This is a genomic window from Blastochloris viridis (assembly GCF_001402875.1).
Taxonomy (GTDB): Bacteria; Pseudomonadota; Alphaproteobacteria; order Rhizobiales; family Xanthobacteraceae; genus Blastochloris; species Blastochloris viridis.
In genome coordinates this window covers 2514188-2571310 of record NZ_CP012946.1, presented here as the reverse complement: position 1 = coordinate 2571310, position 57123 = coordinate 2514188, and the positions used below count along the sequence as shown (strand labels likewise).

At 66.5% G+C, this 57123-nt stretch carries 48 protein-coding genes and 1 tRNA gene (1 of these 49 running past the window's edge); 22 read left to right on the top strand and 27 right to left on the bottom strand.

Going from position 1 to position 57123, the window contains the following annotated elements; genetic code table 11:
* The first annotated feature begins 127 nt into the window (after positions 1-127).
* Entirely contained in the window at positions 128-1243 is a 1116-nt protein-coding gene (locus BVIR_RS11260; protein ID WP_145911992.1) for an AI-2E family transporter, read from the top strand.
* A gap of 249 nt (positions 1244-1492) precedes the next feature.
* Here BVIR_RS11260 and BVIR_RS11255 read toward each other — a convergent pair whose 3' ends face one another.
* A complete protein-coding gene (locus BVIR_RS11255; RefSeq protein WP_055037748.1) occupies positions 1493-2068 on the bottom strand; it encodes a hypothetical protein in 576 nt (191 codons plus the stop codon).
* Positions 2069-2441: 373 nt separating this feature from the next.
* Between BVIR_RS11255 and dusA the strand changes: the two genes are divergently transcribed.
* From dusA to BVIR_RS16470, 3 genes are all read left to right on the top strand, one after another.
* Positions 2442-3443, top strand: coding sequence for a tRNA dihydrouridine(20/20a) synthase DusA (gene dusA, locus BVIR_RS11250; RefSeq protein WP_417852059.1), 1002 nt, complete (start codon positions 2442-2444; stop codon positions 3441-3443).
* A 13-nt stretch (positions 3444-3456) separates the two neighbouring features.
* On the top strand, positions 3457-4287 hold the full coding sequence (locus BVIR_RS11245; RefSeq protein ID WP_055037746.1) for a sulfite exporter TauE/SafE family protein: 831 nt from the start codon (positions 3457-3459) through the stop codon (positions 4285-4287).
* A gap of 189 nt (positions 4288-4476) precedes the next feature.
* Positions 4477-5325 (top strand): hypothetical protein, encoded by an 849-nt coding sequence (locus BVIR_RS16470; protein WP_082417037.1) that lies wholly within the window; start codon positions 4477-4479, stop codon positions 5323-5325.
* A gap of 22 nt (positions 5326-5347) precedes the next feature.
* Here BVIR_RS16470 and BVIR_RS11240 read toward each other — a convergent pair whose 3' ends face one another.
* From BVIR_RS11240 to BVIR_RS11230, 3 genes are all read right to left on the bottom strand, one after another.
* Positions 5348-6454 (bottom strand): ATP-dependent DNA helicase, encoded by a 1107-nt coding sequence (locus BVIR_RS11240; RefSeq protein ID WP_055037745.1) that lies wholly within the window; start codon positions 6452-6454, stop codon positions 5348-5350.
* Positions 6455-6681: 227 nt separating this feature from the next.
* Complete coding sequence (locus BVIR_RS11235; RefSeq protein WP_060832984.1) at positions 6682-7002, bottom strand: hypothetical protein; 321 nt, start codon at positions 7000-7002, stop codon at positions 6682-6684.
* A gap of 563 nt (positions 7003-7565) precedes the next feature.
* Positions 7566-8045 (bottom strand): hypothetical protein, encoded by a 480-nt coding sequence (locus tag BVIR_RS11230; protein WP_055037743.1) that lies wholly within the window; start codon positions 8043-8045, stop codon positions 7566-7568.
* A gap of 647 nt (positions 8046-8692) precedes the next feature.
* Between BVIR_RS11230 and BVIR_RS11225 the strand changes: the two genes are divergently transcribed.
* Entirely contained in the window at positions 8693-9667 is a 975-nt protein-coding gene (locus BVIR_RS11225) for a S1C family serine protease (protein WP_055037742.1), read from the top strand.
* A gap of 167 nt (positions 9668-9834) precedes the next feature.
* On the opposite strand, the gene BVIR_RS11220 is transcribed toward BVIR_RS11225, so the two are convergent.
* Positions 9835-10527: an SIMPL domain-containing protein gene (locus tag BVIR_RS11220; protein ID WP_055037741.1), complete on the bottom strand. Its 693-nt coding sequence runs from the start codon at positions 10525-10527 to the stop codon at positions 9835-9837.
* Positions 10528-10633: 106 nt separating this feature from the next.
* Positions 10634-10709 (bottom strand) — tRNA-Ile (locus BVIR_RS11215).
* A 344-nt stretch (positions 10710-11053) separates the two neighbouring features.
* Here BVIR_RS11215 and BVIR_RS11210 point away from each other — a divergent pair.
* A complete protein-coding gene (locus BVIR_RS11210) occupies positions 11054-11461 on the top strand; it encodes a septal ring lytic transglycosylase RlpA family protein (RefSeq protein ID WP_211197751.1) in 408 nt (135 codons plus the stop codon).
* A gap of 325 nt (positions 11462-11786) precedes the next feature.
* Here BVIR_RS11210 and BVIR_RS11205 read toward each other — a convergent pair whose 3' ends face one another.
* The 4 genes from BVIR_RS11205 to BVIR_RS11195 all read right to left on the bottom strand — a co-directional run bounded on the left by BVIR_RS11205 (position 11787) and on the right by BVIR_RS11195 (position 16869).
* Entirely contained in the window at positions 11787-14078 is a 2292-nt protein-coding gene (locus tag BVIR_RS11205) for a putative bifunctional diguanylate cyclase/phosphodiesterase (RefSeq protein ID WP_082417033.1), read from the bottom strand.
* Between the two features lie 150 nt (positions 14079-14228).
* Positions 14229-14459, bottom strand: a complete 231-nt coding sequence (locus BVIR_RS16890; RefSeq protein ID WP_145911993.1) for a hypothetical protein — start codon at positions 14457-14459, stop codon at positions 14229-14231.
* Positions 14460-14481: 22 nt separating this feature from the next.
* Entirely contained in the window at positions 14482-15417 is a 936-nt protein-coding gene (locus tag BVIR_RS11200; protein WP_055037738.1) for an SEL1-like repeat protein, read from the bottom strand.
* 111 nt (positions 15418-15528) lie between these two features.
* On the bottom strand, positions 15529-16869 hold the full coding sequence (locus tag BVIR_RS11195) for a TAXI family TRAP transporter solute-binding subunit (protein ID WP_169788603.1): 1341 nt from the start codon (positions 16867-16869) through the stop codon (positions 15529-15531).
* 427 nt (positions 16870-17296) lie between these two features.
* Here BVIR_RS11195 and BVIR_RS11190 point away from each other — a divergent pair, with 427 nt between their 5' ends.
* Entirely contained in the window at positions 17297-19114 is a 1818-nt protein-coding gene (locus BVIR_RS11190) for an ABC-F family ATP-binding cassette domain-containing protein (protein ID WP_055037737.1), read from the top strand.
* 203 nt (positions 19115-19317) lie between these two features.
* Here the strand turns inward: BVIR_RS11190 and BVIR_RS11185 are convergent, their stop codons facing one another.
* A complete protein-coding gene (locus tag BVIR_RS11185; protein ID WP_082417029.1) occupies positions 19318-20505 on the bottom strand; it encodes an MFS transporter in 1188 nt (395 codons plus the stop codon).
* A gap of 499 nt (positions 20506-21004) precedes the next feature.
* Between BVIR_RS11185 and BVIR_RS11180 the strand changes: the two genes are divergently transcribed.
* Positions 21005-21226: a hypothetical protein gene (locus BVIR_RS11180; RefSeq protein WP_055037736.1), complete on the top strand. Its 222-nt coding sequence runs from the start codon at positions 21005-21007 to the stop codon at positions 21224-21226.
* Between the two features lie 40 nt (positions 21227-21266).
* Here BVIR_RS11180 and BVIR_RS11175 read toward each other — a convergent pair whose 3' ends face one another.
* Positions 21267-22319: a sulfate/molybdate ABC transporter ATP-binding protein gene (locus BVIR_RS11175; RefSeq protein ID WP_055037735.1), complete on the bottom strand. Its 1053-nt coding sequence runs from the start codon at positions 22317-22319 to the stop codon at positions 21267-21269.
* 86 nt (positions 22320-22405) lie between these two features.
* Between BVIR_RS11175 and BVIR_RS11170 the strand changes: the two genes are divergently transcribed.
* Positions 22406-22633, top strand: coding sequence for a sulfurtransferase TusA family protein (locus tag BVIR_RS11170; protein ID WP_055037734.1), 228 nt, complete (start codon positions 22406-22408; stop codon positions 22631-22633).
* A gap of 2 nt (positions 22634-22635) precedes the next feature.
* Here BVIR_RS11170 and BVIR_RS11165 read toward each other — a convergent pair whose 3' ends face one another.
* The gene (locus BVIR_RS11165) at positions 22636-23805 is read right to left on the bottom strand and encodes a M20 aminoacylase family protein (RefSeq protein ID WP_055037733.1); all 1170 of its coding nucleotides are present in this window, start codon (positions 23803-23805) and stop codon (positions 22636-22638) included.
* Positions 23806-24079: 274 nt separating this feature from the next.
* Here BVIR_RS11165 and BVIR_RS11160 point away from each other — a divergent pair, with 274 nt between their 5' ends.
* Positions 24080-25633, top strand: coding sequence for an ABC transporter substrate-binding protein (locus BVIR_RS11160; RefSeq protein ID WP_055037732.1), 1554 nt, complete (start codon positions 24080-24082; stop codon positions 25631-25633).
* A gap of 156 nt (positions 25634-25789) precedes the next feature.
* A complete protein-coding gene (locus tag BVIR_RS11155; protein WP_082417025.1) occupies positions 25790-26251 on the top strand; it encodes a response regulator in 462 nt (153 codons plus the stop codon).
* 287 nt (positions 26252-26538) lie between these two features.
* Here the strand turns inward: BVIR_RS11155 and BVIR_RS11150 are convergent, their stop codons facing one another.
* Positions 26539-29379, bottom strand: a complete 2841-nt coding sequence (locus BVIR_RS11150; RefSeq protein WP_055037730.1) for a sulfide/dihydroorotate dehydrogenase-like FAD/NAD-binding protein — start codon at positions 29377-29379, stop codon at positions 26539-26541.
* The gene (locus tag BVIR_RS11145; RefSeq protein WP_055037729.1) at positions 29376-34355 is read right to left on the bottom strand and encodes a 2-oxoacid:acceptor oxidoreductase family protein; all 4980 of its coding nucleotides are present in this window, start codon (positions 34353-34355) and stop codon (positions 29376-29378) included. The genes BVIR_RS11150 and BVIR_RS11145 overlap by 4 nt, the downstream gene beginning before the upstream one ends.
* 541 nt (positions 34356-34896) lie before the next feature.
* Between BVIR_RS11145 and BVIR_RS11140 the strand changes: the two genes are divergently transcribed.
* From BVIR_RS11140 to BVIR_RS11090, 11 genes are all read left to right on the top strand, one after another.
* On the top strand, positions 34897-35736 hold the full coding sequence (locus BVIR_RS11140; RefSeq protein ID WP_055037728.1) for an SDR family NAD(P)-dependent oxidoreductase: 840 nt from the start codon (positions 34897-34899) through the stop codon (positions 35734-35736).
* Positions 35737-36044: 308 nt separating this feature from the next.
* A complete protein-coding gene (gene nifA / locus BVIR_RS11135) occupies positions 36045-37811 on the top strand; it encodes a nif-specific transcriptional activator NifA (protein ID WP_055037727.1) in 1767 nt (588 codons plus the stop codon).
* Between the two features lie 572 nt (positions 37812-38383).
* Positions 38384-39856, top strand: a complete 1473-nt coding sequence (nifB, locus tag BVIR_RS11130) for a nitrogenase cofactor biosynthesis protein NifB (protein WP_055037726.1) — start codon at positions 38384-38386, stop codon at positions 39854-39856.
* A gap of 106 nt (positions 39857-39962) precedes the next feature.
* Complete coding sequence (locus BVIR_RS11125) at positions 39963-40154, top strand: 4Fe-4S dicluster domain-containing protein (protein WP_055037725.1); 192 nt, start codon at positions 39963-39965, stop codon at positions 40152-40154.
* Entirely contained in the window at positions 40151-40924 is a 774-nt protein-coding gene (locus tag BVIR_RS11120; RefSeq protein WP_055037724.1) for a 4Fe4S-binding leucine-rich repeat protein, read from the top strand. The genes BVIR_RS11125 and BVIR_RS11120 overlap by 4 nt, the downstream gene beginning before the upstream one ends.
* Complete coding sequence (locus tag BVIR_RS11115; protein WP_055037723.1) at positions 40921-41229, top strand: nitrogen fixation protein NifZ; 309 nt, start codon at positions 40921-40923, stop codon at positions 41227-41229. Before BVIR_RS11120 ends, BVIR_RS11115 begins: the two co-directional genes overlap by 4 nt.
* A gap of 18 nt (positions 41230-41247) precedes the next feature.
* Complete coding sequence (gene nifT / locus BVIR_RS11110) at positions 41248-41454, top strand: putative nitrogen fixation protein NifT (RefSeq protein WP_055037722.1); 207 nt, start codon at positions 41248-41250, stop codon at positions 41452-41454.
* A 304-nt stretch (positions 41455-41758) separates the two neighbouring features.
* Positions 41759-42943, top strand: coding sequence for a 4-hydroxybenzoate 3-monooxygenase (locus BVIR_RS11105; protein WP_055037721.1), 1185 nt, complete (start codon positions 41759-41761; stop codon positions 42941-42943).
* Between the two features lie 216 nt (positions 42944-43159).
* Positions 43160-43786: a HupE/UreJ family protein gene (locus tag BVIR_RS11100; protein WP_055037720.1), complete on the top strand. Its 627-nt coding sequence runs from the start codon at positions 43160-43162 to the stop codon at positions 43784-43786.
* A gap of 480 nt (positions 43787-44266) precedes the next feature.
* Complete coding sequence (locus BVIR_RS11095; protein WP_055037719.1) at positions 44267-44836, top strand: urease accessory protein UreE; 570 nt, start codon at positions 44267-44269, stop codon at positions 44834-44836.
* A 332-nt stretch (positions 44837-45168) separates the two neighbouring features.
* The gene (locus tag BVIR_RS11090) at positions 45169-46653 is read left to right on the top strand and encodes a porin (RefSeq protein WP_055037718.1); all 1485 of its coding nucleotides are present in this window, start codon (positions 45169-45171) and stop codon (positions 46651-46653) included.
* Between the two features lie 682 nt (positions 46654-47335).
* Here the strand turns inward: BVIR_RS11090 and nifW are convergent.
* The 12 genes from nifW to nifK form a co-directional block, all read right to left on the bottom strand.
* The gene (gene nifW / locus BVIR_RS11085; protein WP_055037717.1) at positions 47336-47686 is read right to left on the bottom strand and encodes a nitrogenase stabilizing/protective protein NifW; all 351 of its coding nucleotides are present in this window, start codon (positions 47684-47686) and stop codon (positions 47336-47338) included.
* Positions 47687-47701: 15 nt separating this feature from the next.
* Positions 47702-48859: a homocitrate synthase gene (nifV, locus tag BVIR_RS11080; protein ID WP_055037716.1), complete on the bottom strand. Its 1158-nt coding sequence runs from the start codon at positions 48857-48859 to the stop codon at positions 47702-47704.
* Positions 48852-50090, bottom strand: coding sequence for an aminotransferase class V-fold PLP-dependent enzyme (locus BVIR_RS11075; protein ID WP_082417021.1), 1239 nt, complete (start codon positions 50088-50090; stop codon positions 48852-48854). The genes nifV and BVIR_RS11075 overlap by 8 nt, the downstream gene beginning before the upstream one ends.
* Positions 50091-50102: 12 nt before the next feature.
* Positions 50103-50438: a NifU family protein gene (locus BVIR_RS11070; RefSeq protein WP_082417019.1), complete on the bottom strand. Its 336-nt coding sequence runs from the start codon at positions 50436-50438 to the stop codon at positions 50103-50105.
* 28 nt (positions 50439-50466) lie between these two features.
* Positions 50467-50787, bottom strand: a complete 321-nt coding sequence (locus tag BVIR_RS11065) for a HesB/IscA family protein (protein ID WP_055037715.1) — start codon at positions 50785-50787, stop codon at positions 50467-50469.
* A 327-nt stretch (positions 50788-51114) separates the two neighbouring features.
* The gene (locus BVIR_RS11060) at positions 51115-51771 is read right to left on the bottom strand and encodes a nitrogen fixation protein NifQ (RefSeq protein ID WP_055037714.1); all 657 of its coding nucleotides are present in this window, start codon (positions 51769-51771) and stop codon (positions 51115-51117) included.
* A gap of 5 nt (positions 51772-51776) precedes the next feature.
* Positions 51777-52088 (bottom strand): ferredoxin III, nif-specific, encoded by a 312-nt coding sequence (gene fdxB / locus BVIR_RS11055; RefSeq protein WP_055037713.1) that lies wholly within the window; start codon positions 52086-52088, stop codon positions 51777-51779.
* A 23-nt stretch (positions 52089-52111) separates the two neighbouring features.
* On the bottom strand, positions 52112-52591 hold the full coding sequence (locus BVIR_RS11050) for a NifX-associated nitrogen fixation protein (protein ID WP_055037712.1): 480 nt from the start codon (positions 52589-52591) through the stop codon (positions 52112-52114).
* Between the two features lie 136 nt (positions 52592-52727).
* Positions 52728-53225 carry a nitrogen fixation protein NifX gene (nifX, locus tag BVIR_RS11045; RefSeq protein WP_055037711.1) on the bottom strand — a complete coding sequence of 166 codons (498 nt, stop codon included), beginning with the start codon at positions 53223-53225 and terminating at the stop codon, positions 52728-52730.
* Complete coding sequence (nifN, locus tag BVIR_RS11040; RefSeq protein WP_055037710.1) at positions 53194-54588, bottom strand: nitrogenase iron-molybdenum cofactor biosynthesis protein NifN; 1395 nt, start codon at positions 54586-54588, stop codon at positions 53194-53196. The genes nifX and nifN overlap by 32 nt, the downstream gene beginning before the upstream one ends.
* 3 nt (positions 54589-54591) lie before the next feature.
* Positions 54592-56166, bottom strand: coding sequence for a nitrogenase iron-molybdenum cofactor biosynthesis protein NifE (gene nifE / locus BVIR_RS11035; RefSeq protein WP_082417017.1), 1575 nt, complete (start codon positions 56164-56166; stop codon positions 54592-54594).
* Between the two features lie 280 nt (positions 56167-56446).
* Positions 56447-57123, bottom strand: the final stretch of a protein-coding gene (gene nifK, locus BVIR_RS11030; RefSeq protein ID WP_055037709.1) for a nitrogenase molybdenum-iron protein subunit beta. It continues 859 nt past the right edge of the window; the window shows 677 of its 1536 coding nt (coding positions 860-1536); its start codon lies off the right edge, out of view; it ends in the stop codon at positions 56447-56449.

Sequence of the window (57123 nt, the reverse complement as noted above, 5' to 3'; positions counted from 1 at the left end):
CACGGCTCGGGACGGCGGCGTGACGCTGCCGCCGTCCCGTGGATTGTGGGGCGTCCGTGCTCCGGCCCGGCGCGGCCGACCCCGGTGATATTTGACTTGGGGCGAGCGGTGTCGGCATACTACTTACGTGACCCTCGCAAGGCCGATCGCTTTTTGGATTGCAGTGCTCGCGGCGCTCACGTGCGTTGTTGTGCTGTTGCGCGAGGTGCTGCTGCCGTTCGTCGCCGGTGCGGCGTTGGCCTATTTGCTCGACCCTCTGGCCACGTGGTTGGAGCGGCTGGGCTTGAACCGGCTTATCGCCACGCTGGCGCTTGTCTTCAGTTTTCTTGCCGGATTTATCATCCTGTTTGCTCTGACCGGCCCGATCATCGTCAGTGAGCTCGTCTATTTCGTCGACAATTTTCCCCTGTACATCAAGCAAATGCAGGGATTGGCGACCGATCCGAGCCGACCGTGGCTGAGCAAGATCGTCGGAGAAGGCCTCGGCTACGCCGAGTCATCCATCAGCGATTTGATGAAGTTGACGAACAACTGGCTGGGCGAAGTGTTGCGCTCGGCGTGGTCCGGCGGACAAGAACTGATCTCGGTGTTGTCCCTCGCGATCGTGACCCCGATCGTGACCTGTTACCTCGTCTATGACTGGCGCAAAATCAAAGCGGTCATCGACAATTGGGTGCCGCCGGCCCAGCGCGACACCGTCCGGGCGCTCGCCGCCGAGATCGACCAGAAGGTTGGCGGCTTCGTGCTCGGAAACGGCGCGCTGTGTCTTATCATGGCGGCGTTCTATGCCACGGCGCTGTCGATCCTTGGTCTCAACCATGGTGTTCTGATCGGGGCGGCAGCAGGCCTGATCGGCTTCATCCCCTACTTGGGGTCGTTGACCGGGCTGGTCGTGTCCACCTGCGTGGCGATCGCGCAGTTCTGGCCGGACTGGACCTTGATCCTGGCCGTTCCCGCGATCTTTTTGGTCGGCCAGACCATCGCGGACTATCTGCTCTCGCCGGTCTTGGTTGGCCGGCGGGTCGACCTGAACCCGGTCTGGGTCATGTTCGCGCTGTTCGGGTTCGGCAATCTGTTCGGGTTCGTCGGCCTGTTGATTGCCGTGCCGCTGGCGGCAGCGATCGGCGTGATCGTGCGCTTCGCATTGAAGCAATATTATGCGAGTTCCTTTTATATCGCGAAGCCGGTGGCGGCAGATCCTCAAACGTCGGCATCGGGTAGACCTGATGACGGGTCGATGTAATCGCTGATTCCAGAAGGCTATGCCGGGATTGTCCTTGTCATGCCCGCGGCCTTTGAGTGACCTTCCGCCGACGCCGGCTCGCTTCATCCTGAGGAACCCGTGAAAGCGGGCGTCTCGAAGGATGAGGCGACTTTGGAGTTGGGGTCGGCCCCATGGTTCGAGACGGCTGCTTTTGCCGCCTCCTCACCATGAGGCTGAGAAAGGTCAGCCTTCAGGGCCTCTGAGTCCGACCCAGCGCCGACTGGCAATTCAGGGCTTCGCGCGGGGCGTATGATGCCAGAAATTGTGGGTGCTGTGCCAGATGATCGGGGCGACGATTCCGACCAAGACGACAACGACCAAGAGAAGAAACAAGGCGGACTGCTCCAGCCATGCGATCTCCGGCACACCGGCGCCGAGAATGACGCCGACCAGGCAGATTCGCCAGGATCCGATATGGACGCCAGCTAGAAACGTTCCGAGGCCGAGCAACGTCAGAACAGAAAGGGCGCTGGCATCAGAATTCATCATCCGAGCGACATCGGCGATGAACAACAGCTGCATGGACAGCAGCACCGCAACCCAATGCAGGCACTGCGTCCAAACGAGGTGCAGCCGTTCGTCGCGGTCCGCGGCGTCGCGCCACCGGATGATGATGCAAACGAGTCCGATGAAAGGGGTGAGCGCGATCCAATATCCCCGCATCGGTGTTTGGGAAATACTCGTGTAGGCGACGCCAAACAGACCAAAGAGCAAAATCAGCAGGTACGGCCATTCTCTCATAAGGAACGGGCGCGGGTGAAACCGCGAATGAGCAGGGTTGGCGTTGGATTGCTCGGCGGTCATCGTTTCATGCTCCTAACGTCATTTCTGGTGTCGTCATGGAACCGGGCGGCCGACTCCAATTCATCCATACCAACCCGGTTCCGTCGATAGGATTTGTTGGGCTGGCGCCGGATGCGGTGGCGATGACGGGTGCCAGAGGCGCCGGCGCGGTGAGCGCCGGGGCGATCACGAGCGTGTTGCCGGCCTGTCTCACGGTAGACGCTCGCGCCGTCTCGCCTGATAAGAGGTCCGGCGCGTCGCGGGCCGGCGCTTGGCCGCCGGCGCGGGCGGGCGGTTGCGCTGTGTGCGACACGGAAACGGGAGATAATCGTTGGAACTTGGTCGGGGCGAGACGGGCGCCGAAGTAGAAGACTCAGGTCGCCAAAATCCCATAATATCCAACGATTGCAGTGTCTGGCGCTTCTGCGTTGCACCGATGCTTGACCTGACGGATCGCCATTGTCGGTTCTTCCACCGCCAGCTTACCCGCCATGCGCTGCTCTATACCGAGATGCTCACCACCGGCGCGGTGATCTTCGGCGACAAGGCGCGCCTGCTCGGCTTTGCGGCGGAGGAGCAGCCGGTTGCGATCCAGCTCGGCGGCTCCGACCCCACGGCGCTGGCCGAGGCCGCCCGCATCGCCGAGGCGTTCGGTTATGTCGAGATCAACCTCAATGTCGGCTGCCCGTCCGACCGGGTGCAGGAGGGCCGGTTCGGCGCCTGCCTGATGCGCGAGCCACAGTTGGTCGGCGACTGCGTCGCGGCGATGAAGGCCGCCGTCAAGCTTCCGGTCACGGTGAAGTGCCGCATCGGCGTCGACGAACAGGACGCGGAGGCGGCGCTTGACGCGCTCAGCGAGGCGGCGGTGGCCGCCGGGGTCGATGCCTTGATCGTGCACGCCCGCAAGGCTTGGCTTCAGGGCCTGTCGCCGCGTGAGAACCGTGACGTGCCGCCGCTCGACTATGACCGGGTCTATCGCCTGAAGCGGGCCCACCCGAGCCTTCCGATCATCCTCAATGGCGGCATCGCCGACATCGAGGCGGCGCGCGGCCACCTCGACCACGTCGACGGCGTCATGCTGGGCCGGGCTGCCTATCAGGAACCGTGGCGGCTCTTGCAGGTCGACCCCGCGCTGTTCGGTGAGCCGGCGCCGGTGGCGGACATGGCCGAGGCCATCGAGCGCATGGTGCCTTATTGCGAGGCCCACCTCGCCAGCGGCGGCCGGCTGTCGGCGGTGACGCGCCACATGGTCGGCGCCTTCCATGCCGTGCCCGGCGCCCGCCGCTTCCGCCGCATGCTGGCGGAGGGCGCCACCAAGCCGGGCGCCGGCGTCGAGGTGATCGGCGCCGCTCTGGCCGAGATCGCCGCCGGCGGTCACGGCGACATCGCGGCCTGATCGGAACTCGGACATGATCGATATTCCTCTCGGCGAACTTGCCGTGCTCGCCGCCGCCTTGATCGCGGCCGGCGTCATCACCGGGCTGATGGCCGGGCTGTTCGGTGTCGGCGGCGGCGCGGTCATCGTGCCGGTGCTCTATCAGGTGTTCCAGGTGCTGGGGGTGCCGGAGGAGGTGCGCATGCACCTTGCGGTCGGCTCCTCGCTCGCCATCATCATCCCGACCTCGATCCAATCGTTTCGCGCCCATTTGAAGAAAGGCGCGGTGCGGCTGGACGTGCTGAAGGTGTGGGCGCTGCCGGTGGTGGCCGGGGTGGTGGTGGGCGGCGTGGTGGCGGCCTACGCCCCGGCCGTGGTGCTCAAGCTGGTGTTCGTGGCGGTGGCGACCACCATCGTGATCAAGACCTTCTCCGGCCGCGACGACTGGCGCATCGCCGACGATCTGCCGGGGCCGGCGGCGCTCCGCGGCTACGGCTTCGGCATCGGCATCGCCTCGACCCTGATGGGGGTCGGCGGCGGCGCCATGGCCAACATGGTCTTCGCCCTCTACAACAAGCCGATCCACACCGCGGTGGCGACCTCGTCCGGGCTCGGCGTCTTGATCTCGCTGCCCGGCGCGCTCGGCTACATCATCGCCGGCTGGCCGCACATGGCAGCGCTGCCGCCGTTCTCGCTCGGCTTCGTCTCGCTGATCGGCGTCATCCTGATCGCGCCGACCGCGACGCTCGCCGCGCCCTATGGCGCCCGCCTCGCCCACCGCTTGCCGCGCCGCCGGCTTGAGATCGCCTTCGGCGTGTTTCTCACATTGGTGTCGCTGCGCTTTCTGGCCGACATTCTGTTCTGAAGCGCGGCTGATGGGCGTGCTTGGCTGCGCCGGAGCCCGAACGCCATTCAACCGCGTGGACACCGCGCTGGCGGCGGCGCGTCAACGCCCTGGTGCGGCTGGATCGGGCGCGGATGGGAAAGAGGAAGACAATTTTTGATTGACCTGAAATTTTCGTAAACTAGAATTTGAAAAAAAGGAATTCTAACCATGGCATACAACGCAACGGTTTATAATGTCATGATTGCTTCCCCAAGTGATGTTGTAGCTGAGAGAAATATTGTAAAAAATGCAATATTTCAGTGGAACGCTATTAATTCTTTTTCGCGCAAAATGATTTTGCAGCCCCTGGGGTGGGAGACGCACTCTCATCCTGATATGGGGGGTCGTGCACAAAGCGTATTGAATGACCAGATTCTTGATAAGGCAGATATTTTAGTCGCGATTTTTTGGACCCGTTTGGGGACACCAACAGGTGAGGCTGATAGCGGGACCGTTGAGGAGATCGAAAGGCATATCGCAACAGGTAAATCGACGATGATTTATTTCTCTTCTGCGCCTGTGCGTATGGAAAGCGTTGATGCAGGGCAGTACGCTGCATTAAAGAATTTTGAAAGATCACTGAAGAATAAAGGGTTAATAGGTTACTATGACGGCCAATCGGAATTTGCCCAAGAATTCCTGCGTCAGCTGTCGGCAAAATTAAATAGCAAAATCTATACAAATGACATCACAAAGCAATCTGCTGGTGATGGTTCGAATATAATTTTTAATAAGATTCCAGCAATGTCTGCAGAAGCAAGGGCGCTTCTTTCTGAAATTTCGGAAGATCGTTCTGGTCAAGCTTTGTATTTAAAATTTCTAGGAGGCGTGGAAATTCAGGCGAATGGAAAGCAATTCATTGAAAGCAATAACTCTCGTTCACGTGCCTCCTGGGAAGGTGCGCTTAGGGACCTTGAGAAAAATGGATTTATCAATGACATCAGTCATAAAGGGGAGGTTTTTCAAATTACAAGGGAGGGCTATGAAATGGCGGCAATTCTGAAGGGCGCATCATAGAGGCAGCATAGAGAATGTCGTCCTACACCACCACGCAAAGCCGCTTCGCCGCCCGCGTGATGCCGGTGTAGAGCCAGCGGGCGCGGCTGTCGGGGAAGGCGAAGCTCTCGTCGAACAGCACCACGTCGTCCCACTGCGAGCCTTGTGCCTTGTGGACGGTGAGCACGTAGCCGTAGTCGAACTCATCGAAGTTGCGGCGCATCTGCCAGTCGAGTTGCTCCAGCCCGCCGAGGAAGCACTCGGAACGCACCGACACCTTCAGCGGCTTCCTGCGGCCGTCGTCCTCGGGCTTCAGCACCAGCTTGACGATCGCCTTGGTGCGGCCGGGCGTTGCCTCGACCGCCGACCACAGCGCGCCGTTGAACAGGCCCTTCTTGCGGTTGTTGCGCAGGCACACCAGCCGGTCGGACGCCACCGGCAACGGGTCGGTGAAGCCGCGGTGCTCGCGCAGGCGCTGGTTATAGGCCCGGCGGGTGTTGTTGCGGCCGACCAGCACCTGCTCGGCACCGATCACCCGCTGCGGATCGAGCGTATCGCGCCGCACCACCTGGGTGTCGCCCCATTCGCCGGGGGCGAGGCGGCCGCCGGTGCGTACCGTCATCGACAGCCGGATGATCGGATCGCCGGCCGCCTGGCGGTGGACCTCCTCCAGCATGGCGTCCGGGTTGGAGGCGGTGAAGAAGCCGCCGCCCTGGATCGGCGGCAATTGCGCCGGGTCGCCCAGCACCAGCACCGGTACACCGAACGAGAGCAGGTCGCGGCCCAACTCCTCGTCCACCATCGAGCATTCGTCGACGATGATCAGCCTGGCCTTGGAGGCCGGCGCGTCGTCCCACAGCTGAAAGCTCGGGATCTCCTCCTCGCTCTCCTGCGCCTTGTAGATCAGCGAATGGATGGTGGTGGCGCCGTCGCAGCCGCGCTGGCGCATCACGCTCGCCGCCTTGCCGGTGAAGGCGGCGAATTTCACCGTGCCGTCGACGCCCTCGGCGATATGGCGCGCCAAAGTGGTCTTGCCGGTGCCGGCATAGCCGAACAGCCGGAACACCTGGGTCGCGCCATTGGGGCGGTTTTTCAGCCACTGCGCCACTGCGGTGAGCGCGGCATCCTGTTCGGGGGTGAAGGTCGGCATCTTTCGACCATAGAGCGCTTGGCGCCGTATGCGCAAAGCGCAAACCACCGCCTTAAAAATGTGCTTCCAGAGCAAGGGCCTGGGGCGTCAGGCTTGGTGTGGTCACCGCGGCGCCGCCGGTGCGATGGGGTGAATCGGCGAGGCGGCGCTGCCGTCCGAACAGAAAAACGCCGCCGTGCAGGGGAACACGGCGGCGTTTGCACTGAACCTCACGGAGGCGGGAAGGTTCAGCGGCAGACTTCAACCTCTTCCCATTCGCGGTGGCCGTCGACCCACACCTTGCGGCGCTCCAACCAGCACTGCCGCGGCGGCGGGGGTGGCGGCTGCGAGCCGGCGATGGCGGCGCCGACCGCAATGCCACCCAACAGGCCCAGCGCCGCGGCGGCGCCGGCATCCCCACCATGATGACGCGGCGGCGGCGGCCGATAGCCGTAGGGCGGGCCGGGCGGGGGATAGGGCGGCTGCGCCTGCGCCGGCACCGTGGCCAGCAGCACCGCAGCTGCAAGCCCCGCGGCCAACGCCTTGTTGAGCACAGGTCGGACGATCATCGTCGACACCCCACACGAACGCGATACGGGACTCAATATAGACGTCCGCAACATCCGGCGCCAGTTAAGTCTGGCGTGATCTAGATGAATGAGGAGCGAAATTCCAGTATCGAGGCGCGAATTTCGCGTCATTGCCGGATTTCCGCCGCAGCTTGGGCCGAACGATGACCAAGCAACTGCCCGCCAGCACTGCCCGTGAGAGAAGAGGTGGGGCGGGACGCCGGGCGCCGCCACTGCGGGCCGACGAACAACGCAATACTGTCCAGATGGCGTCGGCCCATTGCGTCCAGAAGCGGCGGAGGTTTCGCCCCTGGAAGGTTTTGGTCGCTGCCGGAAATTTTCTAAGAAATGCGCCCGGTCGGATGGTGTTTTCGCGCCATGCCTCTGTCGAGGGGTGGCAAGGCCACGCATTTTTTGAAATTTATTTTGATCCGAGAGCGAAGCCGCCTGACGGCGGGTGGAGTGCGGCAGAACGCCGCCGTGACGGCCACGGCGGCGCTCGATTTTCCGGACCTGCCGTCAGAACACCGGTTCCGTCCAGGCCCGCAGGCCGGCGGGCGACGTCAGCGGCAGATGCAGCGGCGATAGTATGTGCCGGGATAGTAGACCGGCTCGCCCCAGGCCGCGCCATAATAGCCGCTGCCGGCGCCATAATAGCCGGCGCCATAATAGCCGCTGCCATAATAGCCGCTGCCATAGCCCCAACCGGAGTTGCTCGCCAACGCGCCCAGGGTCAGGCCGCTCATCAGGCCGGCGGCGCCCCATCCCCAGTTGTTGCCCCAGCCGCGGTTCCAGCCCCAGCCGCGGTTGCTGGCCCAGCGATTGCCGTACCAGCCGCGATTGCCGTACCAGCCGCGGTTGCTGACCCAACGGTTGCCGTACCAGCCGCGGTCGCCGCGCCAGCCGCCGTGGCTGGCGTGGAAGGCCCCGCCGCGGTAGCCGTGGCGCGGTTGCGCCTCTGCCGAGGTCGCCGCGACGCCTGCCAACATGACCGCCGAGAGCGCCGTAGCAGTCACGGTTCGAGTAAACATATTGAGCTTCATGATCGATCCTCCGATCCCGTGGGATGGACCGAAAACTCATTGATTAAGACATTGTTTCAGACGTGAGCTGCATAATAATCTGAACAAGCGTTCAGAAAAGAAATACAGGTTACGATCAAGCTTTGTCTATTGCTAAGCTTTGTTGCACCGCGAAGCCAGGTCTTTGCAGACGGATAACGTCTTTCATTCAAGATTGTCGCTGTGTTCGGCTAAACCAACACTGGCGCCGGTGGGTAGCCGCCCGCCCGAGACACGTGGGCCGCCATCGTTCCAGCGGCGATGCCTGGCCGAGGCAGTTCGTTGCGTCCCCACGCTGGCCGCCAGTGTCTCCGGTCTGGGCGGGCGCCGATGGCGTTCTTGCCGTTGCCGTACCTCATCGAGGTCCGGCCTGTTTTGGTCCCGTTGAGTTCAGGGAACGTAGGGTCCGCTGAACGGTTCTTTCGATAAATGACAGGTAATAATCAGCAAATGATAATGGTGCCGGACGCAAAGGAATGGCGAGCTGGCTCCGGCGGAAGCCGGCGAGTGGGGCGACTGCGCCGCTTTGGCTTGGCTGGTCTTTCAATTTTTGGCTGTCTTCAGTTTTAAGCGACCGGCGCTTGCCGGTGGAGCTGGGCGGACCATCTAACCGGATGCGGAGGTGCCTCATGACTCAGATCGAAAACTGGGCGGTTGCGGCCGACCTGCAGCCGCGACCGGGAGATTGGCGGTTCGACCTCGACCACGTTTTCGATGCGGTGGTCGGCCTGTCCACGACCGTCCCGGCCGATGCCTTCACCGCGCCGGTGCTTGGTACCGAGCGCGCCGGCCACGGCGTGGTGATCCGCGAGGGGGTGGTGCTGACGGTCGGCTATCTCATCACCGAGGCCGACACGGTGTGGATCGCCTGTCGCGACGGGCGGCTGATCCAGGGCGATCCGATTGGCTACGACCACGAAACCGGCTTTGGGCTGGTGCAGGCGCTGGGGCGGCTCGACCTGCCGGTGCTGCCGATGGGCCACTCGAAATCGGTGGCGGTCGGCGGCGCGGCGCTGGTCGCAGCCTCCGGCGGCCGGTCGCGCTCGCTGGCGGCGCGGGTGATCGCCAAGCAGGAGTTCGCCGGCTATTGGGAATACCTGCTCGATGAGGCTCTGTTCACCGCGCCGGCGCACCCGTTTTGGGGTGGAACGGCGTTGATCGCGCCGAGCGGCGAACTGATCGGCATCGGCTCGTTGCACCTGGAGCGCGCCCTGCGCGGCGGTGGCAGCGAGCCGATCAACATGATGGTGCCGATCGAATTGCTGCCGCCGATCCTCGGCGATCTGCTGGCGTTCGGCAGGCCGCAACGGCCGCCGCGGCCCTGGCTCGGCATGCTTGCCAGCGACCTCGACGACAGCCTGACTGTGATCGGCCTTGTCGAGCGCGGTCCGGCAGTGCAGGCCGGGCTGCAGATCGGTGACGTCGTGCTCGCCGTCGGCGAGGTCGCGACCACCGATCTCGCCGAGTTGTTCCGCGAAATATGGGCGCTCGGCCCGGCCGGCGTCGAAGTGCCGCTGCGGCTGTGGCGCGAGGGCCGCGTCATCGAAGCGCGGGTGCACTCCGCCGCACGCGATGCCTTCCTCCGCCGCCCCCGGCTTCACTGATCGCCCGAGGACCGCTCGCCCGAAGTCGCGCAGGGCGCGAACGGATCAACGAAATCCGGCCACTCAGGCCGGAGTTTCGTCGTCCGTTCGCCGAAAAATCCCCTTCCGATCAAAGATTCTCGACGACGCTATTTCCGTGATCACGTGCGATCACGCGGCAAATCGCATCAGTTGTCGAGTTCCCAGGTGACCGACACCTGGACGTCCAGGCTCATGGTGCCCGGCGCGACCGGCACCGCATCGCCGGTGGCGTGCAGCATCAGCGCCCGTCGCGGCGACGCGGCGTTGACTTCGGACAGCGCCATCACCCGTCCGAGACGGGCGCCGGCGGCGGTGGCGTAGAGCTCGGCCTTGCGCCTCGCCTCGTTCACCGCCGCGGCGCGCACCGCGTCGCGGCGCTTGGCCTCGTCGGCAAAGCCGAACCGGACGTCGGAAATCTGGTTGGCGCCGGCGGCGACCAGCTTGTCGAGCGCCTCGCCGAGCTTGGCGGGATCGGTCAGCTGGACGTTCACCTCGTTGCTCACGGTGTAGCCGACGACGCGGCGGGCGCGGTCGCCGTCCTTCGGGCTGGAAACGAGCGGCTGCACCGACACCTCGGTGGTGCTGACGTCGCTGGCCGGCACCCCGAAGGCGTCCAGTGCGCGCAGCACTTCGGCCATGGTGCGGCCGTTCGCGGTCAGCGCGTCGCGGGCCGACTTGCCCTGAGAGGTGACGCCGGCGGTGACGAAGGCGCGGTCGGGCGCGGCCGCCAGTGCGGCTTCGCCGATGACGGTGATCAGGCGGGGAGCGGGCTGGGCGGCAAGCGGGCCGGTCAGCACCAGCGACGCGGCGATGGCGACGAAAAGGCGAACGGGGACCATGGCGCACTCCGATTTTGCAGCCGAGCTTTGCCGCGATTTCGCGCCGCCTTCAAGGACGAAGCGACGGCGACCACCCGACCGGGTCGGTGAAACGGCATGCGCGCGCTGGTAGGCCCGGCAGGATTCGAACCTGCAACCAAGCGGTTATGAGCCGCCGGCTCTGACCATTGAGCTACGGGCCCGGCGCGAGAGACATGACATTAGTCGGCCCAACGGCAGGTCGCAACGGAGCCTGCAGCCCTTCTGGCTCGAACCGTTTTCGCGCCCCCGCGCGCTCGGCAACCAGAGGGAAGAACACATTGGATAAAATACGGTTTCAACAGCGGTTCATGCCTTGCCCCGGGCATCGCCGGCGTCGTTGTTTACCAATTCTGCGATTTTTGGCCCAGTTCATCCATGACTTGCGGCCATTTTTTTGCCAAATACCGCCGGCAAAAGCGATCACAGATCATCCGGAGGCTTTTGGAAATCGGATGAATCATCGGAGGTGAGTGAAGGACTTTAATCTTCAACAAGGGGGTACATCTTGAAGAATAATCTCTTGAGCCGCAATCGGCTTTATGCTGCAGCAATTGGCTGCGTCGTGCTTGCCGCGAGTTCGGTCGCCTTGCACGCAGAACCGCAAACCAATGCAAAGCCGGCCGGTGTTGGTGCGGCTTCATTCTATGGGCACAACGACGGCCATCATGGCGGTCGCACCGCCAACGGCGAACGGTTCGATCGCAATTCGATGACCGCCGCCCACCGCTCGTTGCCGTTTGGTGCGCAGGTTCGCGTCACCAACCTTCGCAATGGCCGCGCTGTCGTCGTCCGCATCAACAACCGCGGGCCTTTCATTCGTGGCCGCATTATCGACCTGTCCTATGGCGCCGCACGCGAACTGGGTTTCGTGGATCGCGGCGTGACGCAAGTTCGCATCGAGCGGCTGAGCTGAGGCGCTTCCGGCCAACGGGTTCCAGCGCGTCGACGCGACGCGGAGACCCGCCGTCACCTCTGCCGGGCTTCAGCCCAGCCACCCCCAATTGACAGGAAACTCCGGCCGCATCGGCCGGAGTTTTGCGTTCCGCCGCTGCGCTGCTCCAGTCTGGCGAAACGAGTTCTGATCGATGCGCCGGAGTTTCGTATTCCGGCCGCCGAAATCGCCCCCCGCGAGATCGACACCCGCGCGAGCGCAGCTTGTGCAAGGCGCGCAGGCCGGCGGCGTCCTCGGTCGGTAGGACGGACAGGGTGATGTTCTAGCCGCCGCGTCGGCAGCCCGGTCACGCCGCGCGCGCCACGGTCTGGTGATCGTGAATAAGGCCGAGCACGTCGGCGGCCGGCACCGGCCGGCTGAACAGATAGCCCTGCCCCTCGACGCACCCCAGCTCGCGGAGAGCGTGCATCTGGTCGAGGGTCTCGACGCCCTCGGCGACGGTGGCCATGCCGAGCGTGCGCGCAAGGTCGGCAACAGCCCGCACGATCGCGGTACAGTCGCTGCGGGTCGAGAGTTCGCGCACGAACGATTGGTCGATCTTGATCTTGTCGAACGGGAATTTGCGCAGATAGCTCAGCGACGAGTAGCCGGTGCCGAAGTCGTCGAGCGATACCGACAGGCCGAGCGCGCGCAGCTGGTGCAGTGTCGCCAGCGTCTCGGCGCTCTCGGCCAGCAGCACCGACTCGGTGATCTCCAGCTCCAGCCGGCGGGCCGGCAGTCCCGACGCAGAAAGCGCCTCCGTCACCGCGCCGGCCAGCGCTGCCCCCGATTTGAACTGTTCCGACGACAGGTTGACCGCGACCTTGATGTCGTCAGGCCAAGACGCCGCCTCGCGGCAGGCTTCATGCAGCACCCATTCGCCGAGCGGCAGGATCAGGCCGATCTCCTCGGCGATGGTGATGAAGTCGCCGGGCGGCACCAGGCCACGGCCGGGATGGCGCCAACGGATCAGCGCCTCGAAGCCGCTCAGGCGGCCGCCTGCGAGTTGGACCAGCGGCTGGAAGAACAGCTCGAACTCGTTGTTGCGGAAGGCAATCCGCAGGTCGAGTTCGAGCGCGCGGCGCGTCTGCACCTTGGCGTCCATCTCCCGCTCGAACAGGCGGAAGCAGCCGCCGCCGTCGGCCTTGGCGCGGCGCAACGCGAGATCGGCATTCTTGAGCAAGTGGTCGGGATGGACGCCGTCGGTGGGCGATACCGCAATGCCGGCGCTGACCGAGGGCATGATCAGGCGGCCCTCCAGCGCGAACGGCTCGGCGATGGCCTCGATGATGCGCTTCGCCAGCGCGATGGCATCCTCGGGGTGCTTGCCCTCGCGCACCAGCACGGCGAATTCGTCGCTGCCCAGGCGGGCGATGAGGTCTTCGGCGCGCACGCAGGCGCGCAGCCGCCTTGCGGCTTCACGCAACAGCTCATCGCCGGCGGGATGGCCGAGCGCCTCGTTGACCGCCTTGAAGCGATCGAGGTCGAGCATCAGCAGCGCACAGCCGTCGGTGTGGCGGCGCGTCCGGCTCAGCGCAACCTCGGTCTCCTCGCGCAGGAGCACGCGGTTGGGCAGGTCGGTCAGGAGATCGTGACGGGCGAGGTGCGCGATCTGGGCGTCCGCGCGCCGCTTTTCGGTGATGTCCTCGTGAATGCAGACTAAGCCGCCGTCGGCCATCGTGCGTTGCGAGATGGCGATGATGCGGCCATCCATCAGTTCGCGCGCATAGTCGCGCGGGCCGTGGCCGCGAACGCTCTCGAGCATTTCCGTCAAGCTGTGCTGGGGATCGCCGACGCCGGCGGTATTGTGGGCGATACGGTGCTCCAGCATCGCCCGCAGCGAGGTCCCCGGCCGGACCAGCGCATCCGGCAGTCGGTACATCAGCTGATAGGTTCGGTTGCAGACGATCAGCCGGTGCTGGTCGTCAAACATGCACAGGCCGTGCGACATGTTGGTGAGAGCAAGGTCGAACCGATAGTTCTGGGTGCGCAACTCGACCTCGACCTCCCTGAACTCCTCCTGCTTGCGACGGAGCTGTTGGTTGGCCGTCTCAAGTTCGGCGTTCTTGGCGCGGACGTCGAAATTGGCACGCTCCAATTCGTCGAGCGCGCGGTCCAGCATGCGCTGCGGAAACCGCCGCACCGCGAAATGGATCAGGAACCCGAGCACCACGCCCAGCGCCGTCACCAGTGCGATCTGACGTACCAGCGGCCCCAGCGGAGCCCGCGCCTCGATGAACGCGACGGTCTCGCCCATCGCGCGCACCGGTACCGTCTGCATCATGGTGAAGCGGTTGCCGGTCGCACCGACGTCGGCGACGGGCACCCCGGCGGCGTCGTACACACGGAAGGCGACGTTGGGGGCGCCGCCCTGCGGCATCAGCACGGCGGCGATCGAGGCCGGATGCTGGCGCCACGCGGTGTAGTCGCCAGCATAGACGCCAAGATGATCGGCAGCAACAGCGACCCGGCTGGCCAATATTTCGCTGGCGTGTCTGTAAGACAGCCAACCCAGCCCGAGAGGTAGTGTTATCGCGACGGTAAGTGCCGCGATAACTGCAAGGGTTCCAACAACAGCGCTCGGTCGCGGATGAGTCATGGGGTGGCTTATCCTGCTCGCACCGACGCGAAATCGACCGAACACCAACGGAATCCGGGCGTTATCGCCATACGACGCAGGAACTCTAGGGAACCACGGTAACGAAGCAATTAAGTTCAACAAATAGGGGAAGATACGCCTTACAATAGGTTACCCTGAGCTCAAGAAGTCGACAAACATCAACCAAAGAGTGTATTTTGCTTCCTTTAGTGGCGATAATCTGGCTGGGTCCGGGTTGTAGCGGTTGTCGTCCGCGGCCGCGCCACGCAGTCCATCACGCCGCCGCTGCGCGAACTCCGCAATATCGGCCTTACCTTCGGCCGCCCGCCGCTGCTCAAGGACGCTGATCCGGCGCCAGACCGGCGGCTTGACGGCGGTCAACGCTGACGTTCAGTGCCGGCGTTCAACGTCCTCGCGACAGTTCGTCGAGCCGACGGCCAGCTTCGGCGGAGCCGAGCTCCGCGGCGCGCCTGTACCATTTGCGCGCCTGCTCGACGTCCGGCGCGGTGCCGATCACCTTGAGCGGACGCAGCGTGGTGGGGTCGAAGGTGGAGCCCAGCATCAGCGCAGCCGAGGCGTCGCCGGCGTCGGCCGCCCGCCGCAGCAACAGCCGCGCCGCGGCGATGTCTCCATTGGCAATGAAGCCGCGGCCGCGTGCGAGCAGCGTGGCAATCTCCTCGCGGTCGAGCGGCGGGCCCGGCGGCGCGGCAACAATTGGCTCAGGCGCGGCGTGGTCCGGCACCGGAGTGGCCGATAGCGTCGAAGGCGCCGTCGGATTGGGCGCGACCGCCACCGTCACTGGGGGCGGTGCCGCAGGGGCGGTCACTGGCATCGCCGGTGGGGCCGGTTGTCCCGCGCCCGGCGGCGGAGTCGGCTCGGCCGGGGCAGCGACGCGGGGCGAACTGGCGTCGACCGCCAGTGCCGTGATCACCCCGCGGTCGGATTTCACCGCAGGACGGGCGTCGGCCGCGGGCGCTTTGCCGATTGATGGCGGGGCGACCGCGGACGATGGCTTCAGGAACGTGGACGCCAGCAGATAGGCACCGAAGCCGGAGGCCGCGACGATTGTCGAGACCACGGAGACACGCACGGCCGTGCGCCAGGGCCGCGCCGTTGGGACCCTCAGAGGTGGCCCCGGGATGGCGGCGGGATCGAGCGCCAAGCGCTCCCGCATCTCGCGCAGCGCGACGTCGCCGTCAAAGGCATTCGCGCGGCGGCGATGCTGGTCGAGATCGACCGGATGATCATCGTACGGCTCGGCGGGGGGGCGGGCGGCCGCCTGCCGCGCCCAGGGCGGGGCGTATTTCAGCCGCTCGTCGAAGTCATCGTCGTTGCTCATGGCACTCACGGTTACTCTTCCACAACATCCTGTGCTTCACGGTCATGGCGTGATCCGAATGTCTCCCCGTCTGAGCATTAGCGGCGATGAACAACGGTCTTTCCCTTCCGGTCAGCGGCGTTCGCGCGTCCCGTTCCAGCGCAGGAACTCTTCAAACAGGCGTTCGCGGTCGGTCGGCGCGTCTCCCGAGGCGGCCTTGCGGCTGGCAAGGAAGCGCTCGAACTGCTCGCGCGAGGTATCGCGCGTGAGTTGCGGAGGCGTATTGCGCTGCAGCCAGTCCTCAGCCGCCGGAAAACGCGTCCAACCCGGTACCACCGCGGCGAGGTTGGTCTCGCGCCATTTGGGGTGGCGCGGCGGCTTCTGGAACTCGGCGATCCGCGGGAAGAAGTGCTCGATGAAGCTCTCGATGCGGCGATAGCGGTCGGTGTTCTTCGGCCAGTTGTACGCGAACAGCACCGCGCCCACCGCCACCGTCTCGATCTCGGCGCCTGGCGGGATCATATTGGGATAGTCCTGGCTGGTGAGGGTGGCGGGCAGGTAGTCGGTCTGCAGCGGCTTGCTGAAGGTCACCGGCAAGAAGCGGAAGCCGTCCTCGGCGCGGATTTTGGACATCGATCCAGTCGGCTTGCCGGCGATCAGGATGCTGGCGGCGATCTCGCCAGTCTTCAGCTTCTCGAAGGCGTCGGCCTGACCTGTATTGACCTCGACCGGCTCGATGCCGAGACGCTGGAAAAAATCGCGCGTGGTGAACTGGGTGCCACTGCCGACGTCGCTGAAATTGACCCGCTTGCCGTCAAGCTCGACCAGCGAAGTGATGCCGGAATCGGCCCGCACCACCACGTGCATTTCCTCGTTGAAGAGCTTGGCGAGGTAGCTGACCTTGTCGTCGACGCGGCCGATCTCGTTGGTGCGCTGATAATAGCCGAGCAGGTTCGACTGGGTGATGCCGAGATCGACCCCCTTGAGGAAGCGCACGTCGCGGATGTTCTGGCCGCCGCCCTTTCCGACCATTGGCAGTACGCGGAAGGCGTCGCCGTCATCGAGCACGGCGGAGAGGTCAGAGGCGATCGACAGGTAGGTGGCGTTGAGGTTGCCGGAGATGATGGCGATGGTGTTGGCGTTTATCTGCTCGCTCAGGCTGGCGAGCGAGGCCTCGGAACGGTGACTGCGGCTCTGCCCCGACGCAGGCGCAATGGCGAGGACGGCAGCGGCCAGCGCCGCCGCCAGAATGCCAAACCAACGATATCGTCCGCCTACTCGATGCAAGTCTTCGATCATCGGAATACCCAAGCCCGCAGAGTTGTTCTTGCGGCATCGAACGGGACGCTGAAGACCATTCATCTGCACTATCCCGCTTGAGTTGAATGAGTTTGACCTAAAGTGGCATTTATTTGGGCGTAATGCGGCGAACGGCGACGCTTGCGTCAGGGCTTGGGGCCCGCGGAAATTCAACCATAAGCCCATAGTCTTACGCGTAACCGTAACCCTGGATTCGTATAATGGCGTAAATTTGGCATAAAAATGGGATTTCCATGACAAAAAATAGCTTTTTCTGCGGCGGAGAAGTGGTAGCCGGGCACACGCTTGGCGTGTGCGCTCGGTAAGTCAGTTTCCGCGAAATCACGTCGTGAGGTGAGGAAACCTATTCTTTAAAGTTCATTGTTCGACGCAGGATCTTCGGTGCAATGAAGCCGCTCGACGCCGCTCGACGAGGGGCCAAACGAGAACGTGCCTTTGCGAAATCCTCGCCGGGCCGCTATCACCGCGCGACCAACCACGCTTGCCACCATGCTTGCGAGATGCCTCCCTCGCCATGCTGACTTTCGTTGATGCCGGCGCCGCCACCGCCGGTCGCCGTTACCGCATTAGGGACTGACCCATGGCCCCGCCGCTGCTCCAGCTTCGCAATATCGGCCTCACCTTCGGCCGCACGCCGCTGCTTGAGGACGCCGAGTTGTCGCTCGCGCCCGGCGAGCGGGTGTGCCTGGTCGGCCGCAACGGCTCCGGCAAGTCGACATTGCTGCGCATCGCCGCCGGCCTGATCGAGCCCGACAGCGGCAGCCGTTTCATCCAGCCCGGCGCGACCGTGCGCTATCTGCCGCAGGAGCCCGATTTCGCCGGCGCGCCGACCGTGCTCGCTTATGTCGAGGCCGGGCTTGGGCCGGGCGACGATCCGCACCGTGCCCGCCTGCTGCTGGACCAGCTCGGCCTCCACGGCGAGGAAAACCCCGCCGCGCTGTCCGGCGGGGAGGCGCGCAGAGCCGCCATCGCTCGCACCCTGGCGCCGGATCCCGACCTGCTGCTGCTCGACGAGCCGACCAACCACCTCGACCTTGCCGCCATCGAATGGCTGGAGGCGACGCTGCTCGGCAGCCGCGCCGCCTTGGTGCTGATCAGCCACGATCGCCGCTTCCTCACCAATCTGTCGAACGCCACGGCTTGGCTTGACCGCGGCCGCACCCGCCGCATTGAGCGCGGCTTCGCCGCGTTCGAGGCGTGGCGCGACGAAGCGCTGGCCGAGGAGGAGCGCGATCAGCACAAGCTCGACCGCAAGATCGTCGCCGAGGAGCATTGGCTGCGCTACGGCGTCACCGCGCGGCGCAAGCGCAACGAGCGGCGCCTGGCCAATCTCCACGCGCTGCGCCAGTCGCGCCGCGACTATCGGGCGAGCGCCGGCAAGGCCCAGCTCGCCGCCGTGCAGGCGGACGCCTCCGGCGCGCTGGTGATCGAGGCCGAGCGCATCTCGAAAAGCTATGATGGCCGGCCGATCGTCGCCGACTTCTCCACCCGCATCCGCCGCGGCGACCGCATCGGCATCGTCGGGCCGAACGGCGCCGGCAAGACCACGCTGATCGAGATGCTGACCGGGCTCGCCGCGCCCGATGCCGGCACCGTCAAGCTCGGCGCCGGGCTGGCGATGGCGCGGCTCGACCAGCACCGCGACAGCCTGGATGCCAGCTCGACCGTCGCCGATACCCTCACCGGCGGCCGCGGCGACGCCGTGATGGTCGGCGGCAAGCCGCGCCACGTCATCGGCTACATGAAGGACTTCCTGTTCGCGCCGGAGCAGGCCCGCACCCCGGTCGGGGTGCTGTCGGGTGGCGAGCGCGGCCGGCTGATGCTGGCCCAGGTGCTGGCCAAACCCTCGAACCTCCTCGTGCTCGACGAGCCGACCAACGACCTCGACCTCGAAACCCTCGACGTGCTGGAGGAGATGCTGGCCGACTATACCGGCACCGTGCTCCTGGTCAGCCACGACCGCGATTTCCTCGACCGCGTGGTCAATGGCGTGATCGCCCCGGACGGGGAGGGGCGCTGGGTCGAATACGCCGGCGGCTATTCCGACATGCTGGTCCAGCGTGGCGGCGACCTGTCACGCTCGGCCAAGGCGGTCGCCAAGGATGCCGCGAAGGACGCCCCCAAGGACAAGCCGGCGCGGCCGTCCGCGCCGGCCAAGCGCCGCCTCAACTTCAACGAAAAGCATGCGCTGGAGACGCTTCCGGGCAAGATCGCAAAGCTCCACGACACCATCGCCGTGCTGCAGGCCAAGCTCAACGACCCGGCCCTGTTCACCCGCGACCGCAAAACCTTCGACGACATCTCGCACAAGCTCTCCGCCGCCCACGCCGAACTGGCGAAGGCGGAGGAGACCTGGTTGGAGCTGGAGATCTTGCGCGAGGAGATCGAGGGCGCCTGATCGCCCGGTCCGTTGTCACTGCGCGTTTTCCGCAAAAGCGAAAACCCGATCGAACGAGCTCCGGGACCATCCGCTCGATTCGACCGGATCTGCCGATTTGCTAGAGCATCATCCGACCTGACTGCATCAGGTCAGATGCTCTAGGTCTTTGTAATTTCGCATTTTCTTTCGCACAACCGGAACCCACTTGTGCGGAAAATGCTCTAGGCTCGCTCGGGGCGGAGCAGCAGGCGGCCGGCCACCACCGCGGTGTAGAGCCCGAGGCAGACCGCGACCGTCACCGGGAAGCCCCACGGGTTCCAGGTGTCCATCGCCGCGCCCAGCCCGGGCGGGCCGAGGGTGAAGCCGACCGAATAGAGCATGATGAAGGCGGCGTTGGCGGCGGCGAGGTCGGCGCCGCGATAGCGCGAGCCGAGGTGGGCCAGCCCCACGGTATAGAGCGCGGCGACGATGCCGCCCCACACGAACACCAGCGCCAGGAATGCGGGACCCGGCGGCACCGCCATCATCGCCAGGGCGCCGAGCGTGCCGACCGCGCCGCAGCCGGCCAGCACCAGCCGGCGGTCGGTGCGATCCGATAGCAAGCCGAGCGGGATCTGGAATGCGACATTGCCCAGCATGGCGGTGGAGAGCAGCAGCGCCGCCATGGTCTCGTCCATGCCGAGCCGGAGCCCGAGCAAAGGCAGAAAGCTCATCGAGCCGGTCTCGACCGCGCCGAACACCAGCGCCGCCAGGGTGGCGGTTGGCGCGATCAGGACGAAGCGGCCGATGCCGTGCTCGGAGGTCGCCTCCAGCACCGGCACCAGGCGGGCGGCCGCCACCACCGGCAGCAGCGCCAACAGGATGATGCCGGCGCCGAGCAGGAACGGCAGCCAGCCGGTGGTGCCGATCAGCGCGAGCAGGCCCGGCCCGCCGGCGAAGCCGAACGCCAGCGTGGTGGCGTAGATGCCCATCACCAGCCCACGCCGGCGCTCGGGCGCCACCGCGTTGATCCAGAACTCCGACACCACGAACACCACGCACAGCGCGCCGCCGGCGAGGAAGCGCAGCGGGAACCACAGCCAGAACGGGTCGGCCAGCTTGAACGCCAGCAGCGAGGCCGCGCCCACCACGCCGGCGGCCAGCAGCAGCGTGACGACGCCGAGCTGGCGCAGCAGGCGCGGCACCATCGGCGCCACCAGGATGTTGGCAATGCCGGCGGTGGCGGTGTTGATGCCGATCCAGGTCGAGGAGATGCCGCGGCGCTCCAGCTCGAAGGTGAGCAGCGGAATCGACAGGCTGAGGCCGAAGCCGACCACGGCCACCGCCGCGATGGCGGCTGCGATCGACAGGGTTCGGCCGGAGTCGGTTTCGAGGGTGGACGAGGGGAAAGCGAAGCTGAAAAAGGACATACGAGTATTTAGCCGCCGCACTTGACGACGCGACGACACCTCCACCGACTGGGCAAAACGGCCGGCACTGTGGTCATGCCCGGCTTGGGTGTCCAGCCGCCAAATCGCCATGGCAGCCCGTCGCCGCCACTGGGCCGGGCCAGGCACAGGAAAAGTCGAACCGTCATCGCGCTGCGATCCGGCCGTCAGATTCGCCGTCTACAGGGACCGCGCAGCACAGCCGACAACAACCGGCACGGCCGGCGTGGGGTCACGAGCTTGCGCCGCACCGCGCGGGCCGGCTCGCAACTCGCACGCCGCCAGCCGGCCACCGGATGGGCAGAATGGAAACTGTTTCTTTTGCATCTATCGTGGTGTAACGCCTGAGACCTGGGGTTTTCCTGCTCTTCCGTCAGCCGGCTGCGACTTGGAGACCGTGTCGCGCCGAACCCCTGGAAGCTGCGCTGTGTCGATAACTTTGGTTTGCCGATCTACGCCGTCCAAGCGGCAGGAGCCCTTCATGACCGCCTCCACTGGTGCCTTCGTGATCGAAATCGACGACGAGACGGTCGGAATCGTCGTTCCGGACGAGAACCGGGCGTTCCGGTTCTTTGCGTCGCTCCAGGCCTATGGCGCTCTCGAGCAGCGCTCCTTCGCCAACCCCCGTGCCGCCCAGCAGGCTGCGATGGCCTTGACCCGCGAGCGGCGGGTCGGCCGCCGCCCGGAAGCGGCGTACAACTGAGACGAATCCGGCCGGTCCGGCCGGATTGTTGATAGGCCGCTCAGGCGCCAAACAGGCGCAACCGGGCGAACGCCACCCGGACGGTATCGCCCTTGGCGAGCGCGGCGTCGGGCGGCAGCTCCATCTCCACCAGTGGCAGGCCGCCGCCGAACCGAAGCATTGCCCGCCGGCTCGGCCCCGCCCGCCGCACCGCGGCAACCTCGGCTGGGAGCGTGTTGCTCCCGCCCTCGGCCAGCATTAGGTCGCGCGGCCGCAGATAGAGCGCGGCCGCGCCGTCCGCCACTTGGCCGGGCACCACTTGGCCGGGCGCGAGCGCCAGCCGGTGCGGGCCGATTCGCAGCACCCCGCCGGATGCCGCCACCGGCAGCCGCACCGCCTCGCCGATGAAGCCGGCGACGAACCCGGTCACCGGCTGCTCGTACACCTCGTCCGGCGTGCCGATCTGCTCCAGCCGGCCGTGGTTGAGGATGGCGACGCGGTCGGCGATCTCCAGCGCCTCGTCCTGGTCGTGGGTGACGAATAGCGCGGTGTGCCCGGTCTTTTCTTGGAGGTCGCGCAGCCAGTGGCGGAGGTCCCGCCGCACCTTGGCGTCGAGCGCGCCGAACGGTTCGTCGAGCAGCAGTACCTTGGGCTCGATCGCCAGCGCCCGTGCCAGCGCCACCCGCTGGCGCTGGCCGCCGGAGAGCTGCGAGGGATAGCGCTTCTCGATGCCCGGCAACTGCACCAGTTCGAGCAGTTCCGTCACCCGGGCGCGGATGGCCGCGCGGGAAGGCCGCAGCCGGCGCGGCCGCACCTTGAGGCCATAGGCGATGTTGTCGATCACGGTGAGATGCTGAAACAGCGCGTAGTGCTGGAATACGAAGCCGACGCCGCGAGCCTGCACCGGCACGGCGGTGGCATCCTCGCCGCCGAGAAAGATATGGCCGGCGTCGGCGTGCTCGAGCCCGGCGACGATGCGCAGCAGCGTGGTCTTGCCGGAACCGGACGGCCCCAGCAGTGCCACCAGTTCGCCGGCGCGCACGCTCACGCTAACGTCCGCCAGCGCGGCGGCATCCCCGTAAAATTTGCTGATGCCTTCGGCCCGGATGTCCACGCGAGCAAGCCTATCCAGGGTTAGGGCGCCGGGCGAGGGGGGGCGGGGCCATTTGCCGGCAGGACGAAGCCCGCTAAAACACCGCCATGACCGTCGCCACCGTGCTTGACCTCGAGGGCCTGAAGTGCCCGCTGCCCGTGCTCAAGACCCGCAAGGCGCTCGAGAAGATCGCCCCTGGCGGCGTGCTGGAGGTGCGCTGTACCGACCCGATGTCCGTGATCGACATCCCCCACCTCTGCCACGAAACCGGGCACGCACTCGAAGGCCATCAGCGGGACGGTGCGGTGCATGTCTTCACCATCCGCCACCGTTGAGATCATGCCGGCATTCGGGTTTCGACCAGACGTACCCAGTAGGACGCCCCGGCCGGGATGAGCTGGTCGTTGAAATCGTAGGCGGGGTGGTGGAGGCCGGCGGAGTGCTCGCCATTGCCGGCAAAGATCAGCGCCCCCGGCCGCCGCTCCAGCATGAAGGCGAAATCCTCGCCCCACATCACCGGGGTGAAATTGGCTGCGACCTGATCGGGACCGGCGACCTCGCGCGCGACCGCCACCGCGTATTCGGTCTCGCGGGGATGATTGCGCAGCACCGGATAGTCCCGCCGGTAGTCGGTGCGGGCGGTGGCGCCGTAGATCGTCGCGGTTGCCTCGACGATGTGGCGAATGCGCGTCTCCAGCAGGTCGCGCACCTCGTGGGTGAGGGCGCGGGAGGTGCCGCGCAGATGAGCGGTCTGCGGGATCACGTTGTCGGTGTAGCCGGCCTGGAACATGGTGATCGACACCACGCCCGATTCCAGCGGGTCGAGGTTGCGCGACACCACCGACTGCAGTGTCTGGACGATGGCGGCGCCGACCAGCACGGTGTCGACGGTGGCCTGCGGATGGGCGGCGTGGCCGCCCTTGCCCTCGATGTCGATGAACACCCGGTCGGCGGAGGCCATCAGCGGCCCCGGTCGCGTCGCGAAGCTGCCGAGCGGCAGGCCCGGCATGTTGTGCATGCCATAGACTTCCTGGATGCCGAATCGCTCCAGCAGGCCGTCGTCGATCATCGCCTTGGCGCCGGCGCCGCCTTCCTCGGCCGGCTGGAAGATCACCACCGCAGTGCCGTTGAAATTGCGGGTTTCGGCAAGATACTTCGCAGCGCCGAGCAGCATGGCGGTGTGGCCGTCGTGGCCGCACGCGTGCATCTTGCCGGGCGTGATCGAGGCGTAGGGCAGGCCGGTGAGTTCCTCGATCGGCAACGCATCCATGTCGGCGCGCAGCGCCACCACCCGGCCGGAATCGCGGCGGCGGCCGTGGATGACGCCGACCACGCCGGTGCGACCGATGCCGGGCACCACGTCATCGACCCCGAAGCTGGTCAGCCGGTCGCGCACGCAGGCGGCGGTACGCGGCAGGTCGTACTGTAGCTCGGGGTGCTGGTGAAGGTCGCGGCGCCACGCCGAAATCTCCTCCGTCAGAGCCGCGACGCGATTGACGACCGGCATGGAAACCTCATGGACCGAGGGCACGGGTGGGCCACCGATCGGGTGGCACTGTGGGCGGACCGCTTCAATGAACGCTGGTGCGGCGGCGCGGTCAACATGTTCCGGGCGTGCTGCAGGTGACACGACCTGAAACACGGCTTATCCTTTGATTCCCCCGAAGTGTTGGGTCCAAAGCGTTCAGGTCGAGACGTGCTATCCAATACCATTACTTAAGTGTTCGATTGGGGGCAGGGGAATGCGGCTTGGACCGCTTATTTTTATTGCAGCGCTGGCGATGGTTTGCGCTGCTTCATCCGACACTGACGCGCTCACCCTGCGCTGGGCCCGCTCCCAGGACGCCACCACCCTCGACCCGCACGTCAGCAATACCGGCGCCAACAACGCGCTGCTGCATTCGGTCTACGAGACGCTGGTGATCCGCGACGGCGACGGCGTACTTGTGCCGGCGCTGTCGGTGAGTTGGCAGGTGCTGCCGGACGATCCTACGGTCTGGGAGTTCAAGCTCAGGCCGGATGTCCGGTTCCACGACGGCAGCGCTTTCACCGCCGAGGACGTGGTGTTCTCGCTTGCGCGCGCCCGCGCGCCCGGTTCCGACTGGCGGTCGGTGCTGCTCGGCATCGAAACCGTGATCGCGGTTGACGTTCTCACCGTCCGCATCAAGACCGCGAGCCCGGATGCGCTGCTGATCGACAACCTCTCCACCTTGTTCATGCTCGACCGGGGATGGTCCGAGACCCACGGCGTCGCCGAGCCGCAGAATCCGAAGGATGGCGGCGAGACCTACGCCACCCGACACGCCAATGGCACCGGGCCCTATCTGGTGACGCATCGCGAGCCGGGCGAGCGCACCGTGCTGACGCGCAACGAGGCGTATTGGGGGCGGCGAGAGGTGCCGCTGGCGGTGAGCGAGATCGTCTATCGGCCGATTCCCGAACACACCACCCGCATCGCGGCGCTGCTGTCGAACGAGGTCGATTTCGTGCAGGACGTGCCGGCGCACGACATCGAGCGCCTCAAGGCCGCCAAAGGCATCAAGGTCGACATCGGCGCGGAAAACCGGGTGATCTTCCTCGGCTTCAACCTCGGCCGGCCCGAACTGGCGTCATCCGACGTCAAGGGGCGCAACCCGTTCGGCGACCAGAGGGTCCGCGAGGCGGTCAACCTCGCTATCAACCGCGAGGCGATCCGCCAACTCACCATGCGCGGCCATGCGCTGCCGGTCGGCATCCTCGCCACTCCGTTGACCGTGGGCTGGACGGCCGAACTCGGCGCGCCGCCGCCGTTCGATCCGGCCAAGGCCAAACGTCTTCTCGCCGAGGCGGGATATCAGCGCGGCTTCACCGTCACCCTGCACTGCACCAACGACCGCTACGTCAATGACGAAGGCATTTGCCAGTCGGTGGTTGGCATGCTGCGTCGCATCGGCATCCGCACCCGGCTGGTGACGCAGTCGCACAGTGTCCATTTCCTGGCGCTGCATCGCGGCGAGTGCGACCTGTTCCTGCTCGGCTGGGGCATCATCACCTTTGACAGTTCCTACGTCTTCACCAACCTCTATCGCACTCGCACCGCGACCGACGGTGCCTGGAACGTCGCCGGCTATTCCAATCCCGACATCGATAATCGGATCGCGGCGCTGGGCACCGAGGTCGACCGCGACCGGCGCAAAGCCGCCATGGTCGCGATCTGGCAGCAGTTACGCGAGGACACCGTCTATGTACCGTTGCACGTCCAGAGCATCGCCTACGCCATGCGCAACGGGTTCGACATCAGATACGACGTCACCAACCACCCCAAGATCAAGAATGTGGCCGCACCGAAGCCGTAACGGCGTCATACGCTTGCCTGCGCCGTACGCGTTGCAGGAACTTTCGCGCACTTTGTCGTACGTAGCCCTACGCAAGCTAAACTGGGGAACGAGAACAACCCTACGCCGTTGTCTTGCCAGTATCGATAACTCAAGCGCGGGTGATCCGGACGGGAAATGATCGGGAACAGGTCTCTCCGGATATTAGTTGTCGAGGACGACATTATGGTGGCGCTGGACGCCGCCGAAATCCTCCAGGATGCAGGCTATAACGTGATCGGCGTCGCCGATGACGTTGAAGATGCATTGCGGGTGCATGCGGTGCGCCCGCCGGATCTGGCGTTGGTCGACCTCCATCTCGTCAGCGGCTATGCCGGGGTGTCGGTGGCCGCCACCCTCAAGGCGCGCGGCATTGCCTGCCTGTTCGTCACCGGCGCCGAGCCGGGCACCGACGCGGAGGCATTTGCGCTCGGCTGCCTGGTGAAGCCGTTCACCGCCCGCTCGCTGGCGGAGGCGGTCGGCGTGGCCGAGGACGTGCTGGACGGCCGGCCGCCGCGGCAGCCACCCTGCAACATGCGCCTCTACCACACCCGCGCCATGCCGCGGCCGGATGAGGCGGCAGCGCCGCCACCGCCGTAATACCCGCGGCCTTTGCGCTTGGCCTTCCACCGACGCCAGTTCGCCTCATCCTGGGAGCCCGCGACAGCCGGCGCCTCGAAGCATGAGGCGAATTTAAAGAAGCTGAGGTCGGCCCCATGGTTCGAGACGGCTGTGTTTGCCGCCTCCTCACCAGAGGCCGAGGAAAGGTCAGCCTTCAGGGCCTCGGGTATTAGACACGCCGGCCGTCCGACCAAGCCGCAATACAAAAGCTCCGGCCGCAGGGCCGGAGCTTTCGTTGTTGGTGTCCCGTCGCCGCCGGCCGGCGCTCAGGCCAGGCCGTGGGCTTCCCTGGAGCGCTGCTCCTGCACCTTGAAGGTGCCAAAGCGCGGCAGGAACTTGTCCCAGTCGATGATGTGGCCGTCGATCTCCGGCCCGTCGATGCAGGCGTGCTTGCGCACCAGCTTGCCGTCGATCATCACCGGCACCATGCAGGCGCCGCACATGCCGGTGGCGTCGACCATGATCGAGTTGAGGCTCGCCACCGTCTTCACGCCGTACGGCTTGGTCAGGTCGCACACCGCCCGCATCATCATCGGCGGGCCGATGGTGATGACCTCGGCGATCTTGCGGCCCTTGGAGACCTTGCCGGCCTTGAGCATCTCCTCAAGCGGCCCCGTCACGAAGCCCTTGATGCCGAAGGTGCCGTCGTTCGAGGTATAGATCACGTCGAGCTGGTCGCCGTACTTGGCCTTGAGCAGGCCGACGCGCTCGTCGGCCTCGGTCCAGAACAACAGATTGGCCGAGCGGAAGCCCGAAATCAGCGTGACATGATTGCCGAGCTCGAGGTGGGCACGGGCGATCGGATAGACCGGCGGCAGGCCGACGCCGCCGGCGGTGAACACCACCGTTTCGTCGTCGGCGTACTTGTGCAGCTCGCTGGCCTTGCCGAGCGGGCCGGCGATGCCGGCGAAGGCGTCGCCGATCGCCATCTTGTTCATGAGCAGCGTCGAGGTGCCCATGCCCTGGATGACGAGGTCGATGGTGCCGGCCTCGGCGTCCCAGTCCGCCAGCGTCAGCGGGATCAGTTCGCCGTCGTCCCAGGCGAGAACGCGCACGAACTGGCCGGCCAGGGCGGAGCGCGCCACCATCGGCGCACGCACCTTGAACTCGACGATGCCGCCGGCAAGCTCGACCTTGTCGACGATGGTCTGCTTGACCTGGCCAAGCTCGGTGTAGCGCGCCGCCTTCTCGACCCGGTGCTTGATCTCGGCCGGCGAGAACGGAATCTCGCCGACGATCTGGCGCGCCGCCGCCTGGCCGTCGCCGGCCGCGCGAATGGCGGTGGAGCCGCCGCGGGCGGCGTCACCACCGGAATAGACGTCCGGAATCGAGGTGAGCTGCGTGCCCTGGTCGATCTCGATGGTGCCCCACTTCGAGGTCTTCAGGCTCGGCTCGGCCTCCTTCATGATCGGGTTGGCGGTGTTGCCCAGCGCCATGATCACGAGGTCGACCGGCACCCGCTCGGTCTTGCCGGTCTTGACCGGCGCTCTCCGGCCCGATTTGTCGGCTGGTCCGAGCTCGTTGACGTCGAGCACCGCGTGGGTGACGAAGTGGGTCTTCTCATCGCCGATGAACTCGCTCGGCGCCCGCAGCACGGCAAGGTTGATGCCTTCCTCGAGCGCGTGGTGCAGTTCCTCGACGCGGGCCGGCATTTCCGCCTTGGTGCGGCGATAGACGATGGTGACGTTGGCACCCAGGCGCTTGGCGGTGCGTGCGGCGTCCATCGCGGTGTTGCCGCCGCCGATGACGAACACCTCCTTGCCCTTGGTGTCGGGCACCGGGGTCTCGTACTTGTCGTCGATCGCCCGCATCAAGTTGACGCGGGTGAGGAACTCGTTGGCGGACATCACGCCGAGCAGGTGCTCGCCCGGCACGTTCATGAAGGTCGGCAGGCCCGCGCCGGTGCCGACGAAGATCTTCCAGAAGCCGTTGGTCTTGAGGTCGTCGAGCGTCGCGGTCTTTCCGACCACGAAGTTCTTGACGAAGCGGCCGCCGAGCAGGGTGATCTTCTGGACCACGTCGTCGATCAGCGTGTTGGGCAGGCGGAACTCGGGGATGCCGTAACGCAGCACGCCGCCAAGCTCGTGGAACGCCTCGAACACGGTGACGGGGTAGCCCTCGGCCGCCAGCAGGTAGGCGTTGATGAGGCCCGAGGGCCCCGAGCCCACCACCGCGATCGGCGGCTTGTCGGCCATCGCCCACGGCGACACCACGCCGGCAAAGCGCTCCTCAGGCGACAGGCCGACCAGCTTCTCGTGTTCGGGCAGGAACCACTCCAGCTGGCCGATCTCGATCGGCCGCTTGGTGTGGGTGCACACGCCCTGGCACTGCAGTTCCTGCGGGCAGACGCGGCCGGTGACGTTCGGCAGCGGGTTGCAGCCCTCGATCAGCTCCAGGGCCTGGCGGAATTTGCCCTGGCCGAGCAGATCCAGCATCTCGGGGATGTGGATCTTGACCGGGCAGCCGCCCTTCGGCTCGGACTTGCCGTGGATCAGCACGCCGAGCTCGCACGGCTTGTCCGTACACTGTTTGTCGCGCAGCACCTCCAGCCACACGAACAGCTCGACCTCTCGGGTCGAGTAGCCCAGCGCGCGGTAGCCGAGATAGCCGGTGTTTACCAGCTCGAAGTCGGTCGAGCGCTCCTCCGGCGGGCGGATGTAGGGCGGGATGAAGGTCTCGCCCGGCCAGCCCTCGGAGAGGCCCTTGAACATCGGGTAGCGGTCGGACAGATGGTCGTCGATCGCCTTGATGAACTTGCGCTTGAATTTGAGCGGCATCGCCCAGATGAAGCGCAACAGCACCGTGCTCATCTCGTCGTCGCGAACGAGAAGCTCCCACAGCGTCTTGGTGAACGCCGCACCCAGTTCCTCCTGCTGGAACTCCCAGGCGATGGCTGTCACGCCATCGGCGACGAACGTGGTCCTCAGCGACTTGGGGTCGCTGAGGAGCCGCTTCTTGAGCAGTTCGAGCTGCTTGTTGAACAGCTCGACCGCCTGGGTCTGTTCGAGCTGAGCCAGCTCGCTGCGCGTCGCCGCAAGGGTTGAGGTCGAGCGGGCGTAGCGGATCAGCTCGTCACGGGGCGGCTCTTGAGGGGAGACGGTGCTCATCGAATGATCTCCGCATCACAGTTGGCGGCGACGCGGGCCACGCGGGTCTTGAGGTCCGCGGTGACCGCCACCTTCTCCAAAGCCCCCGGAATAGTGTGGGCGACCTCCTTGGTGCCGCCGTCCGACACGATCACGGTCCTCTCGAACAGCTCCGAGACCTGCTGGTAGCAGGTCTTGCAGTTGGTGCACTTCTCGACATCCTCGTCGTGGATGAACGGGACGCCGGCACCCGAGCCGTTGGTGGCCGCCGCCGGCGCGGCCGCCTGAGTCGGAGCCGCCGCGCCGCCGAACGGCGACAGCGCAGTGGCCAGCGCGCCGTTGGCGGGCGCGTTGGAGGCGGCGGCCAGCTCGCTCATCGCGCGGGCGATGGTGTCGAGCGAGGACTCCTTCTCCGTCATCGCCTGCTCGTAGCGCTGCTGCAGCGCTGCCAGCTCGGTGCGGTGATCGGCGCCGAGCTGGGCAATCTCGCGGCCGGCCAGGTAGCGCAGCGTCCGCCAATACTTGCGGCGCTCTTCGACCAGATGGACGATGGCGTTCGACACCTCGAGCTTGATGAGCTTCTGGCTGTCGTCGGTCGCCCACACGAACGGCGTCTTGCCGGCCCGCTCAGCGTGCGGCAGGTCGACAAAATCATGGATCGCCACCGCATTGGTGTCGTCCTTGAGCTTGCGGAACTGCTTCTGGAAGCGGGTCTCGTCGCGCGCGAAGTCGGCCGGGGTCAGCGGCACCTGCATCAGCTTGGTCACGCCATCCTCGACATAGGTGAGGGTGGTGGTGGTCCAATCCTTGTCGATGTCGAGGTTGCCCTCGAGCGAGAACCGGCTGCGCAGGCCGTCGGTGCGCCGCGGGTCGTGCACGAACACCGGGCTCATCCGGCTTTCGACGGCGAGGCGGGCCCGGCGCGCCGCCGCGGCGTCGGCAATGCCGTGCTCGGCTTGGCAGGGGGTGTAGACGTCGAGCACCGCCGGCGAGGAGGTGTGGTTGAGGTACTCCATCACGCTCTTCAGGAAGTGGCCCTGCACCGCGGTCGAGGTCTGCACCACGAACACGTTGGGGTGGAACGCGGCGATCAGGCCGAGTTCCTTGCGGTCTTCCTGCTTGCCCGAATGGGCGCTGCCGAACCGCGACAGGTCGGAGTCCTGGCCGGTGAGGCTGGCGGTCGAGGTCTGGCCGCCGGTGTTGGAATAGACGCCGGTGTTCAGCACCACCACCTTGATCGGGGTCGAGGTGGCGAGCAGGCGCGACAGCGCGCCGAAGCCGATGTCGTAGGTGGCGCCGTCGCCGCCCATCGAGACGACGGTCGGCAGCAGCGTCATTTCGTCCGGCGTGAAGTCCTTCCAGCTCAGCGTCTTGAACGGCTTGTCGTAGACGCTCGAGTCATAGGCGTCGGCCAGCTCCAGCCGGGCGACGCGCAGCGCCTTGACGTCGTCGACCGCCGATGCGGTCAAGCCCTCGAACAGGCCCTTGGCAACAGCCGGGGTGTCCTGGAACAGGCTGTTCACCCACGGATCGTTGTAGGGGGTGAACGGGAAGGTCGAGGCATAGACGCTCGAGCAGCCGGTGGCGTTGGCCACCACCGCAGAGGCCGGGCCGTTGCCGGTCGGGCCGCTTTCCAGCAGGAACTGCCGCCGTTCCAGCGTCTTGATCGCGGCGGCGATGCGGTCGCGACGGGCGGTATCGGCCTGCACCGAGGCCTGCTTGACCTTGAGCTGATCGATCAGCGCCTCGAGTTCGCGCAGATGATCCTTGCGGCGCTTGGTCTGGATGGCGTGGTTGGACGCCATCACCAGACGGATCGCGGTGACCTCGCCGCAGCCGCGGCAGGCGCCGTGACCGCCGGTGGTCGAGTAGTAGTTGGCGCGGTCGAGCATCAGCCGCTTGATGTCGCCGCCGTCCTTCAGCGCGCCTTCGGTGAAGCGGGCCGGGGTATTGGCGGTGTGGCTGAGGAACTCGAAGCGCGCCTGCAGCGTGTCGAGCAGGGCGGCGTCCTGCTGACGCTCCTTCAGCGCGCCGGGGCCGCAGACGTCGATGCACTCCAGGCAGCCCGAGCACTTCCACGGGTCGACCGCCACCGAGAACAGGCCGCCGCTGCCGACCTTGTCCTTCTCCATGGCGTCGAAGAACGGCCGGGTGCGCGCCACCGGCAACAGCGTCAGCGTCTCGGCAAGGCGGCCGAGATTGCGCTTCAAGGTGGCGTTGTCGGTGTCGATGGTCGCCACCGCCTGTGCCACCACCTCGTGGAACGCCTTGGCGTCCTTGGTGGCGGTGTAGATTTCGCGCACCGCCTCGCTCAAGGGATAGAGCTGGGCGCGCAGCGCCTCGCGCTGGGCCTCCGGCACGTCGAGGTGCGTGATGCCGGTCGCGAGCAGATCCCGGATGTCGTGGACGGTGTTGGGGATCGCCGCGTCCGGACACACCAGTGCGCATTCCATGCAGCCGGTGCAAAGGTCGGGGTTGAAGTCCGGCACGTCGCGGCGGAACAGGCCCTTGTCCTTCCACGCGGCCGAGCCGCCCGGCATGAACATGCCCATGCCCGGCAGCACCGGGGCCTCGGCGATGGTGCCGTCGCGGAACGGCGCCGCCATCACCTCGTCATAGTACTCGCGATCGAAGATGCCCTCGCTCGCCGCCATGCCGTTGGTGCGGCACATCGCGGCCGAGATGGCGACGGTGCGCGCGGCCTTGGCGGTGGTCTCCGCCTCGACGGCAGCGAATTCCGGCTGGGTGTAGTCGAGCCGCTGGGTCGCCTCCAGGCCTTCCTTGATCACCGCCATGTTGCCGTCGACCACGGCCTGGCCCTTGGAGCCGAACTTCTTGGCGATCTGCTGGCGGATCTTGGTCAGCATGGCATCGCGCGAGGCGTCGGCGACGATGCGGTCGACGTGGCCGCACACCGCGCCGATGAAGGCGATGCCCATCATGCGGGTCTCGAGCTCCGGCGTCGGCGCATGGCGCTTGGCCACCGCGAAGCCGTCGACGATGAACATCTTGATGTTCTTGTCGCGGATGGTCTTGCGCGCCTTCGCCGGCAGTTCCTTCCACACCTCGAGCGGGGTGAGGTTCGACTGCATCATGAAGGTGCCGCCTTCGATCAGCCCGCGCAGCGGATTGGCGTGGCTGAACACCTTGTGGTCCGGCGAGATGACGATCTCGACGTCCTCAAGGTCGGCGTTGGTGAGCTTCACATGCTCGGGACTGAGGGTGATGTAATAGTTGGTCGGCGCGCCGCTCTTTTCCGAGCCGTATTTCGGCGCGGCCTTGGAGTGCAGGTCGAGCGCGCCGGCCAGGATGTCGGTGAGCAGCTTGCCGGTGGCGATGGTGCCGTAGCCGCCGACCGAATGGAAGCGCACGCGGAAAGCCGAGGGCGGCAACAGATTCGGGTTGGGCTCGGTCTCGAGCGCCATCAGCTCGGTGTCGGGATAGGCGGCCTTGAGCCGCTCCTGCAACGCGGCGAGCTTGGGCGAGGGGGTCTTCGAATAGAACTGCGAGCCGAGATAGACGAACGGCGCGTTCTTGGTCTCCATGTTCTTGAACGCGGCGACCAGATCGCGCGGCTGCAGATCGTGGGCGCCGAGGCCGAAGATCGCGGTGGTGATCTTGGGCAGGCTCTTGATGGCCGGAATGCCGGGGTGGCGCTCGCCGGAGGCGTTCTCGACGCCCTTGAACAGCGCCTGGGTCACGAAGCTCGCGAGCGCCGTGACGTCGGAGCGCTCCAGCACGGTGACGGCCTTCTTGCCCACCAAGGCTGCGACCAGCTCCGCCTCGGGGAACGGCTGCAAGAGCTTCACCGAAACCACGCCGACCTTCTTGCCCTGGCCGCGCAGATAGGTGGCGACCGCTTCGGCGTCGTCGGTCACCGAGCCGAGGCCGACCACCACATGGTCGGCGTCCTCGCACATGAAGGTGTGGACCGGCTTGTACTCGCGGCCGGTGAGCGCCGAATACTCGGCCATCGCCTCGCGCACCAGGCGCGGCACTTCAGAGACGAAGTGGGTGCGGTGGTCGGCCGAGCCGGCCTGGAAGTCGGGCTGGTTCTGCACCCCGCCGGTGAGGCCGGGATTGTTGATGTCGACCAGCGCCGGCACGCGCTGGCGGGTGCCCTTCTCGTAGGCGTTGACCCACTGGCGGCGCCATTGGCGGTGCAACTCCTCGGGGAGCCAGCGCAGCGTGGCCTCGACCAGACCGCCGTCATTGTCGGCCTCGACCGCCTCGGCATAGGTGTCGAGATATTCCTTGACCTTAAGGAAGCCGTCGGGGTCGAGGTCGCCCTGGCGCTTGGCGAGATACTGCTTGAGCTGGAACACCCGGCCCTTGGCGCCGAACAGGATCTCCTGCGCCACGCTCGGGCACTTGATGCGGCCGGCGGGGTCGCCGAGGTACTCGCGGAGCAGATCGGGCTCCGGCATCAGCGCTTCGCTCATCATGTGCGACGTGGCGAAGCCGTCCATGGCGTTGGTGACCGGGATCAGCGAGGTCGCGCTCACCTTGTAGGAAATGGCGGCGAGGTCGGCGGCCTCCTGCGGGTTGGAGCCGAACAGGATGGTGTAGCCGGACTGGAGGAGGGCGTAGACGTCGTCGTGGCCGGCCATCACGTTCAGCGAGTGCTTGGAGACCACGCGGGCGGCCACCTGCAGCACGAAGCCGCCGACCCGCTTGCCGACGGTGACGTAATGCGACTCCAGGCCGTAGAGGATGCCCTGGCTGGAGGAGGCGTTGGAGACGTACTTGCCGCCGGTCAGCGCTGCGCCGAGCGCGCCCGACTGGGCTGAGTGCTCACCCTCCGGCTCGAAGAAGAACGGGTGCTTGCCCCAGACGTTGCAGCCGCCGGACGCTCGGAACGATTCGTAAAGCTCTGAAATTTCGGTGGAGGGGGTGATCGGATAGCCGATAACTCCGCCGCAGACGTGGCCCATGACCTGGGCAACCGCGCCGTTGCCGTGGATTACGCTGGGAATGCCAGGATACTTTGCGTTCATGTACCGCGTCCGTTGGATTTTCTGGTGGCGCGCGGCCGCTCCTCAGGAGCATCACACTACCGCACGGCTGCCTGCCTTTCCGCCACGGCGCGCTTATAGTGCCACTACCATAGGCATGTCCATGTCCACTTTCGAGCTAGTCCAAACGGAGGCCGGCGCGCCAGGGGATAGTGTGGATCGCGTTCTAGAGTTCTTCCGGCCGTCTGCCGTCGTTTTTAAAGTGAACCTGCCAAAACTGTGGGCGAAGCAGGCGAAATCAACTCGATAGTTCTGTCGCCGCTGCCGATCCGCAAGAATTCGCGTGACACTGCGCCGCGGCGGCCTAAGCTTGAACATGGCTGCAACCATCGTCAATCGGCGCCGGGGAGGGCGCAGCCGCCGCACTGTTGTCAGCCGCGCGACAAAGCCGGTGCGCCATTGTGAAACGGCGGTGACAGAGACCTGCCTGCAACTTGGCAGCACCCTGGCCCGCAAATTGCTTTATATTGGGGGTAGCTGCTGCCCGCGCCCCGTCCCCAGCCCAGATGCCAAGGCCGACGCCGTGACCGATGCTCCTTCGCCCCCGCCGTCCACCGAGGCCGCCGGCTGCCCGTTCCACGCCGGCGATGAGGCCGCGGCGCACCCGCCTCCGCACCACCTCCCCGACGCCGGCAAGACCATGGTGATCACCGGCGCCTCGCGCGGCATCGGCCACGCCACCGTGCGGCGGTTTTCCGATGCGGGCTGGCGCATCATCACCTGCTCGCGCCAGCCCTTCAATCGCCAGCGCTGCCCGTGGGAGGAGGGGCCGGGCGACCACGTCCAGGTCGACCTCGGCGATCGCCGCGCGCTGCAACTCGCCATCCTCGACATCAAGGCCAAGCTTCGCGGCGGGCCGCTCAATGCGCTGGTCAACAATGCTGGCATCTCGCCGAAAACCGAAAGCGGCAAGCGCATGAGTTCGCTGGTCACGCCGGTCGACGCCTGGATGAACGTGCTCCACGTCAACTTTCTCGCGCCGATGCTGCTGGCGCGCGGGTTGTTCGACGAACTCGCCGCCGCGAACGGTAGCGTCGTCAACGTCACCTCGATCGTCGGATCGCGTGTCCATCCGTTCGCCGGCACCGCCTACGCGACATCGAAGGCTGCGCTGGCGTGCCTCACCCGCGAGATGGCGCACGACTTCGCCCCGCACGGCATCCGCGTCAACGCCATCGCGCCGGGCGAGATCAAGACCGAAATCCTGTCGCCCGAAGCCGCGGCCCGGCTGGAGCCCACCATTCCGATGCGGCGGATTGGCACACCGGAAGAAGTTGCGGACGTGATTTATTTTCTGTGCTCGACGTCGGCGAGCTACGTCACCGGCACCGAGATCGAGATCAATGGCGGCCAACATCTGTGAGGCTGGCTGCAACCCACCGGCGCGGCGCGGTCATTAAATTGTTGGAATCGGCCTATATTCAAGCTGGAATAAAGAAAATTCCGCTGTAGCGTCGGCGTCGAATCGATCAAAGGTGTGGCAGAGTTTCAAGCTGTGCCACAACGGCAGGGCGCATCAATACGTGACCGTCCGCACGAGGTTTCGGCAGCGCCGCCAACAAGCTGGGCACGACAAGCCGACGATTTGGATGCATGATGGCATCCAGATTGGGCCACTGGACGTAGCAACGAGGAACCGGAGCGCCGCCCACGACCGACGGGAATAAAACGATGAACCATGGTCCCCTCGACGTTCTTGTTCCGACGTCGCGTGCAATCGCGGGTGGTGCCGTGCCGTTCAGCGAGATCGCGCTTACCGGCGTCTATGAAATCTCCAAGATACTGGCATCGCCCAACCGTCTGGAGACCACGCTGTCGAACGTGATGGGCCTGCTGTGGTCCTTCATGCAGATGCGTCACGGCATCATCTCGCTGCTTGCGGACGACGGCGTGCCCGACATCGTGGTCGGTGCCGGCTGGAGCGAAGGCTCGGATGCGCGCTATCGCGCCCGGCTGCCCGAACTCGCCATCGGCCAGATCGTCGCCACCGGCGTGCCGCTGGTGGCGCAGAACATTGCCGCGCACCCGCTGTTCAGCGAGGCCGACGTCGCCGCGATGCAGGGCGGCGAGGACGCCACGGTCTCGTTCATCGGCGTGCCGATCCGCATCGGCGCGAAGGTTGTCGGCACGCTCACCATCGACCGCATATGGGACGGCAAGGCGGTGTTCCGCTTCGACGTCGACGTGCGCTTCCTCACCATGGTCGCCAACTTGATCGGCCAGACCGTGCAACTGCACCGTGTGGTGGCGCGCGATCGCGACCGGCTGATCGCCGAGACCCATCGCCTGCAGAAGCAGCTCTCCGAATTCAAGGCCGCCGAGCCCACCGGCTCGGGCGTCAAGGTCAGCGGCATCGTCGGCGACAGCCCGGCAATCCGCTCGGTGCTGCGCAAGATCGAGATCGTCGCCAAATCGCAGTCGCCGGTGTTGCTGCGCGGCGAATCCGGCACCGGCAAGGAACTGTTCGCTCGCGCCATCCACGAGATGTCGCCGCGCGCCGACGGGCCGTTCATCAAGGTCAATTGCGCCGCGCTGCCGGAGTCGGTTCTGGAGTCGGAGCTGTTCGGCCACGAGAAGGGCGCCTTCACCGGCGCGCTCAACGCCCGCAAAGGCCGCTTCGAGCTCGCTGACAAGGGAACGCTGTTTCTCGACGAGATCGGCGAGATCTCGCCGGCGTTCCAGGCCAAGCTGCTGCGCGTGCTGCAGGAGAGCGAGTTCGAGCGGGTCGGCGGCACCAAGACCATCAAGGTCGACGTCCGCATCGTCACCGCCACCAATCGCAATCTGGAAGAGGCGGTGGCGCGCAACGATTTCCGCGCCGACCTCTATTACCGCATCAGCGTGGTGCCGCTGCTGCTGCCGCCGTTGCGCGACCGCAAGAGCGACATTCCGTTGCTGGCCGACGCGTTCCTTGTTCGCTTCAACGGCGAGAACGGCCGCGAGTTGGCCTTCGCGCCCGGCGCGCTAGAGGTGCTGTCGAATTGTTATTTCCCTGGCAATGTGCGCGAGCTGGAAAATTGCGTCCGCCGTACGGCGACGCTGGCGCATGGCCCGGTGATCACCCGCGACGATTTCGCCTGCCGGCTCGACCAGTGCCTGTCGTCGGTGCTGTGGAAAGGACAGGCGGCGGCATCGGCGAACCGGCCGCTGCCGGAGATTCCGCTGCCGGTAGCGCCGCCGACGCAGGTCCGTGCGCCCGCGCCCGCGCCCGAACTGCCGCGGCCCCCGCTGGCGCTGGAGACGCCCATGACCGCGGGGTTTCCCGCGGGGTTTCCGCCGTTCGAAGCCCATCGTGGCGCCGCCGAGCGCGAGCGGCTGCTCGATGCGATGGAGCGCTCCGGTTGGGTGCAGGCGAAGGCCGCGCGCATTCTCGGCATCACCCCGCGCCAGATCGGCTACGCGCTGAAGAAGCACGGTATTCCGATCAAGCGGTTCTGATGCGCCATCGAACGAGGCGGAACGGTATTCGCCGCCTGACGGGTTGCCCGGTGCGGCGACCAAATGTCGGCATCGTGAGCGGTGATGCCTCACGGCGCCACCTACTCGGTTGTCATACCCGAGGCCCTGAAGGCGGACCTTTCTTGGCCTCATGGTGAGGAGGCTGCGAAGCAGCCGTCTCGAACCATGAGGCCAACTTCAGCCCTCAAGTCTGCCTCATCCTTCGAGACGCCCGCTTTCGCGGGCTCCTTAGAACGAGGCGAACGGGCGTCGGTGGAAGGTCAAGCTCGAAGACCGCCGCTGTCATGCCATGCTTGGCGTCGCGGCGGTTTGTCCGTTTCGGTACATCTGCGCCAGCGATTTACCGATCACGCCGTTCCGCCCCGACAAACCCGACGCGCGTCTGCAACGCATTGGCAGAATGTCGGCCTGATGCGCGTGCTTTGTCGGAATTCCGACACGATGTCGCGGCCATGACAGTGCGCCGCCGCCGGTAAACCCTTCATCCAGCGTAATTTCCGGCGTGGCACGCGGCTTGAAAGGGGATTTGCACCCGCCCCTGGAGACCCGCCATGGCTTTTGTTCCGCTCAATGCTCTCACTGCGACGACATCGGTCGATGAGATGCGTCAGCAGTTGTCCCAGGGCGGTTGCACCTCGACCTCGTGCGGTTCGGATGCCGGCGCCGGCGATCTGCCGCCGGAGATCTGGGCGCGCATCAAGGACCACCCGTGCTACTCGGAGGAGGCGCATCACTTCTTCGCCCGCATGCATGTCGCGGTTGCGCCGGCCTGCAACATTCAGTGCCACTACTGCAACCGCAAGTTTGACTGCGCCAATGAGAGCCGGCCCGGCGTGGTGTCGGAGCGGCTGACGCCGGAGGAGGCGTTGCGCAAGGTGGTGACGGTGGCGAACGAGGTGCCGCAGCTCTCGGTGCTCGGCATTGCCGGGCCGGGCGATGCGCTGTTCGACTGGACGCGCACCAAGCGCACGTTCGAGATGGTTGCCGCCGCCATTCCCGACATCAAGCTGTGCGTCTCGACCAACGGCCTTGCGCTGCCCGATCACGTCGAGGACCTGGCGGCGATGAGCGTCGACCACGTCACCATCACCATCAACATGGTCGACCCTGCCATCGGCGAAAAAATCTATCCGTGGATCTATTTCAACGGTCGCCGCCACACCGGCCTTGAAGCATCGCGGATCCTGCACGAGCGCCAGATGCTCGGTCTTGAGATGCTGACCAAGCGCGGCGTTCTGGTGAAGGTCAATTCGGTGCTGATCCCCGGCATCAACGACGAGCACCTGGCGGTGGTGAATGCGGAGGTGACCAAGCGCGGCGCCTTCCTGCACAACATCATGCCGCTGATTTCCGACCCCGCCCACGGCACCCATTTCGGACTCACCGGCCAGCGCGGGCCGAGCCATGCCGAGCTTGAGGCGGTGCAGGAAAAATGCGGCGGCGGCGCCAAGCTGATGCGCCATTGCCGGCAGTGTCGTGCCGATGCGGTTGGCCTGCTTGGCGAGGATCGCGGCCAGCAGTTCATGCTCGACAGGATTCCCGAGACGGTCGCCTACGACGCCTCGAAGCGCGAGGCCTATCGCGACGTGGTGGCGCGCGAGCGCGAGGACCGCGCCGCGGCGAAAAAGGCGGCGGACCTTGAAGTCGCAGCGGCGGCGACGCAGCTCACCGTGGCGGTGGCGACGCGCGGCGGCGGCCGCGTCAATCAGCACTTCGGCCACGCCCGCGAGTTCCAGCTCTACCGGGTCTCGCCGGACGGCATTGGCTTCGTCGGCGTGCGCCGACTCGATGACGTCTATTGCAAGGGCGGTGACGGCGAGGAGAAGGCGCTGGATGCGGCTATCGCGGCGCTTGCCGGCGTCGATGTTGTGCTCGTCGCCAAGATCGGCGATTGCCCCAAGCGCAAACTCGAATCGGCCGGCCTCAAGGTCAGTGACACGTATGCTCACGACTATATCGAGACTGCGATTTCAGCCTACTATGCGCAGGCTTTTGGCGCAGCGCCGCGCGCGTTGTCTGCTTGAGGCGAACGGCCGAACACGGGAGCCGGATTGAATCAAATCCGAAGGGCCACGACGGTAACAAATCAATCAGACCTTTCAGATCCAACTTTCAGGATAGGAGTGAATCATGGCTTACAAAATCGTCTCTTCGCAGTGCACCGTGTGTGGGGCTTGTGAATTCGAATGCCCCAATGGGGCCATCCGCATGAAGGGCGACATCTACATCGTCGATGCCGCAAAGTGCACCGAGTGTGACGGTGAAGCGCCGAAGTGCGTGGCGGTGTGCCCGGTTCCGAAGACCTGCGTGCCGGCGAAATGAACGGACGGGCGGTACCGGGGCAGGACACCGTCGACTGGCTCGGCCGGCCGGTGTCCTGCGGTGACTGCCCTCACGACGAGATCCGGCAGGAGGGACGATGCGACCTCGGCCGGGTCTGCGTCCGGGACCGCCGCTCCAAGCGTATCGACGGCTTCTTTTCGACCAATCCCGATCTCGCGTCGCGTTACCTCGACCATCCCTATTTCGAGGTTCGGGTGCTGGCGGCCAAGCACGCCAGCGTGTTCACGCTGACGCCGTTGCTGAACGACCCCGAATCCGACGTGCGGGCGATGGTGGCCTACCGGCTGCCGGTCTCCCGCATTGTTTCCCTGCAGCAGGACCCGGACCGCAAGGTGCGCGCCGTCCTCGCCCAGCGGCTCGAAGGGGCGGCGCTGGTGGCGATGTTCGGCGATGAGGATTACCTTGTCCGCATCATCGCGGTGCGGCGGGCGCCGACCGACGCGCTGCCGATCGCGATGAGTGACCCCGATCCGCAGGTGCGCGGCGAGGTGGCGTTGCGCATCGGCGAGGAATTTCTGCCGGTGATGGCGCTCGACATCGACCCGCTGGTGCGGCTCGCCGTCGCCGAACGGCTGCCGCCGCCGCAGTTGCTGGCGCTGGTGACCGATCGCGATCTGCGGGTGCGCTACGCGGTCGCCGAGCGCGGCGAGGCGGCGGCGCTGGTGAAGCTGATCGACGATCCCGACCCGGAAGTGCGGGACAAGGCCCGTGTGCGCTGGGCCGAGCTTTCGAAAGGAAAGCCGACATGATCACCGACGAGCCGATGGAAGTCTATGATCCGCCGGTCTTTTCTCCTGGCGAGAAGGTGCGCGCTACCAAATACGTCAAGAATGACGGCACCTACCCGCTGAAGGAGATCGGCGAGGTGCTGGTCGCCAAGGGCGACGTCGGCTACGTGCGCGACATCGGCTCCTTTCTCCAGCGCTTCTACGTCTACGCGGTCGAATTCGTCGACCGTGGCACCATCGTCGGCATGCGGGGCAAGGAACTGGTCAGCCTCGACAAGGTCGCTGAACCGGTGACGCCGCCCGCCCGCATCGAACCTGGCCCATAAGCTCAAGGAAAGCAGTCCATGAAGGTGATGATCCGCAAGACCGAGAAGGGCTTGTCCGCCTACGCCCCGAAGAAGGACCTGGAGGAGCCGATCGTCGCCGTCGAGAAGGAAGAGTTATGGGGTGGCTGGATCAAGCTGAAGAACGGCTGGGTGCTCGGGCTGCCCGAAATGCCGGCTGACACCAAGCTGCCGGTGACGGTGGAGGCCAAGAAGCTCGAGAGTTGACCAACTGGCCGTTTTCCCCGCCGCCGGAGTGCCCGGACGGTGTCCGGGATCGCGACGCGACCTCCCGGAGCCGATATTGCCCCGCCTTTTTTTGTCGCCGCCGGGGCGTAGCGGTGACCGTAGGTGGGTAGGGTCTGCTACATTATCTCCTAGGATCGAACGCCCATGCTGACACTGGCGATGCCCGCCTGCGTTTGGATGGACGTGCGAGATCGCCCTCCCGAACCGGGAGGGCGGTCGGTGAGGTCGGCCCGACGGCGTTGAGCGTTGCTCCGGCGGCCGGTATCGCGGCGGGAGATGGCGTATGCGGACGCAAGTCGGGATCGTCGGAGCCGGGCCGGCCGGTTTGTTTCTGGCCCACATGCTACAGCGGGAGGGCATCGAGTCGGTCGTGCTCGAAGCGCAGCCGCAGGCCGCCATCGAGGGCCGGGTCCGGGCGGGCGTGCTGGAGCACGCCATTGCCCGGCTGCTAGTGGAGGCCGGCCTCGGCGATCGCATGGAGCGCGAGGGGCTGGTCCACCACGGCATTGGCCTTCTGTTCGGCGGCGCCGTCCATCGCATCAATTTCGCCGAGTTGCTCGACGGCCGCGGCGTGGTGGTGTGGAGCCAGCACGAGGTGGTGAAGGACCTGATCGCCGCGCGGCGTGCTGCCGGCGGCGACATCCGCTTCGAGGTCTCCGACGTCACCTTGACCGACATCGAGAGCAAGCGGCCGAGCATCCATTTCCGCCACGCCGGCCACCGCCACGTCCTCAGTTGCGACGTCATCGCCGGCTGCGACGGCTTCCACGGCGTGGCGCGGCCGTCGATTCCGCCGGGTGCTCTGCAGGTCTATGAGCGGATTTTGCCGCTGGCCTGGCTAGGTATCCTTGCTGCCGCCCCGCCGCCCGCTGACGAGCTGATCTACGCCCACCATCCCAGCGGGTTCGCCTTGGCCAGCATGCGCTCGCAGCACGTCGCGCGGCTGTTTTTCCAGGTCAATCCGGACGAGAACCTCGGGCACTGGTCGGATGCTCGCATCTGGGACGAGCTCGACCAGCGTCTCGCCGGCGACGATAGCGGCATCGTGCTGACGGAAGGTGCGGTGCTGCAGAAGAGTCTGACCACGCTGCGCGCCTTTGTCGCCGAGCCGATGCGCTATGGCCGGCTGTTCCTCGCAGGGGACGCCGCCCACGTGGTGCCGCCGACCGGAGCCAAGGGCATGAACCTCGCCATCGCCGGCGCACGCGTGCTGGCGCGCGGGTTGACCGAGTTCTTCAAGTCGGGCGACGCCAGCCTGCTGGAGCGCTACTCCGACATCTGCCTGAACCGGGCGTGGGCGGCGCAGCGCTTCTCGTGGTGGATGACCCAGGTGCTGCACCGCAATCCGCGCGACAACGCCTTCGACCTGCGCCGCCAACTCGCTGACCTGGAGCACCTGGTGTCCTCGCGCGCCGCGGCGGCGGCGCTCGCCGAGGTCTATGTCGGCCCGCCGCTGGAGCGGCTTTAGGCAAAGGACCGCCGCGCGCGAATTTTCCGAGACCGCTGCCGGGCAGCCGGATGGCTGCGGCCCGACGCCCCGCCGTTTCGCGCTGGCCGTGGGTCCAGCCGACCGCGCCATCGGCCGAAAGGCCATCCCGTGCAGCCTTTGCAACGTCCCATGGTCGTGTTTACGATGGTTGCAGCCGCACGGATAATGAAGCGGTTCCTCGGGGAGTGACTGCCTATGACAACGCCCATTACGACGACGGAGCCGACCGCCGGGACGGCGGGCCGCGGGCGCGCGCTTGGCCTCGGCCTGTTCGCGCTGGCGGCGCTGGCCGCCACGCCGGCGCTCGCCCATACCGGCCATGGCGACACCTTTTCTCCGCTCGAAGGCTTCCTCCACCCGATCACCGGGCCGGACCATCTGGTCGCCATGCTGTGCGTCGGGCTGTGGTCGGCGCTGGCCGGCGGCCGCAGCGTGTTGTGGTGGCCGCTCGCCTTCGTGGCGGCGATGGTCGTCGGCGCCGTCGTCGCCCACGATGCGGTGGAGGTGCCGGCGGTGGAGATGGTGATCACCGGCTCGCTGATCGCGGTCGGCAGCCTGCTCGCGCTCGGCATTCGCCCGCCGCTGGCGCTCGGCGCGGTGGTGGTGGCGGGCTTCGCCTTTTTTCACGGCTTTGCCCACGGTGCCGAGGCGCCGGACCAAAACTTCTGGTTCTATGTCGCCGGCTTCTCGCTCTCGACCGCGCTGATCCACATCATTGGCATCGGCCTCGGCGTGGGTCTGATCCGCACCGACCGCCGGATTCTCGGCCGGGTGGCGGGCGGCGCGGCCGCCGCGCTCGGCGTGGTGCTGCTGGTGGCGTAGCCCGCCAGCGGCGCGCGATATTGCGGGCCGGCTTAAGCCGGCCCGCCTTGCGCCTCCGCCGTCGGGACGAGCACGCAACGGCGGTATTGCGCGCGGTGCCGCCGGGACGACGGTGCGGCCCCTCCCGCATGCCGGGTCACCGGAACCGCGAGCCCGGCTTCGGCTTTTGTCTGAGGGACGAAGTCCGGCTGATCAGGCCATCGGCGGCGGCAGCCGGCCGTGGTTCCGATCAGGCCGGCGTTTCGTCGTCGCGGCCGTCGAAAAGTCCCTTTTCCGATCAAGGCTTCGTCCGGCGAGGATTGGTTCCCGAGATCAGGAGGGGATCAACCGGACCTCGTATCAAGCGCGATCAACCGCCGCGTGAGGCGTTGTCGCCGGGCCGCTTCCACCTTTGCCCGACGTTCTGTCGAAGTCCGGGCTGTCATATTACTTCCGCGAGGCCGCTTGGTTGCCGAGGATATTCAAGCAGGAGTTCGCCCGATGTCGCTGCGCGCCGCCCACGTCGTCCGCCGTCCTGCCGTAAGGGACGAGCGGGTCGTCGAAACCGTTACCCTGGACCATCGCGCGCGGGTGTGCGGCGATGGGCGCATCAAAACCGACGGCGGCCGCGAGCTGGTGCTGGCGCTCGGCAGGACGGTGCTGCTGGCTGATGGCGACGCGTTGAAGCTGGATGACGGTGGGCTGGTGAAGGTGGTCGCGGCCCCGGAACGGCTGTTCCGCGTCACGGCCAACGCCTCCGCCCGCCTGCTCCGGCTCGCCTGGCAGCTCGGCGGCCGCCACGTCGCGGTCGAGGTCGGCGAGGACGCATTGTTCATTCCGCACGACGCCGCGCTGGCCGAGCTGGTGCGCAGCCAAGGTGGCATGGCCGTCGCGGTCGAGCGGCCGTTCGCCCCCGAGCCGGCGCACCACGACCACCACGGCCACGATCACGACGCCCAGAGCTGCGGCTGCGCCTCCCATGGCGAGGACGCGCCCGGGCATCAGCACGGCCGGCAGCCCGATCATGCGCACCACCATCACGGCGAATGCGGCTGCGGCCACAAGGGTTAAGGAGCACAAACGCCGGCTTGGCCGATCCGACGGATGCGGTAACCGCGCGTTACCCCCAACCGCCAGTGGCATGAATGCAACACGTCCTGGAAATGCGGCGCCAGAACCGGTTGGAAGCGTTCCGAATCGTTGATTGCGAAACAATGCCGGGCCATGTTGGCGTTGCGACGGAGGGGGGAACCCCGCCTCGCCCCGGACCGGACTGCCGAAGCGATCTGAAGAATCGATAGGTTAGTAACGACTGGGCAAGGGGTTTGGGGAACTTCCCAGGTGGCAACACTGCGGACAGCACCCGCTCCATCAGAACGAGAGAGAGAATTCGGAGGTTACCTATGTCTATCGTGAAGAGCCTTCTCCTCGGCTCCGCGGCGGGTCTCGTGGCGGTTGCCAGTGCTCAAGCGGCTGATCTTCCGGCCAAGTCCAAGGCCGTTGAGTACGTCAAGGTTTGCGACGCCTACGGCGCCGGCTTCTACTACATCCCGGGCACCGACGTGTGCTTGAAGGTCGGCGGCTATCTGCGCGCTGACTACTACACTGCCTTTGCGAACGGCGGCACCGCTCCGCTGTACATCGGCCAGAACAACATCACGCAGGACGGCAACGTCTCCTACGATCGCGCGGACGATCTGACCACCACCCGCGCCCGCGTCGCGATCGACCTCGACGCCCGCACCCGTACCGAATATGGCACGCTGCGCTCCTACGGCCGCTTCTATGTGAGCAACGACTCGGCTGGCGGGTCTTCGACCTTGACCAACTCTGTGTCGTCTCGCGCAGTCGATATGGACCGTGCCTTCATCCAGTTCGCCGGCTTCACCTTCGGCTACGTTCAGTCGTTCTTCGACTTTTCGACCGGCCTCGGCACGTTCGTGACCGCGAATGTCGGCTCGAACAAGCTGAACAACGTGTTCGCTTACACCGCCTCGCTCGGCAACGGCCTGTCGGTGACGATCGCGGCTGAAGACGCTGCCAACCGCCGCAGTCAGATCCAGGCCCGGGCTGGTCTCACCACTCCGGACACCTTCGATCTCGACAACGGCACTGGCCACGTTTCCTATACGGACGGCACCCTGGCCCAGGCTGGCTTGGCGATGCCGGAATTCGTCGCCAATATCCGCATCGATCAGTCGTGGGGCTCGGCCCAGCTCTCCGGCGCCATCCACCAGCTCCGGTCCGATACCTCGGATCTTGCTCAGGTTGCCGGCTTCACCCGTGCGGAAGATAACGACACCGACTATGGCTTCGCCATCGGTGCCGGCATCACCTTCAACCTCGACTCTCTCACCAAGGGCGATCAGTTCATCGTTCAGGGCAGCTACGCTGACGGCGCGACCGAGTACACCGGTCTCAGCGGTCAGAACCAGAATGGCGGTCGTCCTGGCCTCGGCATCATCCGCGGCACCTCCGGCGCGGTTGTCGATCTGGCCGATGGCTATGTCGACCCGGTGACCGGCAGCATCGAGAAGGTCTCGGCCTGGACCATCCGCGCCGACTTCCGTCACTTCTGGACGCCCGGTCTGCGGTCGACCCTGTTCGGCGGCTATTCGTCGGTCGACGTTCCGGAAGTCGTCGGTGTGACCAACTACGCCGGTGCTACCGTTGGCACGGGTGGTTACTACTCGACCGCGCGTGACTTCAACCTGTACCAGATCGGCTTCAACACCACGTGGTCGCCGGTTCGCAACCTCGATATCGGTGTCGAACTTCTGTACAGCAAGATCGACGTCGGTGGCGACTTCGATCCGGACGGCAAGGCTTATTACCAGAACGACGAAGACATCTTCTCCGGCATGCTCCGCGTTCAGCGGAACTTCTGATCCGGCGACGCTGTTGTCTTGAGAAGAACCCCGGCGGGCAACCGCCGGGGTTTTTTGTCGTGGCATTCCGGGCCGTGCGCCGACGCGGCCGATCGAGCCAATCCCCGAGCTTTCTGTAATACGGTTTCCGGTTGATCAGCTCGGAACTGCCGTTGGCCGAGGGGCGCGTCTTTTCCCTCTCCCCTTGCGGGAGGGAAGAAAGAGCCGAGCTGATCAAACGGAAACCGGATAATTCCCGCGGCCTTTGAGCTTGACCTTCCTCCGCCGCCAACTCGCTTCATCCTGAGGAGCCTGCGACAGCGGGCGTCTCGAAGGATGAAGCGGACTTAAAAAGCCGAGGTCGGCCCCATGGCCCCATGGTTCGAGACGGCCGCGGAGCCTGTCATCGGGCGCGCCTGCGGCGCGACCCGGTGGCAGCCTCCTCATCATGAGACCGAGAAAGCTCAGCCTTCACGGCCTCGGAATCGTCCATCGTCCGGTTGCCGGAGCGGGATGCTGTCAATCGCGCCAACGCCTTCGTGCGGCACGACGACGGCTTGCGCCGACGATGCCCCGCACGTGGGGATTGCGGCACCGCAACATGCCAAGGTTATCTTCAGCTCGACAACGCCATGCTCAAGGCCGGACGCAGCCTTGGCATATCGGTCAGCTCCGGGATCGCTGTCGAGCGGACGTCGCTCGCCTATTTCAGCAGCGCGTCGAACGGCACGAACGCCGGCGGCTTCGGCGGCTCGACCGCGGTCTTCAGCACTTTGAACACCCGTGCCTCGAGCGGTGTGGTGGTGAGAAACTCCTCATAGGCCCGCTCCAGCACGGCGCGGCAGCGCGCCGCGGCGATCGGCGCGGGCAGGCCGTCGATGTCCTCACCAACGAGGTACTCGCCCATCCGCTTGAGGATGTGCAGGCGGGCGACGTTGAGCACCTTGGGATCGTAGTCGAGCTGGAGCAGGGCGAAGAATTCCTCGGCCGAGCCGGCCGAGCGAAGCTTGGTCATCACGTCGGGTGCCAGGTCGGGGGTGTGGGTGCAGGTCATGGTCACATCCTCACATTAAGCGCAGGCGGCGACGTCGGCGCCGCAGATCTCGCGCCAGATGCCGGCGAGTTCCTCGGCATTGACGGTGTGCTTGGTCATGGCGGCCCGCCGGCGCACCTGGGCCAGGATGGCGCGGATCTGGCTCGCCGAGGCGGCAAGGCCGAGCTCGGCCAGCGCGGCGCCGATGCCGGCGGTGCCGGAATGCTTGCCGACCACGATAACATGGTCGCGGCCGAGCAGCGCCGGGTCCAGCGCCTGATAGGTGCGGCGGTCCTTCATCAGCCCGTCGACGTGGATGCCCGATTCATGGGTGAAGATGTGCTCGCCGACGATCGCCTTGCCCTTGGGAATGGTGCGGCCGGCAGCCTTGGCGACCATCATCGCCAGCGCGCCGAGCCGGGCGAAGTGGATGCCGGTGTCGCAGCCATGGTGCTGGGCGAGCCCCATCGCCACTTCCTCCAGCGCGGCATTGCCGGCGCGCTCGCCGAGCCCGAGCACGGTGACGGAGGCATGCGAGGCGCCGCCGCGCACGGCGGCCAGGGTGTTGGCGGTGGCAAGGCCGAGGTCGTCGTGGGCGTGGATTTCGAGTTCGAGGTCGGTCTCGGCGGCAAGCCGCTGGAACAGCTCGAACGTCGAGAACGGCTCCAGCACGCCGAGGGTGTCGGCGATGCGCAGCCGGCGCGCGCCGGCGGCCTTGGCCGCGCGCGCAAGTTCGATCAGAAAGGCGGGGTCGGCGCGCGAGGCGTCCTCGCAGCCCACCGCCACGTCAAGGCCGCGGCGGCGGGCGTAGGGCACCACCTTCGCGATGGCGGCGAGCGCAAAGGCGCGGCCCGCCTTGAGCTTGGCGGCGAGCTGGATGTCGGAAGCCGGGATCGACACGTTGACCATCGGCACGCCGGTGGCGAGCGCGGCGTCGACGTCGGCTTCGGTCATCCGGCACCAGGCGATCGGCATCAGCGGCAGGTTTTCCGCCACCACGGCGCGGATGGCGGCGATCTCATCGGCGCCCATCGCCGGGGCGCCGATCTCGATCTCGCGCACACCGGCACGGCTCAAGGCGCGGGCGATTGCCAGCTTCTCGGCGGCGGTGAAGGCGACGCCCGGTGCCTGCTCGCCGTCGCGCAGCGTGGTGTCGGCGAGCACCACCGGGCGGGAGGTCGAGAGCTTAGGCATGGAGCTTCTCCGGGGACGGCGAGGGTCGGCGGCAGGGGGGGCGGAGGTCGGCGACGATGGCGGGCACCACCGCGAGCACGCGGTCGATGTCGGCGGCGGTGGTGTCACGGCTGAGCGAGAAGCGGACGGCGCCGCGGGCGAACGTGTCCGGCACCGCCATCGCGCGCAGTACGTGGGAGGGCTCGATCGAGCCCGACGAGCACGCCGCGCCCGACGCGGCGGCAATGCCGGCGCGGTCGAGCCGGTGCAGCACCGCCTCGGCGTCGGCGCCGGCAAAGGCGATGCAGGAGGTGTTGGGCAGCCGCGCGCCGCGGTCGCCGAGCACCATGGCGGCGGTGATCCGCGCCATCAGCTCGGCTTCGAGGCGGTCGCGCAGCGCCTGGACGCCGGACCAATCGGCCGCGGCCGCCAGCTCGGCGGCGACGCCGAGCCCGACGATGGCCGGCACGTTCTCGGTGCCGGCGCGCCGGCCGCGCTCCTGCCGGCCGCCGACGATGAGCGGCGAGAATTTCAGGCCGCGGCGGACATAGAGCGCGCCGATGCCCTTGGGGCCGTGCAGCTTGTGGCCGGAGAACGACAACAGGTCGATCGCGGTGGCGGCGACGTCGATCGTCAGCTTGCCGGCGGCCTGCACCGCGTCGGTGTGGAACAGCGCCCCCACGGCCTTGGCCCGCTCGGCGAGCTCGGCCACCGGAAACAGCGTGCCGGTCTCGTTATTGGCCCACATCGCCGACACCACCGCAACGTCGGGGCCAAGCGCGTCCTCGAACGCGGCGATGTCGAGCGCACCGGTCGACTCCACCGGCACCCGGCGCACGATCACGCCGCGGGTCTCCAGCCGGTCGGCGAGGGTGCGCACCGCAGCGTGCTCGACCGCGGTGGTCACCAGCACCCGCCGCTTGGGGTTGGCCTTCAGCGCGGCGCGAATGGCGGCGTTGGCACCCTCGGTGCCGCCGGAGGTGAAGACGATTTCCGAATCCTCGCCGCCGATCGCGGCGGCGACGCGGGCTCGCGCCTCGGTTACGGCGGCGCGGGCGCGGCCGCCGGCGGCGTAGGGCGAGGAGGGGTTGCCGAACTCGGCCGAGAAGTAGGGCAGCATCGCCGCCAGCACGGCGGGGGCCATCGGCGTCGTGGCGTTGGCGTCGAGATAGACCGGGCCGGCATTGGCATCGGCGTCCTGATCCGCGCCGATCGGCGCGTCGCAGGCCGCCTCGAGAGCCGTCGCGTTCATGACGCCCTCCGGTCAGCCGCGACCCATTCCGACCGGCACCACCCGCACCGGCAGGCTCAACGCTTCCATCAGCTTCATCTGCACGCCGCTGACAGACACGGCCGCCAGCTGGCAGCCGAAGCAGGCGCCGGTCATGCGCACGAACACGGTGTTGGCCTCGACGCGGTCGAACTCGATGTCGCCGCCGTCGCGCTGGAAGCGCGGGCGCATCGCCTCGATTTCCTCGGCGATCAGCGCGATCTGTGCCGCGTCCAGCGTGATTGCCGGCGGCACCGGGCGCGGCGCCGGCGCGCCGGTGCGGCGCGGCAGCTCGAGCGTGGTGCGGCGTGGTTCGGCAGTGGCGAGCATGGCAGCCTCCCTCAGCAGAACGGGCGTTTCAGCAGAACGATTTGCCGCACGAGCATTTCGCCGCGGCATTGGGATTTTCGAAGGTGAAGCCGGAGCCCTCGAAGCTCTCGACGAAGCCGACCTGCAGACCCTCGACCAGTGGCTGCGAGGTCGGGTCGATGAACACCTTGACGCCTGAGGTCTCGATCACGGCGTCGTCCTCGCGCGGGGCGGGATCGAGCCCGATCAGGTATTTGTAGCCGGCGCAACCGCCGGACTCGACCATGATGCGCAGGCCGGCGTCTTCCTTCCCGGTCTTGGCCATCGCCGACTTGACGGCGTTCGCGGCTTCCTGGGTGAGCACGATCATAACTGGCTCCTCGACCGACATTTGTTGCCGGGAACCCAAGCAACATCCGTGCCGGCCGGGCCGATGGCCGCGAACCGTTGTGTTGTCTCGCTTTGCCGGATTGGGCGAAACCCGACACAGGCTGCGCCGTCGCAAAGGCGACGCCGGCGGATTGTCGGGTTTGTCGGGTGGGAGCTGCCGTGGCGCGCCCAAACGCGTCGCCCCGGGCGGCGGAACCATGGTTCCGCCAGACCCGGGGCCGTTCAGCAGGGAGGCGAATACCTGTTGAACGATCCCGGCTCGGCGCGGGCCGCGCCGTCCGGGATGACAAAGGGGACAAGGCTCGCGCTAGATTCGCACGACTTCGCTGGCGCGGCGGATGCGTGCGAGCCGGCTTTCGCCGGTCTCCTCGCCAAAGCAGCTTTCGAAATCGCCGCAGGCCGAGCACACCGGCGTGGTGCACATCACCAAGCCGTCGGCCTCGCACAGCGTGCGATAGAAGAACCGCTTCCAGCGCATGTTGCCGGTGTTCCGCACCGCCAGCGGCTGGAAGTGGCGCTCGAGCAGGCGCGTCAGCTCGGTACGGGCGTTGAGGCCGAGGTCCTCCCACAGATGGTTGGGCTCGACCGCCCGGCGCGCGACGATGGCGGCGAGCCAGAGGGTGTCGCGTCCCGGCTGCGAGCGGTGCGCCACCAGAAGGTCGCGCACCATCGCCGCCTCGTCGTCGTGCGCCGCGTCGCCGGCGGCGCGAAGCGTCAGGCCGCGGACGTGGGGGAAATGGGCTTCCGCCAGCGCTTCGAGCGCCGCTGGCGCCAGGCCGAGCCGGGCGGCGAGATCGCCGCCCTCGCTGAGTGCGACCGCGAGCGTGCACGCAAACACGTGGCGGTCGAACGCGGCGTCGGCGGCGATGTCGGCCGCTGCCGGGTCGACGCCGGTCAGGCGGCGATAAAACGCGGCCGGCGAACCGACGCTGCGTTCGAACCTGTCCTCGACCGGCGTGAACATGACGGTCACGCCGCCGCTGCGAGCGCGCTGGCCTTGGCGTGGCTCTGGCAAGCCTTGGGGCAGACCCGCGAGCAGGCGCCGCAGCCGATGCAGTTGCCGGCGGCGTGCAGCACCATCACCTTGCGGAGAAACTCTTCGTCATCGTCGTCCTCATCCTCGGCGCAGGCGACCAGTTCGCCATCCTCGTTGACGCCCATCAAATGCATGACGTCGCGCGAGCAGACCTTGAAGCAGCGGCCGCAGCCGATACAGGTCTTGGAGTCGATGGCGGTGAGGTATTCCGGCTCCCAGGGGGTGCCGTCGCGGGTGGTGAACATCGGCGTCTTCCAGTGTGAGTGAGTTAGGCCTCGACGACCTCGGGGAAGCGGCGGATCAACTCTGCGCCGGAGCTCACCAGCTCGGCACCGGCGGCGCCGAGCGCGGCCAGGCTGTCGAAGCCGAAGCGGTGAACGTCACGCAGGTGTTTCGAAATCACCACCAGCCGGCCGGCGGTGAGAATGATGCGGCCGAAGCCCTCGTGGTGCATTTTCATCATCGGGCTGGCGACGTGGCCGGTGTCCTGCTCGATGGCGAGCCCGACCGCGGCGTAGAACTGCTCGATCCGCCACAGGATGTCCGGATCGGGGTCACCGATGATGGGAATGGCGCGGCGCTGATCCTTGGTCAGCACGTAGTCGGCGAGCAATTCGCCGTCCGACTTGCGCTCCCACGCGCCGAAGGAATCCTGCGCGCGCAGCAGCCGCACCAGCGTCTGCAGGAACGGCGTCGCCAGCGCTTCGGCGTCTGACATCAGCGCTGCGACCGGATCGGGCTTGGGCATGTCGTCTCCTCTGATGCGATCCTGAGGATCACGTCGTGATCCTGGATCGCACTCTCGCCGACAATTCCGTTTCGAGTCGGAATTCCCGGCGAACGGAATGCGGAACTCCGGCTGAAGGAGCCGGCTTCCGCATCGCTCACTCGTCATCCACGAACGACGGCTTGGCCGGGCCGACGCCGGCCTCCGCCAGCACCTTGCGCAGCCACGGCGGCGGCGTGCCTTCCAGCATCGCGCGGGTCTTCTCCAGCACCGCGTCGATCGGCTGCGGCGCCGGCACCTTGATCGGGTGGATCTTGGCCCGCACCACCCGCGCCGCCGAGGGGCCGCCGATGGCAAGGCAGAACAACAGGTGCACGCCGGCCAGCGCCTCGACCTTGGAGGCGATACGGTCGTCGCCTTCCTTGCCGTCCTTGTTGTGCACGCCCTGCTGGTCGGACACGTCGTCGAAACTGACGGTCTCGACCAGGGTCCAGCCGGTGGTGCGCACTTCGTAGATGGCGAAATGGCGAGCCGAGCCGAAATGCGCGTCGAGCGTCTTCAAATCCTGCGTGGCGATGGCGACGCGGATGGCACCGCCCAAGGTGGGCGCTTCGTCGTTGGAATCAATGAGCCGCAGTCTGCGGACGGCCGACATGGGTGTCTCCGTGGTCACGGAAGGGATCGAGCTCAGCCGGCGTGCGGGGGGCGTGGTGAGCCTGGACGATGTTGGCGACCTCGAACACCAGGTCGCGGGTGCCTTCGTAGAGCGCGGTGTGGCGGTGCTGGGCGCCGAGCCGGTCGAAGATTGGAAAGCCGATGTGCATCAACGGAATGCCAAGCCGCTCGGACGCCTGCCGACCGTGGCTGTGGGTCACAAGGATATCGCAGCCCTCGGCGCGCGTCTCGAAATCGTCGAGGTCGCCGACCACCACCTCCGCCGCCGGCACCGCCTGCAGGATCGGCGAGGACCCGGTCGAGGACACCGCACAGGAAACCTCGGCGCCGAGCCCGGTGAAGAACCGCGCCATGGCGTAGACGAGATCGGGCTCGCCGGCGATGGCGACGCGCTTGCCGCCGAAATGGAAGTGGCCGTCGAGCATGGCGTCTTCGAGCTGGGCGCGGGCGCGCCGCACGCGCGCCGGCACCGGCCGGCCGGACAACTCGGCAAGCAGCGCGACGAAGCGATCGCTGACGGCAAGGCCGGTCAATGTCGGGAACAGCGTGTAGGGCACATTGGTTCGAGCGCGGAGTGCATCGGCGGGCGCCCGCATGTGCTCGCCGATGGCGATGGTGTGGACGGCGCGGCCCATGACGCGAATGTCCTCGACCGGCGTGCCGCCGTCGGTGGTCGGCATCCATCGCTCGGCCACCTTGCCGTCGAGCGAGCCGGAGATGTCGGGCAGGATGGTCGGCTCCAGGCCGAACGCCTCGACGGTGTCGCGGATCGCCTCCAGGTCGGCGACGGTGAGATGGCTGCCGGGCAGGATGTTGATGCGGTTGGGCGCCACCCGCTCAGCCGGGCCGGTGCGCACCACGCCGGTGATGATGGCGGTGACGGCCTTGCTCCAGCCCTGCTCGATCGAGCCGTCGAAATCCGGCGTGTGGGCCAGCACGATCTCGGTGCCGGCAAGGTCCTCGCCGCGCCGCGCCGCGATCAGCTTGATGTCGCCGTCGAAATCCTCGCCGCGGGTCTCGGCCAGAGCGGTGGTGCAGACTGCGATCAGCGCCGGGTTGGTGCGCTTCTTCAGGTTCAGGATCGCCTCTTCGAGATGGTCGGCGCCGCCGAGGATGGCGGCGACCTCGTCCATCGCGGTGGTCTGGATCGGGATCACTTCCTTGTAGTGCCGCCCGATCAGCACCAGCGCGAACGAGGTGCAGCCCTGGGTGCCGTGGAACAGCGGCATGGTGTTATTGACGCCGAGAAAGGCCAGCGCGGCGCCGAGCGGCTGCGAGGATTTCAGCGGGTTGACCGCCGCCGCCTTCTGCGGGTGGATGATCTTGGAGACGGCGTCGGCCATGGCTCAATCGTCCCCGATGTCGTCGGCGTCGCGACCGGCGAACTTCTTGCGGTGGTGGGCGAGATAGTCCGAGTCGGTATTGTCGACCCGCGAGTTGGCGAACTTTTTCCGATGCCGCGCGGTGAAGGTCGGGTCGGTCGCGTCGGCATCATCATCCGCTGGCGCGACCTGGCGGAGGTGCTGATCGGTCAGCCGCCCGTCATTGTCCCACGGCGCGGGCGTGCGCACCTCGTCCCACACCGGGTTGTTGATCGAGATGTCGATCTGGCGCACCAGCTCGATGGTGCCGTCATAACCGGCATAAGGATGGATGCGCTCCTGGTTGATGTCGAGCCATGGCATGCGGGCTTTCAGCGCGATGAACTGGGTGCGCCCGCCCGACAGCATGATGTCGGCGCCGCCGCCCTTGAGCTGAGCGTAGAGGTCGCGCGGCGCCATGCCCTCGAAGGCGTGGGCCTCCTCGCGCATCAGGATCTGCACCCGCATCTTGTCTTCGACGGTCGACTTCTTGACCGAGGTGCCGACGATCTCCATGCCGAGTTCCATCAGCGCCGCGACGATCGACCACGACTTGACGCCGCCGGTGTTGAGCAGCACGCGCTTGCCGGCAAGGCGGGCGCGATAGGTCTCAAGCCGTGCCCAGGCGCGCGCTTCCTCAGCCGCGATCAGGGCTTCGGTGCGCACGGTGAGATCGGCCGGCGCGCCGCGTTCGACCAGCATGCGGGCGAGGCGGCGCAACGATTCGGAGGTGTCGGTGATGCCGTAGAACGAGCCCTCGAAATAGGGGATGCCCCAGCGCTCTTCCATGCGGCGGGCAAGGCCGATCAGCGCGGTGGAGCACACCACCATGGTGACGTTGGCAGTGTGGGCGGCCGCGACATCCAGGTATCGCGCATCGCCGGGAACACAGGTGCGGACGCGGATGCCGAGCTGGTCGAGCAGCGGCTTCACCAGCCAGAACTCGCCGGCGAGGTTGAACTCGCCGAGGATGACGACGTCGGTCGGGCCGACATCGTCCGGCTGGTGCGTGCCGATGACGTGGTCGAGCAGCGCGTTGCCGGCGAGCTTGTTGCCGAGGTTCTTCGAACCGGCGAAGCCCGGCGAATGCACCGGGATCACCGGCAGGCCGTATTTGATTGATGCGTGCTTGCACACCGCGTCGATGTCGTCGCCGATCAGCGCGGTGACGCAGGTGGAATAGACGAACACCGCCGCCGGCTTGAACCGCGTCGAGATTTCGCGGATCGCCTTGTAGAGCTTCTTCTCGCCATTGCCGGTGACGATGTCGAGTTCGGTGAGGTCGGTGGTGAAGGACCGGCGCCACAGGTCGGAGCCGGAGGAGCCCGAGCCGCGATTGTCCCAGGAATTGCCCTCGCAGGCGAGCGGGCCATGGACGATATGGGCGGCGTCGGTGATGGGCTGGAGCGAGATCTTGGCGCCGTCGAACGCACACCCGCCGGCGGCGGCGCCCGGCGTCAGCGGCTTCGAGCAACCCTTGGCGCGCGCGGCCGCGGCCTTGGCCCGGTTGGTCGCGCAGGCCGGTTCGTCGAACGCGGCCTTGATCTTGTCCTTCAGCATGTCAGTCCCCGTTGGGTGGGGCGGCCGGGGGCGGAAAGCCCCAGGCCGGCGTTGATGTTCGGTCGCTCAAAGCCTAGCAAGAGCCGTGCCGGGAGCGCCGGGAAGAGCCTGTCGTCCCGGCCAAGCAGCGAAACTGCGCGAGCCGGGACCGTGTGCAGGACAGCGCTTCCGTCAGGACGATCCCGGGTCTCGGCTTCGCCTCGCCCGGGATGACGAGAGCTCTCTAGAGTTCTGTCGTCCCAGGCTCAGCAAATTCCATGCCCGGGACGACGGGCCTCGATCAGCGCGTCAGGTCGAACGAGACGTCCTTGCCGGGCTTGGAGGCGTCGGCGTCGAGCTTGTCGAACACCTTGTCGAGGATCGACGTCAGCACGCGCAGGGCACCCTGGTAGCCGATGACCGGGAAGCGGTGGTGGTGGTGACGGTCGAAGATCGGGAAGGTGAGGCGCACCAGCGGGATGCCGGTGTCCTTCTCCAGGAACTTGCCGTAGGAGCTGCCGACCAGAAGATCGACCGGCTCGGTGAACAGGATCGAGCGCAGGTGCCACAGATCCTTGCCGGCCCACACCTGGCAGCCCTTGCCGAACGGCGAGGAGGCGAGCAGCTTCTTCATGTCCTCGGCCCAGGCGGTGGTGCCGTTGGTGGCGAGAACATGGGTCGGCTCGCCGCCGGTTTCCAGCACGAAGCGGGCCATGGCATAGACGAAGTCCGGATCGCCGAAGATCGCGTACTTCTTGCCGTGCAGATAGGCCTGGCTGTCGGCGATGGCGTCGACCAGGCGGCCGCGCTCCTTGGTGATCGAGTCCGGGATCGCCTTGCCCGACAGCTCGGAGATCTTCATCAGCAGGTCGTCGGTGGCGCCGACGCCGAGCGGATAGTTGAAGCTCGCGGTCTCCTGGCCGGCGTCGGCGGCGTAGTCGAGCGTCTTGCGGGTGCACCAGTGCTGCAGCGAGATGG

Excerpts from the sequence above, each read along its gene's own strand:
- BVIR_RS11255 (WP_055037748.1), bottom strand. The coding sequence starts at position 2,068 with ATGACCGCCGAGCAATCCAACGCCAACCCTGCTCATTCGCGGTTTCAC.
- BVIR_RS11245 (WP_055037746.1), top strand. The coding sequence starts at position 3,457 with ATGATCGATATTCCTCTCGGCGAACTTGCCGTGCTCGCCGCCGCCTTG.
- BVIR_RS16470 (WP_082417037.1), top strand. The coding sequence starts at position 4,477 with ATGGCATACAACGCAACGGTTTATAATGTCATGATTGCTTCCCCAAGT.
- BVIR_RS11240 (WP_055037745.1), bottom strand. The coding sequence starts at position 6,454 with ATGCCGACCTTCACCCCCGAACAGGATGCCGCGCTCACCGCAGTGGCG.
- BVIR_RS11235 (WP_060832984.1), bottom strand. The coding sequence starts at position 7,002 with ATGATCGTCCGACCTGTGCTCAACAAGGCGTTGGCCGCGGGGCTTGCA.
- BVIR_RS11230 (WP_055037743.1), bottom strand. The coding sequence starts at position 8,045 with ATGAAGCTCAATATGTTTACTCGAACCGTGACTGCTACGGCGCTCTCG.
- BVIR_RS11225 (WP_055037742.1), top strand. The coding sequence starts at position 8,693 with ATGACTCAGATCGAAAACTGGGCGGTTGCGGCCGACCTGCAGCCGCGA.
- BVIR_RS11220 (WP_055037741.1), bottom strand. The coding sequence starts at position 10,527 with ATGGTCCCCGTTCGCCTTTTCGTCGCCATCGCCGCGTCGCTGGTGCTG.
- BVIR_RS11205 (WP_082417033.1), bottom strand. The coding sequence starts at position 14,078 with ATGACTCATCCGCGACCGAGCGCTGTTGTTGGAACCCTTGCAGTTATC.
- BVIR_RS11200 (WP_055037738.1), bottom strand. The coding sequence starts at position 15,417 with ATGAGCAACGACGATGACTTCGACGAGCGGCTGAAATACGCCCCGCCC.
- BVIR_RS11190 (WP_055037737.1), top strand. The coding sequence starts at position 17,297 with ATGGCCCCGCCGCTGCTCCAGCTTCGCAATATCGGCCTCACCTTCGGC.
- BVIR_RS11185 (WP_082417029.1), bottom strand. The coding sequence starts at position 20,505 with ATGTCCTTTTTCAGCTTCGCTTTCCCCTCGTCCACCCTCGAAACCGAC.
- BVIR_RS11180 (WP_055037736.1), top strand. The coding sequence starts at position 21,005 with ATGACCGCCTCCACTGGTGCCTTCGTGATCGAAATCGACGACGAGACG.
- BVIR_RS11170 (WP_055037734.1), top strand. The coding sequence starts at position 22,406 with ATGACCGTCGCCACCGTGCTTGACCTCGAGGGCCTGAAGTGCCCGCTG.
- BVIR_RS11165 (WP_055037733.1), bottom strand. The coding sequence starts at position 23,805 with ATGCCGGTCGTCAATCGCGTCGCGGCTCTGACGGAGGAGATTTCGGCG.
- BVIR_RS11160 (WP_055037732.1), top strand. The coding sequence starts at position 24,080 with ATGGTTTGCGCTGCTTCATCCGACACTGACGCGCTCACCCTGCGCTGG.
- BVIR_RS11155 (WP_082417025.1), top strand. The coding sequence starts at position 25,790 with ATGATCGGGAACAGGTCTCTCCGGATATTAGTTGTCGAGGACGACATT.
- BVIR_RS11150 (WP_055037730.1), bottom strand. The coding sequence starts at position 29,379 with ATGAGCACCGTCTCCCCTCAAGAGCCGCCCCGTGACGAGCTGATCCGC.
- BVIR_RS11145 (WP_055037729.1), bottom strand. The coding sequence starts at position 34,355 with ATGAACGCAAAGTATCCTGGCATTCCCAGCGTAATCCACGGCAACGGC.
- nifA (WP_055037727.1), top strand. The coding sequence starts at position 36,045 with ATGAACCATGGTCCCCTCGACGTTCTTGTTCCGACGTCGCGTGCAATC.
- nifB (WP_055037726.1), top strand. The coding sequence starts at position 38,384 with ATGGCTTTTGTTCCGCTCAATGCTCTCACTGCGACGACATCGGTCGAT.
- BVIR_RS11125 (WP_055037725.1), top strand. The coding sequence starts at position 39,963 with ATGGCTTACAAAATCGTCTCTTCGCAGTGCACCGTGTGTGGGGCTTGT.
- BVIR_RS11120 (WP_055037724.1), top strand. The coding sequence starts at position 40,151 with ATGAACGGACGGGCGGTACCGGGGCAGGACACCGTCGACTGGCTCGGC.
- BVIR_RS11115 (WP_055037723.1), top strand. The coding sequence starts at position 40,921 with ATGATCACCGACGAGCCGATGGAAGTCTATGATCCGCCGGTCTTTTCT.
- nifT (WP_055037722.1), top strand. The coding sequence starts at position 41,248 with ATGAAGGTGATGATCCGCAAGACCGAGAAGGGCTTGTCCGCCTACGCC.
- BVIR_RS11105 (WP_055037721.1), top strand. The coding sequence starts at position 41,759 with ATGCGGACGCAAGTCGGGATCGTCGGAGCCGGGCCGGCCGGTTTGTTT.
- BVIR_RS11100 (WP_055037720.1), top strand. The coding sequence starts at position 43,160 with ATGACAACGCCCATTACGACGACGGAGCCGACCGCCGGGACGGCGGGC.
- BVIR_RS11095 (WP_055037719.1), top strand. The coding sequence starts at position 44,267 with ATGTCGCTGCGCGCCGCCCACGTCGTCCGCCGTCCTGCCGTAAGGGAC.
- BVIR_RS11090 (WP_055037718.1), top strand. The coding sequence starts at position 45,169 with ATGTCTATCGTGAAGAGCCTTCTCCTCGGCTCCGCGGCGGGTCTCGTG.
- nifW (WP_055037717.1), bottom strand. The coding sequence starts at position 47,686 with ATGACCTGCACCCACACCCCCGACCTGGCACCCGACGTGATGACCAAG.
- nifV (WP_055037716.1), bottom strand. The coding sequence starts at position 48,859 with ATGCCTAAGCTCTCGACCTCCCGCCCGGTGGTGCTCGCCGACACCACG.
- BVIR_RS11075 (WP_082417021.1), bottom strand. The coding sequence starts at position 50,090 with ATGAACGCGACGGCTCTCGAGGCGGCCTGCGACGCGCCGATCGGCGCG.
- BVIR_RS11070 (WP_082417019.1), bottom strand. The coding sequence starts at position 50,438 with ATGCTCGCCACTGCCGAACCACGCCGCACCACGCTCGAGCTGCCGCGC.
- BVIR_RS11065 (WP_055037715.1), bottom strand. The coding sequence starts at position 50,787 with ATGATCGTGCTCACCCAGGAAGCCGCGAACGCCGTCAAGTCGGCGATG.
- BVIR_RS11060 (WP_055037714.1), bottom strand. The coding sequence starts at position 51,771 with ATGTTCACGCCGGTCGAGGACAGGTTCGAACGCAGCGTCGGTTCGCCG.
- fdxB (WP_055037713.1), bottom strand. The coding sequence starts at position 52,088 with ATGTTCACCACCCGCGACGGCACCCCCTGGGAGCCGGAATACCTCACC.
- BVIR_RS11050 (WP_055037712.1), bottom strand. The coding sequence starts at position 52,591 with ATGCCCAAGCCCGATCCGGTCGCAGCGCTGATGTCAGACGCCGAAGCG.
- nifX (WP_055037711.1), bottom strand. The coding sequence starts at position 53,225 with ATGTCGGCCGTCCGCAGACTGCGGCTCATTGATTCCAACGACGAAGCG.
- nifN (WP_055037710.1), bottom strand. The coding sequence starts at position 54,588 with ATGGCCGACGCCGTCTCCAAGATCATCCACCCGCAGAAGGCGGCGGCG.
- nifE (WP_082417017.1), bottom strand. The coding sequence starts at position 56,166 with ATGCTGAAGGACAAGATCAAGGCCGCGTTCGACGAACCGGCCTGCGCG.